Here is a 56769-nt window from a genome sequence, read left to right as displayed (position 1 = left end):
CGCGCGCGGAATAGGCATTCCACCTTGAATGAGGCTCGCGCAATAGACGACGAGGCGCGTCGAAACGCCTTCCTCAAGATCCTGCCCCTTAAGCGCCCGGAGCTTTCCGGCCAATCGCACGAGTGGCGCGACGCGATCAGTCCCGAGACCGCTTTCCGCAACGACGATCTCGACTTCCTGCGCGGCGGCCGGAAAGTCGAAATCAACGGCGAGGAAGCGCTGGCGCGTCGAGGGCTTGAGCGACTTCAGAATGTTCTGGTAGCCGGGGTTGTAGGAGGCGACGAGCATGAACTGCGGCCCCGCCTCAAGCACTTCGCCGGTTCGCTCGATCGGCAACATGCGCCGGTCGTCGGTCAACGGATGCAGCACGACGGCGACGTCTTTGCGCGCTTCCACCACCTCGTCGAGATAACAGATCGCGCCTTCCCGCACGGCGCGCGTCAGGGGGCCGTCGACCCATTCGGTCTCGCCGCCCTTGAGCAGGAAGCGGCCGATGAGATCCGCGGCCGAAAGGTCGTCGTGGCAAGCAACCGTATAGAGCGGCCGGCCGAGGCTCGCTGCCATATGGGCGACGAAGCGGGTTTTTCCGCACCCCGTCGGCCCTTTGAGAAGCAGCGGCATCTGGTTGTTGTACGCTGCGCGAAAGATCTCGCACTCGTCTCCTTGCGAGAGATAGAAGGGGACCGAAGTCCCCTCCTCCGACAGTTGAACAGCCTGCATCGCGATTTACTCCGCTGCCGAGAGCTGCTGCTTTGCGAGCGGGCCGGGCTCGACCACCTCACGGCGCGGCAGCAGGATTGCGACCACGAAGAGGATGGCGCCCAGAACCACGGCCACGCCCGCTCCGAAGCGCATGTAGTGGAACAGGATGATCTGATCCTGCACTTCCATGTAGTACTGCCCCATGACGCGCTGGAGATGCGTCTGGATGGTGCCAGCGAACGTCAGCACGAAGGTCATGAAGCACATGCCGCCCGCCATCAGCCAGAAGCTCACCATGTTGAGCACCTGGTTGTAAGGGTCGCGGTTGCGCAGCATCGGGAAGGCATAGGTGAAGATGGCGAGGTTAAGCGCAACGTAAGCGCCGAAGAACGCCAGATGCCCATGCGCCGCCGTGATCTGCGTACCGTGCGTGTAGAAGTTCACGCCGTGCAGCGTATGCAGGAAGCCCCACACGCCGGCACCGAAGAACGCAAGCACCGCACAGCCGAGAGACCACAGGAGCGCCGCCTTGTTCGGATGCTCACGCCGCCCCTTCCACACCATGACGAAGGCGAACACCACCATCAGGAAGAACGGAACGACCTCGAACGACGAGAAGATCGAGCCGATCCACTGCCAGTAAGCCGGCGCACCGATCCAGTAGTAGTGGTGGCCCGTGCCGAGAATGCCCGAGAACAGCGCCGTGCCGACGATGACATAAAGCCACTTCTCGACGATCTCCCGATCCACTCCAGTGAGCTTCAGCATGAGATAGGCGAGAATGGACGCCATGATCAGCTCCCACACGCCCTCGACCCACAGATGCACGACGTACCACCAGTACATCTTGTCGAGGCTGAGGTTATGCGGGTTGTAGAAGGCGAACAGGAACAGCAGCGCCAGTCCCCAAAGGCCGATGATCAGCACGCTCGAAATCGCTGTCTTCTTGCCGGAGAGAACCGTCATCGAGATGTTGTAGAGGAACATCAGCGCAGCCACGACGATACCGATTTTGACCCAAAGCGGCTGCTCCAGGAACTCGCGACCGTCCTTGCCGAGCAGGATGTTGTCGTGGAACAGATCGAACACGTAGGTGACGACTGCGCCAAGCGTGCCGATCAGGAGGATCGCAAGCTGCCAGTAGGCGATCTTCGGCGAATAAATCTCACGCTCGGATTCCTCGGGAATGATGAAGTAAGCGGCTCCGAAGAAGCCGAGCAGGAGCCATACGATCAGAGCGTTCGTATGCAGCATGCGCACGATGTTGAAGGGCAGGATCTCGGACAGAGTATTTGGCGAGATGTAAATCCATCCGGCCAACAGCCCGCCCGAGACCTGAACGATAAACAGCGCGATGGCCGCAAGAAAGTAAGCGTAGGCGATCTTCTGTGTTTGATATTTCATCGTCGTATTCTCCGTGCGTCCGCGATCAGCCGGCGTCGTTCGGGGGCCAGCCCTGTCTGTCGGTCTTGTCTGCCCAGATCAGAAAATCGGAAAGCGCCCGGATGTCCTCGTCGGAGAGGTGGAAACGCGGCATCTGCCGGCGGCCCGGGATGCCCGTAGGCTGCGCTTCGATCCACCCCTTGAGCGCCTGGAAGGCGTCGTCGGGAGAATCGAGCACGCCCCAGCGCGTCATGACGTTACCGACCTCAGGGGCGAAATAAGCGCCCTCTCCGTGAAGCGTATGGCAGTTGATGCAAGCGTTGATCTCCCACACGCGCTTGCCGCGCGCGACGGAGTCCGTCAGCGGCATCGATGCCGTCGATTTTGTTACGATGTAGTAGTGACTGTGCGCCGTAAGGCCCACGAAGATCAAAATAAAGAAGAGCGACCCGCCGTAGAAGATGTTGCGGGCCATCGTTTTCGTCATAACTTCGCGCATGTCTGCGTGCCTCCCACCGAGGGACATGGATGACGAACCTTGGCGTCAACCTGCACGAGCACTCTTGCTTTTCGTCAAGAGTGCGGGGGATTTCCACGCCCTCGCACAGGCCCGGCTAGAGACAAATTGTCAGCGGGACGACAGCTTCATATGCACGCGCGGCGTCGTCAGGATGGGCGCATAGACGAACGCAAAAAGCAGGAAGGAGGCCGCCCACGCGAGACCCGCCGCCAAAAGTATCGGCGAATAGGACTGAGCCGGAAGCAGCGGCGCAATCACGCGCAGCAGGGCCGCGAGCGTCACCAGATGATAGGTCGCAACGATCGCGGGCGGCGCAACGAGCCGGCGCCCCGTATGCCCCAGAGAGGCCCGGCTCATCACAGCCAGGATCATCGTCCCGATGGCGCCCGTTCCGAACGCGTGCGAGACGACAGCAGCCGGAATCTCGTTCGTGAAGGCCGAGAGTGCGGCCAGCAGCAAACCGATCACGATCCACGCATAACCGAGATGCAGCACCCAGACGATGGGCTCGGCGCGCGTCGCAAAGCCCCGCCAGAGCACGAGCCGCCCACCGTTCGCAATAGCCGCAACCAGTGCCGCTGAGCCGACCAACGCCCAACCGGCAGCCAGAGTATCGAAGAGGACGAAGACCACCAGAGAGACGAGCGCCGTCATATCCAGCCAGAGAATGCGGCGCGGCATCGGAACGGGCGGCCGTTGCCCGTTCAGCCAGTTGTGGGTGAAAGCGGGAATGATACGCCCGCCGATGACGGCAATCATCACGATGACGATCAGCATGGCAGGCCGAATGGCGGCCATGGGATCGACGTCCAGATAGCCCCCGTTTCCAAGGTGCGAAACGATGTTGCAGATCATCATGGCCACGATCATGGCGAGGAAGACCAGATTGCGCGCCGCCGGACGGGTGAACAGCTGCAGCGCGGCGAAACCGCCGAGGAGCGGAAGAAAAGCACCATCCGCGATCATCACCAGCGGATAGGGAACGAGGGCCGAAAGCCCCATCGCGAGGCGTCCCAACAGCCAGACGGCGAAAAGCACGACGAGCGGTGTCCCCGAAAGCGGAAGCGCGCCCGTCCAATTCGGCACCGCCGTCAGCAGAAACCCGCCGATCGCCGCGGTGGCAAAGCCGAACACGATCTCATGCGCGTGCCACGCAAACGGCGATCCCGCGATAGGGAGCCAGCCCTGCGGCCAACCGAGCGCGACCGAGGCGATCCAGCCGAGCCAAAGCAGCATCGCGAACACGGCGTAGACGGCCGCACCGAGAAAAAATGGCCTGAAGCCGTAGGAAAAAAAAGCATCGAAGCTGGGCCGCGCCTCAGGTGGCGGCAGGCTGGACGTGGAATAGCGGACGGAGGATGGCATGATCTGTTCGCGCATATGCGGCCGCCCGAGGGGCTGCCCATCGCGCGTCTCCCTGCTCTCGCGGGTCCAATATGTCGCACTGTAGATCTTGCCGAAGCGGCGCCGCTTAACCGCGGTCAACCCGGATGCAGGGTGCGCATCCCCCGCGCGCTTAGAACCCTTCCTCTCCGCGGTCGCTCGACTCGACGAACTTCGCGAGCAGCGCCACGTCCACAATCGAGATCTGCTCGCGATCGACGCTGACGCCGAGCGGACGCAGCTTCGCGAGCGCCCGCGACAGGCTTTCGGGCTTCATGCCGAGCCGGTTGGCGAGCAGCGCCTTCTCGTACGGAAGCTCGATTGCAGCCCCGCCTTCTCGCACCGGCGAAAGGCGCACCAGGAACTCCGCCACGCGCTGCGGCGCAGACAGGAGTTTGATGTGCTCGATCTGCTCGACCAGCGCCTTCAGGTGATAGGATGCCGACGCCAGCATCGAGAGCGCAAGCTCGGGCTGATCGAGAATGCGCTGGCGCAGCCGCTGCCCGTCCACGCGCACGAGCCGCGCATCCGTCACCACTTCCGCGCTTACGGGATAGCGCCCGCCGAGAAACATCGCAGCCTCCGCAAACGTCTCTCCGCGCCGGTAGACGCCGACCACCGCTTCGTTGCCGTCGGGCGTGACGCGGTAGAGCTTCACCCAGCCGCCGAGCACGACGAAGAAGGCGTCCGCCGCCTCGCCCTGCTGAAACAGCGTGTGCCCCTTCTGGTAGACGCTGATGGGCTGGTTGCCGACGAGCGATTGCGCGACCTCCTGCGACACAGCGCCGAGAAGAGGCGTCGAACGCACGATCCGCCAGTCTGAAGCATCCATTGTCGTTCTGTCCGGAGAGGCAGGGTGCGATCCGCTATGCGGGGGCGCACGGGGAAAACCGCGAGAGCACATCAATAGCCCGCGCTTGACCCCGGTCAAGGGCCGCCCATCGGAGACGCGCAACGAGGGGCGGTCGAAAATCCTTGACATCGCTCAAGATCGCAAAGGCCCCTGCCGTTCATACTCGAATACGTCACACATCGGATCGAGCATTATGACGCGCGCCAGGGAAAGCCGCATCCGTCGATCCTGAGCCCAACGAGGCGGAGGATTGCCGACCATGCGCGTTCCCATTCTTCAGCGAACCGTAGGCCCCGACGCAGGCCCGTCTCTCCCGACAACACCGGTCTGGGCAAAAAGCGGCCTCGTCGAACGGATGTCGTCCATCGCGACCGCCTTTCTTCTCGCTGCGATGGCCGTGAACGGCGTCTTGTCCGCCGCACCGGGCGGGGAGGATGTGAGAGAGGCGCAAACACATGGGAAAGCCTTATCGTCCATTCCGGCACATGGTGGAGCAGCAGAGCGCGAAACGTTGATCGCCGGCTACCTCGCGCAGCCATTTTATCATCGCAGCGACGTCCACCTAACCCGGCCCGACGGTACGGACTTGATGGCCAAGGGGTTGGGCTGGGACGGCGACGCGCTCAAATTTCCCATCGATGGAGGCGTCCGCGCCGTCACCGGACCCCACACGTTCGGGTTCATGATCGATTTTCTGCACAACAAAGCCGTGTCTCGGCTCGGCAGAGGCGCGCACGGCCGCCGCATTCCGAACCCTGTGATCGATGAGGTCGACCTCGAAGGAACGATAAAGGGCAATCCGGCACCGTCCCGCGCGAAGCTGACCGACGTCTTCACGCGCCTCGAATTCACGCACGGTCACAATGTTCTGCTGTTCACACCCATCATGCGGTTGGCCGCCGTCACGCCTCAGATCCGGCCGTATATCGGAATCGGCGGAGGCTTCGCGCTTCCTCATGTGGAGGTGTGGTTCCCGGGCGAGGAAGAAAGCCGCCGCACGAACGAATACCAATTCGCCGGTCCCGCCGCGCAACTGCTCGCCGGCATCGAATTCCGCTCGGGCAACATGTCCTACTTCGTCGAGTACAAGTTTACCTGGGCGCACATTTCGGCAGCTCTGTCCGAAACGCAGTCCTGGCGCAACTTCGACATGCCAGGTGATCTCCTGCGCCAACTGGGACGGTGGTGGCGCGGGGAAACGGATCGCCTCGGAGGCGTCCGCACGACACTGGCGGCCCACCAGGTCGTGGGCGGCGCGGGCTACTGGTTAAAACGGGCGCCCGCCACCCCCGCACCCTGACGCGAAAGGCTCAGGCCGCGTGCTCAATCGGGAGACAAACCCGTCCACGCGGCAGCCTGCGCGGGCATGTCGAGCCGCAAGAGATCGATCGCGCGCCGAGCGATCTGCTCGATGACATCATCGACCGAAGCGGGCGCGAGATAGAAGGCGGGTACGGCCGGCGCGACGATGGCGCCATACTCCGTCACCGCCGCCATCGCACGCAAATGTCCGAGATGGAGCGGACTTTCCCGCACCACGAGCACAAGCCTGCGCCGCTCCTTCAGATGCACGTCGGCCGCGCGCGTGAGCAAAGTGTCGGAAAGTCCGGCCGCGATCGCGGCCGTCGTCCGCATCGAGCACGGCGCGACGATCATACCGGCCGTCTCGAACGATCCGCTCGCGATCACAGCACCGATGTCGCTCACCGCATGACGATGCGCCGCCAGCGCTTCGAGCGCACCGAGCGCATTCGGCCCGACTTCATGGGCAAGCGTTCGCTCCGCGGCTTGCGAGACGACGAGATGCAGATCCACATCCGGTTTGGCGGCAAGAAGCGCGGCGATGCTGAGAGCGACGCCGCCGCCCGACGCACCGCTGACCCCGAGAACGACGCGCTTGGGAGAGGTCATGGGCGTGCTCCGGGCTTCACATCGCCAAGCCCCAGCGCCGGCCACATCGCATCCACGCGCGCAACGACATCGGGGTCCATGGCGAGCGTGCGGCCCCATTCCCGATCCGTCTCGGTTCCGATCTTCGTCGTCGCATCGATGCCAAGCTTCCCGCCGAGCCCGGATATGGGCGACGCGAAGTCCAGATAGTCGATCGGTGTGCGATCGATCGTCATCAGATCGCGAGACGGATCCATCCGCGTCGAGAGCGCCCAGGCGATATCGTCCCAGCGCCTCACATCGATATCCTCGTCGACGACAATGACGATCTTTGTGTAGGAAAACTGCATCAAGAGCCCCCACAGCGCCATCATCACGCGCCGCGCCTGACCCGGATAGCGCTTCCGGATCGAAACGACCGCCATGCGGTAAGAGCACGCCTCGGGCGGCAACCAGCAATCGACAACCTCAGGTATCTCACGCCGCAGGATCGGGACGAACAGCGTATTGAGCACCTCCCCGATCACCGACGGCTCATCCGGCGGGCGCCCCGTGTAGGTCGAGAGATAGATCGGATCGGCGCGCGTGGTGATCGCCGTGACGCGAAACGATGGGAACCGCTCCACCGCGTTGTAGTAACCCGTGTGATCTCCGAACGGTCCTTCGGGCGCAGTCTCGTGAGCCGAAACGAATCCCTCGATCACGATCTCCGCATCCGCCGGAACCATCATCGGTACGGTCACGCACCGTGCGAGCCTCGGCCGTTCCCCCCGAAGGAGACCGGAGAAGCGCAGCTCCGAAAGGTTTTCCGGCAGCGGCAGCACGGCGGAAAGAATGGTCGCAGGATCGGCACCGATCACGACCGCGACAGGCATATCGCGCCCTTGATCGATCCACGCCCGATGATGCGCCGCCCCGCCGCGATGCGCGAGCCACCTCATAATGGCGCGGTCGCGGCCGAGCACCTGCATACGATAGACGCCCATATTGTAGCGGGAAACAGCTTCGTCGTCCGGCGGGCGCGTCAGCACGAGCGGCCATGTCATGAGCGGCGCGGGCTCGCCGGTCCAGCACGTCTGGACCGGAAGCCTGTCGAGCGCGATGTCCGCGCCGGTGAACACACGCTGCTGCACGGCAGGCTGTCTCACGAAGGCGGGCGCCATGGAGAGCGCCGCCTTGATCAACGGCCACCGCTCCAGCGCGTCGCGGATGCCATTGATCGGCTCGGGCTCCCGCAGCGCGGCGAGCAGCGCACCGAGCTCGGAGACTCGCCGATAGTCGACGCCGAAGCCGGAAGCGACTCGTGCACCCGTTCCAAACAGATTGGTGAGGACAGGAACCTGCGATGGCGTGCCGTCGCCGAGGATCGGGCGCTCGAACAACAGGGCCGGCCCGCCCTCCGCAAGAACGCGCCTGTGCACCTCCGTCATGTCATGCACGACAGAAACCGGCTCCCGCACGCGCGTCATCGAGCCCCCGGCATCGAGGTGGCAAAGAAAGGCGCGAAGGTCGCGAAATGTCGGCAGATCCCGCATGCCTCATGCACTAAGCGCCCGTGCCTCGGCGCAACTTAACCTCGGTCAAGATCCGCATTTGCGACACAGCTAGATTCGGAACGCTTGTCGCGCTGGTCTCGACGAGATCGCAGACCGGGGGACGCCTGAGGAGGCGGGTTTCTCCTGGATGTTCGGAAGAACCGCGCCCCGCGCGGCAAGCAACCGTCAGCAAGCCTGCATCGCGTATCGAGCATCACGCGCATCTGCGGATCGGATGTCCAGGCTCCAGAACGGCGGAAAAGAGGAAGCCATGGCATCGGCTGCATCGCAACGGATTGTCCGCGTCCCCAGCGCAGTCGCACGCCTCCTCGATCCGTTGCCGGTGGCTCCTTTGGAAATTGCCCTCAGGCACTTGCTCGCAGGAATTCTCGCGCGTCATCCCGCGCTCGTCGACAGGATCGGCGCCGACAAACCCCGTCGCATCGCCATCGCTCCAACCGACGTGCCGTTTGTCATCGTCTTGCAAACGGGGAACGCAAGCATCGCGCTCAAGATCGAGCGAGCACGCAGTCTCCCTTCCGTCGACGCCACCATTTCCGGCCCGCTGTTCGCGCTTATGGGGCTCGTGGACGGCGCATTCGACGGCGATGCCCTGTTCTTCTCGCGCGACCTTTCGATTGAGGGAGACATGGAGGCGGTCCTGGCCCTGCGCAACGCCATCGACGACGCCGACATCGATCTCTTGAGCGAAGCGGCCGCGTCGATGGGCCGGCCCGCCGTGCCGCTCGCACTCGCCGGCCGCCGCATCGCGACGGCGCTTGCCCGCATCATGGGAGAGAGCGCAGCGGATCGCAGGGAGGAAGCCCAGTGACGGCGACGAAAAGAAGACCTCTCGAACTCGTCTGCCCTGCCGGAACGCCATCCGCCCTGCGCACCGCCATCGAAGCTGGCGCCGACGCCGTCTACTGCGGCTTTCGCGACGAGACGAACGCCCGGAATTTTCCCGGCCTCAACTTCAGCCGCGAGGAGATGGGGGCTGCCGTCGCCTACGCGCGCAGCCGCGGCGCAAAGCTCCTCATAGCCATCAACACATATGCACGCGCAGGAGATCCCGGCCCCTGGCGCCACGCCGTCGACGATGCCGCCGCGCTTGGCGCACATGCCGTGATCCTGGCCGACCTCGGGCTTTTGGATTACGCGGCAAAGCACCATTCAAATCTGAGGCTCCATCTTTCGGTGCAAGCCGCAGCGGCCAGCGCGGATGCCATAAATTTCTACGTAGACACCTTCGGCGTGAAGCGCGCCGTCCTGCCTCGCGTCCTCACGATCGATGAAATCGCCGCCGTCACGCGTCACGCACGCTGCGAGACCGAGACATTCGCGTTCGGCGGCCTCTGCGTGATGACCGAGGGGCGCTGTTCGTTGTCGTCGTACGCCACCGGAAAATCGCCGAACATGAACGGCGTCTGCTCACCGGCTAGCCACGTGAGCTATCGCAACGACGATGGAACGCTCGTATCGCGGCTCGGAGACTTCACCATCGACCGCTCCGCTCCGGATCAGCCGGTCGGCTATCCCACGCTTTGCAAGGGACGCTTCAAGACGGCAATCGGAGAAGGGCATCTCTTCGAGGAGCCGGTAAGCCTCGACGTCAGAACGCTCCTGCCCGCGCTCGCAGCAGCCGGCGTAACCGCGATCAAGATCGAAGGCCGGCAACGCAGCCGCGCCTACATCAAGGCCGTCGTCAGCGCGTTTCGAAGGTCGGTGGACGCACTGGAAACGGCGGGCCCGCTGCCTCTCGATTCGCTTGCCCCCCTCACGGAAGGGCAGAACGTCACCGGCGGCGCTTACGAGAAGACGTGGCGATGAGCGAAACGCAACACATGTCGCTGACGCTCGGCCCGGTTCTCTTCAACTGGCCGGCCGATCATTGGCGCGACTTCTACGCGCGGATTGCCGACGAGGCGCCCGTCGATACCGTTTGCGTGGGCGAGGTTGTGTGCTCGAAGCGCCAGCCGTTTTTTTCGGACGTGCTTCCCGAAGTGATCGAGCGCCTTGAGCGCGGCGGGAAAACTGTGATCTTGAGCTCCCTCGCGCTCCCTACGCTACAGCGGGAACTCCGCTACGGCGCAACGCTTGCGGAAGCCTCGCAGATGGTGGAGGCCAACGACGTCTCCATCCTTCCCCACCTCGCGGGCCGTCCACACGCCATCGGCCCCCTCATCAACGTGTACAACGAAGCCGCCGCTCGGTTTCTTGCCGAAAGGGGTGCGGCCCGCATTGCCCTGCCGCCGGAGCTTCCCACGTCGTCGATCGCAGCCATCGCCGCGGCCGTACCGCAGGCGACTGTCGAATTATGGGCATTCGGAAGGGTGCCGCTCGCCATTTCGGCCCGCTGCTATCACGCGCGCCTGCATGGACGGACCAAGGATTCGTGTCAGTTCGTCTGCGAGAAAGATCTCGACGGCCTTCCCGTCGACACGTCGGATGGCGAGGAGTTTCTCGCAATCAACGGCGTGCAGACGCTCTCGCAATCGTATTGCAACCTCGTCGTCGATGCACCTCTCCTGGCCCATTGCGGCGTCAAGGCCCTACGCCTTTCGCCCCACACCTTCGACATGGTTGCCGTGTCCAACATCTTTCGGGACACGCTCGACGGAGCACGCGAGCCCGCGCACGCCATGAGGCTCCTGCGCGCATTGGCGCCCGACGCCGTATTCTCGAACGGCTTCGTGCACGGCACGAATGGAGCGACCTATGTCATCGGATAAGGGGCCCAACACGCCGAAGCCGCCTTCCGTAACTGTCGTCGGTGCCGGTATCGTCGGATTGTGGCAAGCCTATATGCTGGCCTTTCGCGGGCATGACGTCCATCTCGTAGAGCAGTCCCAGACCTTGTTCCGGCGCTCGGCCAGCGCCTCGGCTGGCGCGATGCTCGCCCCGTTTTGTGAGCGCGCAACAGGCCCAGCGCTGATCCAGGACCTCGGTCTGCGCGCGCTCGACATCTGGCGCGCGACGTTTCCGGGCGTGATCAGCAACGGGACGCTGGTCTTGGCGCCTCCAGGCGAGCACAGCGAGCTCGTTCGCTTCTCGCGTTTGACGGAGGGATACCAGCCCGTCAATAGCGAGGTGCTGGCGAAGCTCGAACCCGATCTCGCGGACCGCTTCAACGCAGGCCTCTTCTACGCGGAGGAGGCCCACGTCGAGCCGAGCGCCGCAGCCGCTTATCTGCTTCGAACGATCCGTCGCCTCGGCGGCCGCGTGACTTTCGGGCAAACCTGGTCGGATGACGATGCCGACTATGTGATCGACTGCCGCGGCATGGACGCGAGCCGCGATATCGCATCGCTTCGCGGCGTTCGCGGCGAACGAATCGTCGTGCAAACGCCAAACGTTGCCTTGACGCGGCCCATCCGGTTGCTCCACCCCCGCTCCCCGCTCTATCTCGTTCCGTGGGACATGGGGACGTACATGATTGGCGCCACCGTGATCGAGAGCGAGGAGCAAGGGCCGATTACACTGCGCTCGGCGATGGACCTGCTCGCGGCGGTTCTCGCGCTCCATCCCGGTTTCGGAGACGCACGCATCGTCGCTCTCGACGCCGGCATTCGCCCCGCATTCCCGGACAACGTGCCGCGCATCGTGACAAACGGCCGCCACATCAGCGTAAACGGACTCTATCGTCACGGGTTTCTTCTCGCGCCCGCTTTGGCGGAACTCGTTGCCGATCATCTCGCTGGGGAGGCCGCCCAGAGCCCGCTCGTCTTCGCGGAATGAGAGGGCTTCGCTGAGCAACATAGCGCGCCGTTCAGATCCTCGCTGCGAGGTCTCTCAGAATACGCCGGATGCGTGCCGGGCCGCCGTCAGCGAACGCACGGTGGACCTGAACGAGCGACGCGCCCGCCGCAAGGCGCCCCCTCACGTCGTCCGCCGTTCTCACACCGCCGACTGAAATCACCGCGCGTCCGTCCAGGTACTCTGAGACCGCACGAATCCGATCGACACAATCCGATACCAGAACGATCCCGTCCAGACCGTGCAAACGCGCCGCCATCACTACTGCGGGAAAAGGTGCGTGGCGATCGCCAGCATCGATCTTGAGCAGGAGGGGCACGCGCCGCCCGCACATCGCCTCGCACACGCCGCGTGTCACGGCAAGGCGGCGCACGAGCGTTTCGATCCCTGCGGTATTCCCGTCGCGATGCAATCCGGAAGCCGTCAAATTCGCGACGACGTAGTCTCCGGTCTTCGAAGCCCACTCCAGCATGGACACATAGTCCGCGATGACACGCTCATCGAGCCCCGGCCGATCGCTGCCGATGTTGATGCCGACGTGCATAGGCCGCGCACTGCGCCCGAGCGCCCCGGCGTGTCCTGTCAACGGTGTGATCGTGCCGACCTCGACATGACCGAACCCGCGCGTGAGCAGAGACGGCAGGAGTTCCCCAGTCCGGTCGAAGCCGGCAGCCAGCCCGAGAGGGTTGGGGAACGGCAAGCCCATGGCGGTAACCGCAATCCCCTCTGCCGAAGCGGCTGTGGGTTTCGGCGAGAGATGAAGACGAACCTTCTCGCGCAAGCTGTGTGTCATCATCCTCTCCGGCGTTTGAAATCGGTCATAAAGGCAGCGAGGGCATCGACGGCCTCCTCGGAGACGCCGTTGTAAAGCGAGGCGCGCAGCCCACCCACGTCGCGATGGCCATTGAGATGCACAAGCCCATTCGCTTTCGCTTCGTCCAGAAACAGCTCCTCGGCGCGAGGAGATGAAACCCGGAAGCACACGTTGATGCGCGACCGATGCGGCAGCGAAGCGGGACAACGATAGAAGTCGTCGCTGTCGATGACCTCATGGAGCGTCGCGCATTTTGCCTTGCTGCGGTTCTCGGCCGCCGCCACGCCGCCGTTGTTCCGCAGCCAACGCAGCATCCGATGCGCGACAAGCACGGCGAACGTCGGCGGCGTGTTGATCTTGGAGCCGGCCTCAGCCTGGCGCGTGTAATCGAACGGCGACGGGATATCCTGACGTGCGCGGCCGAGCAGATCTTCGCGAACGATCACCAGCGTCAGACCCGCCGCGCCCAGGTTCTTCTGCGCACTGGCATAGATCAGGCCAAAGCGCTCCACCGAGAGGACGCGCGTCAAGAGATCGGCGGTCATGTCGGAAACGAGCGGAACGTCGGACGGATCAGGCAGAGCATGAAACTGCAGCCCATCCGCCGTCTCGTTTGTCGTGTAGTGACAATAGGCGGCATCGGACGAACGCCGCCACGATTTGGGATCGGGCAGAGAACATCCATCGCCCGACGCAACGACCCAGACATCGGCGGCGCGCGAAGCCTCCGCCGCCGCCCGTCGGGACCAATGCCCACCCAGCACGTACTCGCAGTGGCGGCCCCGGCCAGCAAGGTTCATCGGAAGCAGCGCGAACTGCGCCGATGCGCCGCCCTGAAGAAAGAGAATTCTGTAATTCGGCGGAACGCCGAGAAGCGCGCGCAAATCGCGCTCGGCCTCGGCGAGAACGTCGGAAAACATGCCCTCCGAAAACGGCAACTCCAGCGCTGAAAGCTCGCTTCCGCCATAGCCGGCGACGTCCGACGCCAACTCGGCCACCACCTCGCGGGGAAGCGCCGAGGGGCCGGATGCGAAGCTATAGACTGTCAAGTCGGCTCCTCTTCATCCGAACGAGAGGCCACCGTGAGCACCCGCGATCATGAGGATCAGCGTGACCACCGACAGCACCGTATTGGTGCGCGAAGCGACAAACGTGATGCGGGCGCAGCGAAGACGCTCTTCCGTCGGCGCCTCGATAAAGCCCAGCACCTTTTTCTGATGCGGCCACATGATGAACCACAGGTTGAGCGCCATGAGGGTGCCAATCCACGCCCCCAATCCGATGACGGCGGACGGCCCGGAGAGAAGCAGGGCGTCGACGAGATCGCCGCGCCGCCACAGCAGATAGAGGCCGGTGGCCACGACAACGAGCGAAGCGTGCCGGAATATTCCGTGCTCCCGCTTCGACGCCGCGATGAACACGTCGCGCACCGCTTCCGGCGGATCATGCGGGAGCACGCGCCGGAACACCGGCGTCTGCACCACATTCGCCCAATTGTGCCCGATCCAAATCAGAACGCCCGCGACATGCAGAACACGCACCGCAAGATCGAGTGAAGATAGGTCCATATCGTGCCTCGGAGACCGCGCAAGCCAGCGATCAGCCGACCTCCGTGCGCTTCGAACGACGACCGGCCTCGCGCATGATCAAAGGCGTTTCCGGATCCACCGTACGTGGGCGCACCTTGGCGATCAGGTCGTCGATCAGATGACGATGGGGTGACTTCGTGCAGACTGGATCGGTATTGGCCGCATCCCCCGTCAGCAGAAATGCCTGGCACCGACAGCCGCCGAAGTCCCTCTCCTTTTCGCTACAGCTTCGGCACGGCTCCTTCATCCACGCGTCGCCGCGGAAGGCGTTGAAAGCCTGCGACTTGCGCCAGATGAAATCGAGCCCGTGATCCCGCACGTTCGGGAAGTCGATCCCCTTGATGAGACGCGCCTCCTGACAAGGCAGCGCTGTGCCATCAGGCGCAATCGTGAGATGGATCGCGCCCCAGCCGTTCATGCACGCCTTGGGACGATTGTCGTAGTAGTCGGGCACGACGTAAAAGATCGTGAGTTTCTTGCCCAGACGCTCGCGGGCGGCGTTGACTTGCGCTTCGGCGCGGGCGAGTTGCTCGCGCGTCGGAATCAACTCGGCGCGATTGATGAGCGCCCAGTTGTAGTATTGCAGGTTCGCGAATTCGAGATATTCGACACCGAGATCTGCGGCAAGATCGATGAACGCTTCCGTTTGATCGATGTTGAAGCGGCTCACCGGCACGTTCATCACCATGGGAAATCCCTCGGCTTTGATCGTGCGCGCAATGTCGATCTTGTGGCGGAACACGTCGAGGCCGACGAGCTTCTCGTTGAGTTCCTGATCGCAAGCCTGAAGGGAAAGCTGTATCTGCTTCAAGCCCGCTGTTTTCAGCGCACGAAGCCGTTCCGGGCTCAATCCCACACCCGACGTGATCAGGTTCGTATAATAACCGAGCCTGTCGGCCTCGCCGACGAGCACCTCAAGATCCTTCCGCAGCATCGGCTCACCGCCCGTGAACCCAAGCTGCAACGATCCAAGACGCCGCCCTTCGCGCAGAACGTCGATCCACTCTTCGGTCGAAAGTTCGTTCCGATAGCGATCGAAGTCGACGGGATTGCTGCACCACGGGCATTTGAGCGGACACTTGTACGTCAGCTCGACAACGAGCCACAGCGGCATGCCCAGGCCGTCAAGACTTAATCCGGATCCAGCCTTTGGCATGGGCGACCTCCAAGAACTTAATCACCTCGGCGCCGAGGTTGCGCTTGCCATAGCGGCGGGCGAGTTCGTCCGTACCGTCTTTGATTGACGGAGCGCCCGTGCAGGCTTCGAGTATCGCCGCAGCCGTCTCGTTCAGCTTGACGATGCCCTCAGGGTAGAGGAGCACATGAGCCTGCTGCGGCTCTTCCCATCGGAAGTGGTAGTTGGGATTGAGCTCGACCCCATCCTCGGGTCCGAGCCGCCTCTCGGCATCCATGTGCTCCTCCCGCGTCCAGGGTCCCACGAGACCCTGCCCCCTAATCAGCGAACGTAGACGTACGCCGTCACCTCGAAGCCGAGGCGAACGTCGCAATACGCGGGAGCGACCCAGGTCATGGTGGTCGTGCCGCCAAAGCAAGCGGGATCGAGATACTTCATCGCGTTTCCTCCTGTTTTCGTAACGCCAGGGTCTTGCAACCCCGAGGCGCACTATCGTCGCGAAGGCGCGAATGTATTTTGACTTTCGTTAAACGGAAAAAGTGCCCGGCCCTGAAAAGGCATCAGCTCACAGACATGTGATATATCGCCGGATTTACGTGAAAAATTGGCGTGTTATGCGAACGATCATGCCCCGTCGGATAGGAAATACCGGCGCGCATACCGTTACTCGTCATCCTCATTCGCATATTCCACGAAATCCAGGAGCTGACGCACATCCACGATCTTCACTGTCCCGCGCTCCACCGAAACGCCGCGCGCCCGCAATTGCTGGAGAGCGCGCGAAAGGCTCTCCGGTTTCATGCCGAGCCGGTTGGCGAGCAATCCCTTCTCGAACGGCAATTCGATAACGGCTGGCCCCTGGCGCACGCGCGTCATCCGAACGATGAAGTCGGCAATTCGCTGTGGAGCGGAACGCACCTTGATCTGCTCGATCTGCTCGACAAGGAACTTGAGCTGGTAGGAGGCAGACGCGAGCATCGACATCGCGAGCACGGGGCGCTCCTCGATCCGCGACCGAAACGTCTCGCCGTCCACTTTGAGAAGGCGAGACGGCGTCACGGTTTCCGCGCTGGCAGGGTAGCGGCCACCGAGAAAGATGGCCGCTTCCGCAAAAGTTTCGCCCTGTCGGAAGACATGCAGCACGACTTCGAGCCCATCCGGCGTCGTGCGATAGATCTTTACCCACCCGTCGAGAACGATAAAAAACGCGGTCGCCGGAGCGCCCTGGTGAAATAGCGCGACGCCTTTGTCGTAAAAGCGCGGCAGGCTGCTCCCAACAAGCTGCTCGGCCGTTTGCGATGCCATCGCACCGAACAGCGGCGTAGACTTGATAATCTCCCAGTCGGCTGGATCCATGATCGCTAAACGTGCCTTGCTGTTGGCCCGCCTTCGCCTTTGTCATGCGCAATCTTGACCGCCGCAGCTTGATTTCCGACAAGCGACAGCAGGATTTCCGCGCGCGGTAAGAAAAAATGCAAATGGCATAAGCGCCCTTGCAGCGACGCGAGCCCCCTCAATCCTCACACGCCATGACGGCCGAGCACCCTCTCGATATCGCCCACGGAGCGGATCTCCATCATCTCATCCATCGAGAGGCGCACGGCAAACGTCGTCTCCAGCGCACGGATCAGAGCGATGTGCTGGAGAGAATCCCACCGGGAAACGTCCTCCGGCGACGTTCCGCGCGTGAGAGGTCCCGCGTGCTGAAATACATCGGCAAAAATCTCGGAAATCTCCGGATAAGCCAGCTCCGTCGCCGCGGCGTACGTATCCATTCATCTCTCCCAACTTGTGGTCACATAGGTCGAGCCAGGTGGCTCCGTGTCGCCGATCGCGAACGTCCAAACCGTCCCGGATCCCTCGCCGCCCGTCGGCGAAAATCCGCATGATTGGTAAAAGTCTCGCACCATGCCGTTCTTCGCGGTCGGCACGTAAATGCCGCGCACGCGGGCAACGCCTCGCGACGCCAACTCGCCGACGAGCGCCCCCACGAACGCGCGCTCGACTTCGCGGCCGATCACGCGGCAGCTCATCAAAAGCGTCCGGATCGTGGCCTCTGCCCCGTCGATATCCACGGTCGCCGCAACAACGAGACCATGATCTCCGAACCTGTCGGAGACTTGTCCCAAAAGCGCAAAGCCTCGCGTCGGATCCGCGGCAAGCGCGGAAATATCCGCTTCTCCAAGACGCACCGTCGTCAGATTGAACTGATTGGTTCTCTGGTGCATCTGCGCCGTCCGCGCCACCGTCCTCTCGCTCACGAAACTCAACGCGAGACGCTGCTCCAATGCCGAAAGATAGTCCTCGAAGCTCGCCGCACGCGCCTGCAACTCCTGCGCAGCTCGCCGCGCCGCGTAGACGGCCGGCCGCGATGCGTCTTCCGCAGTCAGCCGAGCGGGCCATGTCGCGGAAAGGCGCCTCAGCCACCCCGGCCGCTCCGCCGGATCGTCAGGCATCTCCGGCACCGTGACTTCAGGCACGAGGCGGCGCATGGCCTCTCGCTCGTGCGGGCTATCGTCGAGAAAGAGAACGCTGTCGAGACCGAGATTGAGATCGGCCGCAATCCGCCTGAGATTGTCGGCCTTGGGTTGCCAATTGACGGCGTGCGCGGCGAAATCATCGGCTTTAAGCACCATGCCGGGATGCTGTTCGAACGCGTCGAGAGCACCCGCTTCGTTCTTGCTCAACGCCACGAGCAAGAGACCCTGCGCCTTGAGACGCAGACATTCCTGTTGCAGCGCTTGAAAGGCATTGCCCGGAAAATCCTCGCCGCACGCGAGACCGTCCACACCGTCGTCGCCGTAGATGCCGCCCCAAAGCGTATTGTCGAAATCGACCGCCAGAACTTTGACCGGCCCACGTTGCACGATCCGCCACGCCTCGGCGAAAGCGCGCGCGAAGCACTGCGTCGCTTCGTGCGAATATCCGATGCGGCCATAGTACCAGAGCTTCGGATCGACATGATCGCGAGCCGCGAGCCCCGAGAGCGCCTGATCCGCGTCGACGACGATCACACGCGCCGAGGCGGCAGCCGCATCGAGAATGCGCGCGTTCAGGGAATCGACGATACGCCTGAGGCCCGCGCCATGCCGACGATCCAGGAGCCCAACCGTCGGGCGCGACGGGACGGGAAGCGTGTTGATGAGAAGAGGCACAGCGGCTTGAGAGGAAAAAACCTGCAGGGCCTGCCCCAGCATATCCACCCGCTCTGCCGCGATCCGCTCGACGTCCTGCACCTCACGACGCCAATCCGTCGCCAAAAGACCGTCCGTATCGAGAAGCACGACAAGCGCGTCGACGTCATCCGGCGGAGAGAGAAGATCACCGATCACGCCGCCGAAACTGCTTTCCGAGATCTCCGTCCGCCAGCCTTCCACACCGAAGGCCGGATGCAGGGCATCCGCCAGAACTCGCGTCGTCGACGAGCCGGACATGCGGATCCGGAGACGAGGAAGATCTGCCAGATGCCGCTCGAATGCACCGCCTGCAAGTCGCAACGCCTGAGGCGCGGAATGGGCTTGCGCGAGCGCGAAACGAAGCGCTTCATCGTCCCAGCTCAACGCCAATAGCCTGCGGACGAGCGCAACCGCGGTGTCCGCGTCGATGTCGGAAGCGTAAGCGAGGCCTTCCAAAGACGCAGCAAGAGCCTCACGTTCGTCCGGCTCTCCAGCAGCATCATTGAGCCTCGAAAGGACCGCGAGCGCACCAGGCAAAGCATCCCTGGCTGCACTCGAAAGAGTATGTCCTGCAAGCAGCAGCGGCTTCGCCAGCCATCGCGGCAAGGGAAGTCGCGCCTGATCGAGCGAGGATACCAGCAAGCTGACTTTGTGCGGCGGAACCAGCGCCCAATCGATTGCGGGAAGCAGGACGCGTTTGCGCACGCATTCCGGCGCCGCATCGATCACCGCATCGACAATCTCGCCGATCTTGTCGTCCGAGACTGGCGCGCTTGCCCCACGCACCGTCGAGGGCGGCCTCGGCATGTCTAGGGAAGACGAAGACATCGGCAACTCCTCAGTGCATGTACGCGCCGCCCGTCACAAGAAGATTTTCTCCTGTGACGAACCCGGCATAGGGCGATGCGAGCATCAAGGCGGCTCCTGCGACATCTTCCGGTGTTGCAAGACGTCTGAGCGGCGTTCCCGAAATTGTCATCTGCCGCATCCTGTCAGGCACATCCGAGACGAGATCGGTGTCGACCATCGACGGCGAGATCATGTTCACCCGGACACCATCCGGCCCAAGCTCCTGCGCAAGGTTTTTGTTCATCGCCAGAAGCGCGCTTTTGGCCGCAACGTAAGGGAGCCAATTGTGTGCGGTCCGCCCGAGCGCGGCCGTCGAAAGAACGGTGACGATGCTACCTCTGCTCGCTTTCAGCGCTGGCAGTGCGGCCTGTGTGACACGAAAAGCGCTGCCCACAATCCACTCGTAGGCCTCCGACACTGCCTGCCAGTCGAGCCGCGCGAACGGCCGCGATACGATCTTCGGCCCGGCGTTGTTCACGAGAACATCGAGGCCGCCTTCGCTTCCGATTTCATCCATCATGCGCGCGATTTCATCGTCACGCGTCACATCGGCCTGCACCAGACGGCACGAGCCGCCCCTGTCGAGAATATCTTGAGCGAGCGCTTCCGCCGCCGCCCGGCTCTTGTGGTAGTTGATCCAGACCATCGCGCCGTTTCCTGCAAACAACGCGGCGGTCGCGCGCCCGATGCCGCGCGAAGCCCCTGTGACGAGCGCCACGCGCCCGTCGAGCAGGCCTGCCGTGCGCGCGCCAGCGAGCGATGCTTCTCGCGATTTTTCCGCGGCAAGACGCAGCACCCTGACCGTCGCCGTCCCGCGCATGACGGTCTCCCCGCCGGAGCGCGTAATTTCTGTCCGGAGCGTGACGACACGCGTCTCGATATCGATGGCCTCGACGACCGCACTTGCTTCGACCGTGTCGCCGATGAACACCGGCCGTGTGAACGCGATGCTCTGCGAAACGTAGAGTGCGCCCCGCCCCGGCAACTTCGTGCCGACAAGCGTCGAAAGCAGGCTGGCATGCAAGAAGCCATGAACGACGCGTTGGCCGAACTCGGTGCGCGCGGCAAACTCTTCGTCGAGATGCAGCGCGTTACGGTCGCCGGAGAGGCGCGCGAAATCGGCGACATCCTCCGCCGTGATCGTACGCGCCAGACTGGCCCGCTGACCGACGTTCAGCTCCAGCAGGCGGTCTCCTCCGCTCGACATCGCTCGGTGCGCTCCGGTTGCCTCACGCGACAAGGGATAGCCGCCGCAATCCTCACGGAATTTGACTTCTGTTAAGCGCACTCCCGAGGCCCGCTGCTACGAGAGGTTAATTGGCCGATCAGGCTCGGCCCCGCAGATCGGGCGGGGACGGAGAGCCGTTCGCTCCTGTCCGGACGAAAGCACCTCAACGGAGAGCGCTTGCATGGCATCGACTTTCGACACCGTTGCCGGGATCATCGCAGAGACGAGCGATGTTCCCTTGGACCAGATCACACCGCAAAGCCATGTCATGAAGGATCTTGAGGTCGACAGCCTCTCGTTCCTCGACATCACCTTCGAGATTGACCAGAAGTTCGGCATCAAGCTTCCCGTCGAAGACTGGATGGGGCGCGTCAACGAGGGCAAGGACAGCGGAGACGAGTACTTCGTCATCGGCAACCTCTGCGCCCAGATCGACGCCCTGCGCACAGCCGTCGCCCAATAGATAGGGCAGCAGCGCCATGCGCCTCGAAACCTTCCAGATGCTCGACAAGATCGAGACGCTCGACCGCAAAGCGCAAACGCTCGTGGCCCTGGCGCACGTGCCCCGAAGCAGTCCCGTCTTCGACGGGCACTTTCCAGGCCACCCGATCATGCCGGGCGTTCTCCTTCTGGAGACGATGGCGCAGGCGGCCGGCTATCTCCTGATGGCCCTCAACGACTTCTCGCGCATGCCCTTTTTTGCGGCAGCCAAGACTGCGAATTTCAGGGCGTTCGTTGAACCGGGCGCCCTTTTGAAGGCCCATGCGGAATGCGTCCATCTGGGCTCGGGCTACGCCGTCATGTCGACGAGCCTCACCTGCCGGGGCCAACGCGTCGCGGATGCCAGGCTCACGATGCGCAACGTTCCGTTTCCCTCACCCGCTCTCGAAAAGCACGTGGTTCGCGAAGGTCGGCGACTCGGTGCGCTGGAGGCGGGAACGGTCTGCTGATGGCAGAGACAAGCCGCGAGGTCTGGATCACCGGCATCGGGCTTGTGAGCTCGCTGGCCGAAGGCGCGGGCGCGCACTGGCAACGTCTGGCAGACGTGACGCCGCCACGCCCCGTCATCGATAGCGAGCGCTTCGCGCCCTATGCTGTGCATCCGTTGGTTGCGCTCGACTTCGCAAAACAAATTCCAAGAACGAGCGATCGGCGCCAGATGGAGCGCTGGCAGCAGATCGGCGTTTATACGGCGGGGTTGGCCTTGGCCGATGCGGGTCTAGCGGGCGATCAATCGAACCTCGACCGCGTCAATCTGACCATCGCAGCCGGCAACGGCGAGCGCGATCTCGCCCTGGATGCGCGCGTTCTGACCGCACTCGAAACGAGCGACGCGGCGGAGTCCATCCTCAACCGGGAACTCGCTGTCGGCCTGAGGCCCACGCTTTACCTCGGCCAGCTCTCCAACCTGCTCGCAGGAAACATCTCCATCGTCCACAAGGCGACGGGCTCGTCCCGCACATTCAAGGGCGAGGAATTGGCAGGCGTATCGGCGGTTACCGACGCAGCCCGCCGCATCGCCGCCAACCAGGGCGACGTGTTCCTCGCGGGCGGAGCGCTCAACGCGGAGCGGGAAGATCTACTCCTCGGATGCGAAATCACGCATGCTCTGGCAACCGGCCCTTACAGATCGGTCTGGGAGCGCGGCCCGCATGGTGGCGGCCTTGTGCCGGGCAGCATGGGTGCGTTCCTGGTCCTGGAAGCGAGCGATCATGCACGCAGCCGCGGGGCGGTGCCGTATGCGCGCCTTTCCCGCATCGTTTCGGATCGAGCGCTCCGCCACCGCGAAAAATCGACGGACACGGCAGCGCGCCTTTTCGACGAACTCGCGCTTCAACCGAAGAATGGGCACCTCTCCGTTCTCTCGGGCGCGAGCGGCGTCGAACCCGTGACGGCGGATGAGAAAAATTTTCTGGAGCGTATGGAGCAGCGGGGCTTCAAGTCCTGCGTTCGAACCTGGGGAAGCGTGCTGGGTCACGGGATCGAAGCGCATTTCATCGCGGGCCTCGCGCTAGCTGCTCTCGCCATATCGAAAAACACGTTCTATCCGCCGTTCGCAGCAACGGAAATCGAGGACACCCCCGGCACACCGACAAACCGGATCCTCGTCACGTGCTTCGGCCACTGGCGTGGCGAAGGTCTCGCCCTCGTCGAATCTGCCCACGACGCGGCGGAGTGAAGGCGCACGGCATGACAAGCAGAACACGCGATCATAAGGGCCGGCCAGTGGTAGCCGTCACCGGCCTCGGGCTGGTCACATCTCTTGGCGCGGGAAAGCATACGTCCTGGGCGCGGCTCGTGACCGGCCAATCCGGCGTGAAGTCCATTACACGCTTTCCGACCGACGGCCTTAAAACGACCATCGCCGGCACCGTGGACGACATGGACGTCGCGCCCTATTCCGCTCACGATCTCGCGATCCGTATGGCGGAAGCGGCAGCCGCCGAGGCCATCGCACAGGCGCGCATCGGCCGGCCGTTGCATTTTCCCGGGCCTCTTATCGTCGCCACGCCGCCGTCCGAGTTCGAATGGCCGCATCTGAGAGCGATGCACGGCGTGCCGGGAGGAGAAGGGCTCGACGGTTATGCCCGGATGCTTGCAAACGCCCGCACGCGCGCCTTCGACGACCTCGCGCGCCACATCCGTTTCGCCGCCATCTCGGATCGCCTGAAAGCAGCATTCGGCACACAAGGCGAACCGCTTTCGATCTGCACCGCCTGCGCCTCCGGCGCGACCACCATCCAGCTCGGCCTCGAAGCGATCCGCCGCGGCGACACGGAGGCCGCGCTGTGCGTCGGAGCCGACGCCACCGTGCACCCCGAAGGCTTGATCCGCTTTTCTCTGCTCTCCGCCCTCTCGACGGCAAACGACGAGCCGACGAAAGCATCGAAACCGTTCTCGAAAGGACGCGACGGGTTCGTCATGGCCGAAGGCGCGGGTGCCCTCGTCCTCGAATCCTACGATGCCGCGAGAGCACGCGGCGCACGCATCCTCGCGATTGTGCGCGGCTGCGGCGAGAAAGCCGACGAACACCATCGCACGCGATCCCGGCCGGACGGCGCAGCAGTGATCGGAGCCATCCGAAAAACACTCGACGACGCCGGCGTCCATCCCGACGAGATCGACTACGTCAATGCGCATGGCACGAGCACGCCCGAAAACGACCGGATGGAATACTTCGCCCTCGGCGCCGTCATGGGAGATCGTCTTCGCAACGTCCCGGTCAGTTCGAACAAATCGATGATCGGACACACACTGATCGCGGCCGGTTCGGTGGAAGCAGTCTTCTCCGTGCTGACAATCGAAAGCGCGAAACTCCCGCCCACCATAAACTACGATCCGGATCCCGAGTTGCCGCTCGACGTCGTACCCGACCCGGGCCGCGAATCGCCCGTCGCTACGGTGCTCTCGAATTCCTTCGGATTTGGCGGGCAGAACGTATGCGTCGTGTTCTCCGCGGAGCCCGCATGACGAGAACACCACAGAAGACGACACTTTCAAGGACGGTTTAAATGTACGGTAGCGAGGGAGTGCGCATGCGCACGACGACAATGAGGGCAGCCGAGCTGCGTGGACAACGCCATGTTGTGATCACCACGCGTGACGATCCGCCCGCGCCCGCAGCGGACGAAGTGAAGGTGCGTATCCGCGCCGTCGCCCTCAACCACATCGATGTCTGGAGCTGGCGGGGAATGGCGTTCGCAAAACGCGAGCTTCCTATCGTTCTCGGCGCCGAGGCCGCCGGCGAAGTGATCGCCGTAGGCGACGAAGTGGAAGATCTGTTCGTTGGCGACGTGGTCGCTCTCTATGGCGCCAAAACCTGCGGAACATGCCCCGCCTGCCGCGAAGGCCGCGACAATTTCTGTACGGAAGGCGGTAACATGTACGGCTTCCACATCGACGGTTTCTTGCGGGAACGCGTCAACGTACCGGCCCGCATCGCCGTGAAAGCACCGAAAGGGCTCGATGCAACGGCCGCAGCTCTGGCGCCGGTCACCTTCGGGACGGTCGAGCACATGCTGTTCGACAATGCCCGGCTCCAAGCAGGCGAGACCGTGCTCATCCATGCGGGCGGCAGCGGCATCGGCACGGCCGCAATCCATCTCGCCAAAGCAGCCGGCGCAACCGTGATCACCACCGTCGGCAGCGCAGAGAAAGCCGAGAAGGCGCGCACACTCGGCGCCGATCACATCATCAACTATCGCGAGGAACGCTTCGAAGGCCGCGTGCGCAAGCTCACCAAGCGGCGCGGCGTGGACGTCGTGTTCGAGCATGTCGGCCCGGAAACGTGGGAAGGCAGCATCCTCTCGCTCGCGCGCGGAGGCCGCCTCGTCACCTGCGGCTCCACAACCGGCGTCGCGGCCCAGACAAACCTCTACCTGCTCTTCCAGCAACAGCTCCGCCTCATCGGCAGCTTCGGCTGCCGCATGGCCAATATGAAAAGCGCGATGGAAAAAATGGCCGCCAAGCTCGTGACGCCGACAATCGACAGCGTCATCCGCCTCGACGATCTCGAAGCGGGATTGGCGCGCCTGGAAGCACGCAACGTGTTCGGAAAAATCGTGGTCGAGCTTTAGAAACGGCGGAGATCGGCAGTGGGCAGGATAACCGATAAACGCGAAGTCTGGATCACGGGCATCGGCCTCGCAAGCTCGCTCGGCGCGGACACGGAAGCGCACGGGGCTCTCTTTTCCGGGGAAGCCGTAGAGCCATCCGTCGATGAAGATCGCTACGACCCATACCCCGTGCATCCGCTTGCGGAGTTGGATTTCGGGCGTCAGATCCCGAAAAAAAGCGATCTGAGGCAAATGGAGGCGTGGCAGCGCATCGGCGTGTACGCTGCCGGGCTTGCGCTCACCGACGCAGGCGTCGCGGGCGACGGCGCGCTGCTCGACCGGACGCATCTCGCCGTTGCGGCCGGCAGTGGCGAGCGCGACACCAAGGTGGACTGCGACGTCCTCGAACGGCTGGATCAACGCGGCGATGCGGCCGTGCTGGCGAAGGAGGTTCTGCCGGGCGCGCTTCGGCCGACGCTGTTCCTTGCGCAGCTTTCCAACATGCTCGCCGGAAATATCTCCATTGTGCACAGCGTCACCGGCTCATCGCGAACGTTCATGGGCGAAGAAATCGCGGGTCTGGCCGCAATGGAGAACGCATTCCGCCGCATCCAGGCCGGACAAGCCGACATCGTGCTCGCGGGCGGTGCGCTCAACGCCGAGCGCGAGGATCTTCTTCTGGGCTACGAGATCGGCCACAACCTCTGGCGTGGAGGGCACCGTCCTGTGTGGGCGCGCGCCCGAGAAGGAGGCGGCTTCACACCCGGCAGCGTCGGCGCGTTTCTCGTTCTGGAAGCGAGATCCCATGCCGAAGCGCGGGGCGCTGCCCCCTACGCCCGAATTTCCGCACTCGAAACGGAGCGGACCCAGCGACAGGCGGGAGACGTGACGCGCGCGCTGTCCGAGTTGCTGGAACGCCTCGGCGTGCCCGTCCCGACAGGACCGTTGCCGGTTCTCAGCGGCGCAAGCGGCGTCGCACCCATAACGGAAGAAGAGCTATCATTTTTCGACGACCTCACCGCACGCGGCCGTGCACCGATCACGCGTGCCTACGGCAGCCTCATCGGACATGGCGTGGAGGCACACTTCCCGGCCGGGATAGCCCTCGCGGCGCTTGCGCTCAGGCATGGACAACTGCCTCCTCCATCGGAGACAGACGATATCGAGCTTCCACTCACAGGCGCCATCGATCGCGTCCTCGTGACAGGCGTTGGACACTGGCGCGGCGAAGGCCTCGCACTCCTGGACCGCGTTTCAGAGAAAACCGCATGAGCACCGTCACACACGACAGCAAAGGCCGCCCCCGCATCGCCGTGACAGGTCTTGGCGTCGTCACCTCGCTCGGCCGCGGCAAAGCCGACAACTGGGAAGCGCTCACCGCCGGCCGCTCCGGAATAAAGTCGATCGCGCGCTTTCCGACCGACGATCTGCGCACCGCATTTGCGGGAACAGTGGACGATACTGATTTCGGCCCCTTCTCCTCGGCTGCGGCCCTCACAGCCGCAATGGCGACGGCAGCAGGCGAAGAAGCTGTCGCCCAAGCCGGGCTCGGTCACGACCGCACATTTCCGGGGCCCCTCTACCTCGCCACTCCGCCTGCCGAAATCGAATGGCCGGACAGGCGCGCGATCTACGACGCACCAGCAGGAGCAAGCGGCAACGGCTACAAGCGCCTGCTCGCGGCCGCACGCAGCGCGGATTGGCCGGAACTGCACTCCCTTTGTCAGTTCGCGAGCGTCGCCGAACGGCTGGCGGTCACCTTCGGAACACGGGGACTTCCGGTTTCCGTCTCCACCGCATGCGCGTCCGGAGCGACCGCAATTCAACTCGGCGTCGAAGCGATTCGCCGCGGCGATACCGAGGCCGCTCTCTGCATCGGAACCGACAGCTCCGTCCAGATCGAGGCCCTGATCCGCTTCTCTCTGCTCTCGGCGCTTTCAACGCGAAACGATGCGCCTGCTGCGGCATCAAGACCGTTTTCCAAGGATCGCGACGGCTTCGTGATGGCGGAAGGCGCGGGCGCTCTCGTCCTCGAATCCTACGAGGCCGCCCTCGCGCGCGGCGCCGAGATTCTCGGCGTCGTGCTCGGCTGCGGAGAGAAGGCCGACGACTATCACCGCACACGCTCAAAACCCGACGGCACCGCCATCATCGGCGCAATTCGCGCCGCCATAGAGGATGCGGGCGTAGCGCCGGAAAGCATCGGCTACGTCAACGCCCACGGCACCAGCACGCCCGAAAACGACAGGATGGAATACTTGGCTCTCCGTGATGTGCTCGGCGGGCACCTGGACGCCACGCCGGTGAGTTCCAACAAGTCGATGATCGGGCACACGCTCTCCGCATCGGGCGCCATCGAAGCCGTGGTCTCGCTATTGACGATCCGGAACGGGGTGCTGCCGCCCACAATCAACTACACGAACCCCGACCCCGAGATCCCGCTCGACGTGGTGGCCAATGTCGCGCGTCCCGCACGCGTTCGAACCGTGCTCTCCAACTCGTTCGGCTTCGGCGGGCAAAATGTCTCGCTTGTGCTGGGAGCGCCTTGACAGCAACTGCTCGGACTCTGACCTGGAACAGAAAAACAAATGCATTTTGCGCCCCACTCCGACATCGTCCCAGCCCAGAATGGGAAGGCATTTGATTCGATCCGGGCCGATACGCTAGGCGCAGGAAGGTTGCAGATGGAGCGGACGAAATCGGAACGTAAAACACGACGGCGCCTCACGGCTGCCGCCGTTGGGCTCGCGGTCGCGGCGATTTCCCCCGCTGCGGCCGCGGACCTCGGCACTCAGTGCTGCGCGGACCTGGAATCGCGCATCGCAGAGCTCGAAGCGACAACCGCGCGCAAAGGCAACCGCAAGGTCTCGCTCTCGATCACCGGCTACATCGCCCAGGAGATCACCGTCTGGGACGACGGCGTCGAACGCAACGCCTACATCCATGGGATGGGCCCCACGCAAGCCTCAAACATCCGTTTCCTGGGCAAGGCCCAAATCGCGCCCGGCTGGAACGCCGGCTACCTCATGCGCATCCAGGACCTCACGGGGAACGCGTTTGCGGGCGGCGCGGGTGCCATCGACCAGAACAACGCGGGCCGCAACGACAACCTCAACATCCAGATGTCGCTCTGGTATCTGCAGAGCGACAGTCTCGGCAAGCTCAGCGTCGGCCGCCAGGCCCATGCCGCAAAGAGCGCGGCGATGTTCACCGACCTTTCGGGCACCCAGGTCATCGACAATTACACCTTCCTTGCAGGCTTCCCGCAGTTCCGCCTGAGGGATGCGAACGGCGCGCTTTCGAACCTCACATGGGGCCAGCTCGGCTTCTGCTACACGCAGGGCGTTCCCCTCGGCGGGGATTGCAACGGCATCGTCATGAACGGCGTGCGCTACGACACGCCAACGTTCGGCGGGTTCTCTTTCTCGGCATCATGGGGCGACGACGACTTCTGGGAAGTCGCGGCGCGTTACGCGGGCGAAATGGCCGGCTTCAAGATGGCCTTCGGCATCGGCTATACGGAAATGCGCGACGAGGTCACAACCGGCGCGATCGCAGTCCTGACGTCGAAGCAATCGGACTTCTTCCAAACCGGCGGCTACGTACAGCATGTCGGCACGGGGCTTTTCCTGCACGGCGCCTACGGACGCGAGTTTAACAACGACACGGTTCTCGCCAACGGACGCACCCAGCTCGACAGCGAGCAATGGTACGTGAAGGCGGGCCTTCGACGGAATTGGACCGGCCTCGGCGCGACGATCCTCTACGGCACGTACGGAGCGTACCTGGACCAGCTCGGCCCGGCAGCCTTGGCCGCGGGGGCGACATCGTCCACGCTCGAACGCTTCGGCGGCGGCATCGCGCAGGAATTCGATGCGGCAGCGACGACGGTTTACCTCAAATATCAGCGTTACGAGGCCGAGGTGGACGGCATCGCGGAAGACTTCAAGTCCGCCGATTTCATCAGCGTTGGCGCACTCGTCAATTTCTGAGCCGGAGCGCTCCGCAGAGACCGCGCCGCCGTATCAAGTGACCCGCGGCCGCGCGAGCATCGGCCCATAGAGAATGGCGAAGCCTCCGAACGCGAGCACCCACGCCACTCCGGAAAGCGGCAGCAGCACCATCGTGTGCTCGGGTGCGAGGCTGACGATGAGACGCGAGACCACGGCCACAAGCATCGCTACGTAGAGAACGACCGTCGGCCAAGGCGCAGTCAGGCGGCGCCCGGTATGCCCGCGGGAAACGCGCGTCATGACTGCGATCATCATCGTGGCGAGCGCGCCCGTCGTCCACGCATGGAGGCCAGCGCTCGCAAATCCGGCATCGTCCCACAGCACACCCAGTCCCGTAAGAACGAACCCGATCCCAACGAACGCGTAAGCCACGTGCAGGATCGCAAGCAGCGGCTCCGCAAACGTCCTATGAGGCGCCCAACGCACCTGGCGCCAAAGATTCGCGATCCCCGCCGCCGTGAGCATGCCGCCGGCGGCCGGGATACCCCACGTCACCTCATCGTAAAGCGGAAGAAAAACCCACGCAGCCAACGCCGCCCCGCTGAGCAGCATCGACACGATATCCCCGCGATTGAACGAGACCGGCAAGGTCCCGCCAACGGCCCGGTTCTGCAGCAGCCAGTTCGTCGTGAACAATGGGATGATGCGCCCGGCAACGATCATGACCAGCATCAGCACCAACGCGAGCGCACCCGTATGGGCAAACTTCGTTCGCCCGAACACGAAGATCTCATAGTGAAAGAGCGCATCCGCAATCGCGATCCCACAGAGAACGGCAACGATCTTGAGATTGCGCCAGTTGCGTGCAGCGACGATCTCGCGGCCGATAACAGCGGCGAGCACCAGGGGAAACGCCACGCAGACGGCAGCCGTTACGCGTGGATCGAGATGCCCGGAAAAGGCGATAGAGATACGCCCGAGAAGCCAGACAAAAAGCAGAAGCGCAAGCCCGGTTCCGGCAACGGGCGCACGTCCCGTCCAGTTCGGCACCGCCGTCAGAAGAAAGCCCGCGATAATCGCCGGAACGAAGCCGAACAGCAGCTCGTGTGCATGCCAAGCCACTGGCGGAAATGCGCTCGGCACGGCGATAAGCCCGAGGAACCACGGCACCCAAAGCGCAACGAGAAGTGCTGCGTAAAGCGCCCCGAACAAAAAGAACGGGCGAAATCCAAGGCTGAGAAAAGCCAGCGGCCGTGATGTGTGCGTATCGTCGATTGTCGCCATGCGAGCGCCTCAGCAGCCTTGATGCTGGATCGTGACCGGATCCCGGAAGAATGGCCAATAAACTTTGAGCCAGAGAAGAAATGCCGCCGCCCAGAGCAGCGACACGAGAACGAATGGCGGCCCGGGGAGGAACGTCGTCGGAAGGACCTCCGGCACGACACGGAGCAGCGTGGCCACCACCAGCAAGAGAAGCGCAAAACGCGTCTGCCGCACCAGCCCAAGCCCCTGCCCCGTATGCCTGAGGCCCGCGATGGAGAACACCGCAAGCACGCCGAGGCCGAGCCCGCCCATCAGCGCGAGATGAAGCCCCGCATAAGGCGGCACCTCGAACCCAAGCCGAGATGCGCCCATCAACATAAGCCCAAGGCCGGCAAAGCCGCTCGATCCCGCCAGTGCCAGAATTTCCGCGCGCGCGATCTCGCGGCCGATGAAATTCTCCGCAACACGATCCATGAACGCAGCCCCTGCGGCAATCAGCAGATAACCCGTCGTCGCCTCCGACAGGCCGAACGCCTCAGCCGCAACCAGCAGTGCCACAAGCCCCGGCGCCAAATTCATACGGCCCGGATGCGGACGGAACGGCGAGGTCTCCTGGCTGGGATCGAGCACCAAATTCGTCACGGGCACCGTGATGCGCGCGAGAGCGATGCCGAGAATCCCAAGAAACACGAAACCCGCGATATGGAGGAAGCGGTCGGCCAGCTCCGCCGCGTGGGCCATATCGAGAAATGCGTAGCGTGTCACGGCCTCAGCCGCGAAGAGACACGAGATCCAGAAAACGAAGGCGACGAGCCGCGTCGAGCGTTTCGCGAGAGACACGCGAACAAGATAGACCACGAGAAACGCAAGCCACGCGAGGTCGCACAAAGCGCCGACGATGCCCAGCGCCTCGGCGCCGACGAGGCCGATAACACGGGCCGCACCCCACAACCCGGCAAGCGCAAACAGAACGCGCCCGCGCAGCCGCTTCGTATCTGTCCATTCGGGAACGGCGGTCGTGATGAACCCGATGAGCGCGCCACCGAATGCGCCGATAATCATCTCGTGCGCATGCCAAAGACCTGGAGGAATGCTGTCCGAGAGCGGGAGGCCGAACCCGAAGGCCGCGACCCAAAGGAACGGCCACAGCGCCGCATGAAGCGCAGCCAGCGGGAAAAAGAGGCGAAATCCCTCGTCCCCAAGAACATCGAGTGTCGCGCGATAAGGCACTGCGTCTGCCCCTGGGCCAATACTCATGCGATCCGCCGTTCGTCCGTCTCGTGGAGATGCCGGAACAGCGGATCCTCCTTCAGGTAGCTTTGCACGGCCGCAAACACCGCCGCATCGTCGCGCGCACCGTGAGCAAGTCCGACGAACCGCTCTCCTGCGATCCCGCGCACACGCTCGTCGAGAACCACGATCCGATCAGAGACACGCACGGCCTCGGCGAGATCGTGTGTGACGAACAGCCCCGCGAAACGCGCCTGACGAGCCGCGGCAATCACGAGGTCCTGCATTTGCCGCTTCAGCGCCACATCGAGGGCCGTGAACGGCTCGTCGAAGAACACGAAGTCGGGCTCGACGACGAGCGCGCGCGCAATCGCCGTGCGCTGGCGCATACCGCCGGAAAGCTCAACCGGATACTTGCCGAGATCGCGCCGATCGAGCGACACGAGATCCGCAGCCCGGCGCGCCTTTTCCAGTCGCTCGCCGCGTGCAACCCCTGCCAGACGCAACGGATAGGCAATGTTGTCCTCCGCCGTCGCCCACGGCAAAAGGCGAGGCTCCTGAAAGATCATCCCATGACGCCGATAACCAGCGACAACCCGCCCGCGCAGCGGTTCGATGAGCCCAGCCGCAATGTGGACGAGCGTGCTCTTGCCGCAACCCGACGGGCCGACCAGCGCCACGATCTCGTCCTCCGCGACACGGAGCACAACGCGGTCGAGCACCGTGCGCCCGAAATAGGCGTGCGCGACGCCGTCGAGTGCGAGCGCCGTCATCGCTTCACCCCCCACGGCCGCGCGGCTTCCCGCCAGCGTTCCAGCTCCGCACGGATGGGTTGCACCACGCCGTACTCGACAATGAAAATTGCCGCGACGATGATGACCACCCACGAGATGGACTGGGCGACATCGAGATTGGAGCGCGATGTGGCAAGCGCCACGCCGATGCCGTCGATGTTTGCGAGCAACTCCGCCATGACCGCGACCTTGAAAGTAGAGCCGAGCGCGACCGCCAGCGCGGGGAAGTAGCGTCCCGCGACTTGGCGAACGACAATTGTCCAGAGCCTTTGCAGGGGACCGGCGCCGAAAGCGCGCGCCATCTCCTCAAGCGCGCGGTCGCGCGTCGCAACCCCTTCCGCCACATTGGCGAAGACCAGCGGAAACGACGCGACGACGGTCGTGGTCAGCACCGTGCCCGTGCTCGAACCGAACCAGATCATGGCCAGCACGATCCAGGCGATCGGCGGCACGCCCATGACAATCGTGAGCAATGGCCGCGCGAGCCGCATCGCCGCTGCGGAATATCCGACAGCGAGACCGAGCACGCCGCCAAGCAGCGCCGTCAAGCCGAAACCTTGAACGGCGCGCAGCCCCGTTTCCCATGCGAGACGCCATGTCTCGGCCGATTCGAGAAGTGTTCGGGTCGCCGCGAACGTCGCCAGCGGCGACGGCAGAATGAAATCGCCGTAGGCCTCATGTCCCTGCTGCCAGAGCGCAGCAAACACGGCGAGACCCGCCACGCCCACCCAACCGGACCAAACGAACCGGCCGAGGCGTCCCATCCTGTCGAGCACGACGCGTCGCATGAAGCCTCACAGGTAGAAGTCGCCGTCCGGCAACCGGCCACCAATATAGCCGGGATTGACCACGGCCATAGCTTCCAGAACCGTCTCGACATGCGTGCGTGCGTCGCGGGCCGCCGTCGCGACCAGATGCGAGTAAGGAATGGACTGTTCGATCACCGGCCAGGGAAGCTGAAGCGGCCCGGCCGCATTGCTGGCCGCACGCGCCGGATACGCGTTCACATCGGCCACGGCGCGCACGAGCCCAGCCTGAAGCGCCTCCACCGCCTCGGGGTTGGCCGTGCGGAATGCATCCGTAACGGCCAGCCCTGCCTGCGGCAGGATTGGTTCCGTACCCGTCAACCGCGCCCACTCGGCCTGGATATCCATGACGCGGTGGATCGTCTTGCCGGCCAGCTTGCCGCGCACCACCGCAGCCGATGCCGCAGGCTCCGGCGCAAGCGCGGCATCGACGCGCCCAAGGACCAGGAGCTGAATGCTTTCGAGCGGCGTTCCGGTCGACACCAGCTCCACGTCTTTTGCATCGATCCCCGCATGCCGGAACAAGCGCTGCAGGATCAGGTTCGGCAGCTCGTTCGGCGCCATGACGGCGAGCTTGCGGCCCTTGAGGGCGGCAAGGCTCGTCATCTCCGGATCGGCGGACATGATGTAGAGAATGCCGTTCGTCATCACGTTGACGAGGCGTACGCCCAGCCCGCGGTTGTAGAGGTTCGCCGCCACCGGCACGGGCATGATAGCCACGTCGAGCCGCTTCGACGTCAATCCCGCGCGCACCTCGTCCACCTGCCGCCAAACGCGCAGTGACGCCTTCGTCGCGGCCTTATCGAGACGACCGGTAGCGATGGCATGGAGAACGGTAATCGAGGGGCCGGCAGGCGGCCCCCAGATCTCGATCTGTTCGAGGGGAGCCGCTAAGGCAGCCGTCGTCGGGGGCACAAAAAGCGAGGCGGCGGAGACGCCGACGAGCGACGCTCCACCTTTTAGAAGTCCCCGCCGCGAGAGGCGCATCGCCTGCCCGCGCATGTGCCCGAAATGGGCGCTGTCTTGCATCAGAACTTCGCTTTCACGCCCCCGATGAAGGCCCGGCCCTCTCCGGGCTGGAACACGGCCTGGTTGGGATTGCTGACGACATCAACGATCAGCGTCGCCGAGGCGTACTTCTCGTCGAAGATGTTGGACACCTCGCCGAACAGGCTGAGATTGTCGGTGATCGCGTAAGCCGAGCGAAGATCGAACACGGCGAACGAGTCGCGGAACATCGTATTCGCGTTGTCGACCGGAGTATCGTCCGGCAGCCAGTCCACCTCCGCCTCGACCCACAGCCCCGGCATGACGGTATAGCGAAGCGCAGCGTTCACGATATGGCGCGGCGCACCGGCCAGGCGGTTGTCGCCGTGACGGAGATCGCCGTCGAAGCGGAAGTCCTGATACGTGTAGGCCACCCGGCCGCTGAGGTCCGCCGTGATATCGAACGCGGTTCCGATTTCGATTCCGAAGTGCGTCGTCTTATCGGCGTTGACGGCGCCGAGCGAGTTGCCGAACGAGTCGCGCAGGTTCAGAAGCTCGTCATCGACCCACGAATAGTAGGCAATCGCCGACCATGCGAGCCCTTGCGTCCGGCCCTTCCAGCCGCCTTCGAGCGTGGTCGCCGTCTGGGCATCGAGATCCGGCGTCGCGAACATAGCAGGCGGCGCACCGCCTGGATTGGTGCCGGCGCTGCTGTTGGGCGAACCGTGGACCGGGGAGATGAGATCGTCGTGCGTCGGCGGCTCGAAGCTGCGGCTCAACGCGGCGAAAACGGACTGGTCGCGCGTCAGATCGTAGTTGAGCGCCACGCTCGGCGTCCATTCCTGATAGGAGCGATCGTAGCTCGTATTCACGAACGGAAAAGCGGGGAGGTAGGTATTGGTTGCCGCATTATACCTTGGGCGCGCCATGCCGAAGATGTCGTCGTTCTCCCGTTTGGCATACGAATAGGCGATGGCTGGCGAGACCGTGAGGCGCTCGGTGAGCGGAATGTTGAAGCCCGCGTGCATCGATAGCGTCGTCGAGTCGAGCTCGTTCTCGCCGAAGAGACGCCCCGTCTCGCCCCGCTGGTTGATGAGATAGCTGCGGTCGGCCGAGCCCACGACGTACTGGCCCGTAATCTCGAACAGCGGCAACGCGCGCGACGCATCCGGCGCATAGGCATAGCGCAGCACCGTCGTGAAATCGCCGCCCTCTGTCTCCCGCACGCCGCTCCCCACCGGGAACCGGAACATGTCGTCCGTGTAGGTGTAGCCGAAGCCGACGTCGAACAGGTTGGCGCCGTACCGGGCCGTCGTACGCGATCCGATCCGGAACTGCTCGGCCTCACGCTCGGGCCGGTCGCGAATCACGTTGGGGCCGGTGCACGCTGTCGGGCCCGTGCACACCTGCTTGGGGTTCTGACGGAGCATCGTGCCGGACAGCGGACCGGCAACGTCGAACGAAAGATCGGTGTAACCGAAGAAGAGGCGCGTCGTGATGTTCTCGTTCACGCGCGCGCCGGCGTTGAGATTGAAGTTCGTGCGCTCGGATTCGTTGTAGACGCGGAACCCGTCGCGCTGGACGTAGCTCAGGCTCGCATGAGCGTCGAACGCGCCTTCCTGTCCGCCAGCTGCCACATTCACACCGAAGTGCCCGAAGCTTCCGAATTCCACGGCAGCTTCCGCGCCCGGTGCGGTGATGCCCGTGGGCGAGACGAAGTTGATCGCGCCGCCCAGCACGGTGGCACCCAGCCGGTTGGCCGTATATCCTCGGTAAATCTCTGCAAACTCTGCACTTTTCGGATCCGCAAAGCCGACGATATAGGAACCGTCCGCGCGGTTGATCGGCAGCCCGTCCTGGAGAATGAGCGTCCCGCGCTCGGACGGGTTCTGCTGCAAGCCGGAGCCGCGGATCTGCAATCGCGGCTGATCGTTGCCGCCGAAGAAGTTCTGCACGACCACACCCGGCACGGAGGCCAGCATCTCCGAAAGAGACGCCGTAGCCTTCGGCGACATCTCATCGTTGGTGACGACCGTCGCGCCACCCGGAATGGCGTCGAGCTTTCGGATCGCCTCCTCAACCGGCGTTTCTCCGGCGCTCCCCTCGGACGTATCGACGGCGGTCGGCCCCGGCCCAGCGCCACCGCCGCCCGTTGCTTGCTTCGAAGCAGGGCGCGGGGTGGCCCCGCCGACATCGATCGCCGGCAGATCGACGGCCGTGCCCGGAGCCGCCGACTGGGCCAACACACCCGTCGAACTTATCAGCAGCGCAGCCAGAGCGGTCACACCGATCCGCCGTCCAGACAGGCTCGAACCATTCCCCTGCCCGCGCAAGCGCGCGTCCCTCACCGCCGAATTCAGCGCGTTCGACATCTCAAGTCCCCAGTTCACAAAATTAGCGCCCCATTAATTTGTTGACCACCGTAGTACACTTATAGGAGCGCGGACCTGATCTAAGTCAAGCAGCGGCATTCAAGGCCCGCACTGTGGCCTGGCGAACACTCCAGCCCATGCAATAGCCGAGCGGAGAAAAGAGAGGGTGGATCGGGGTGATCTGACAGGCTCTTCCCGGAGCAACGGAGGGCCACCTGCAAGCGACCAAGCCTACAGCTTCGCGGCGGCGGCATTCGTGAGCGGGAGATCGCCCCCCGTCACAGCGCGCGAGGCGGTTCGCCTCTCCACAGGCGTGAACGTTCGGCTGTCGTTAGATCTTCAGGCGCCTCTCATACGCCTTTGAAGCGATCGCGCACCCTTTGCAACTCGCGCTCGATCTCCGAGGAATGAGGCGTATCCAACGCGTAGAAATCGAACCGTTGCGTATCGCTCAGGTTCGGCAGCAGGCTGGGAAGCGATGTCTTGAAGAAAAGGTCGCTCCCATCGCCGACAAGAGCAGTTTCCGCCTTGTTGCGCCCGTGCGTCACGATCACCGTTATCCGCGTGATATGCCCAAGCAGCGCCTCGATCTCCTCGCCGTCGACCCGATACGCAACATGCGGACGCCACACTCTGTCGAAGTATCCCTTCAGGATCGCGGGGATGCTGTACATCCACACCGGCAGCACGAACACCAGCTCCCGCGCCGCACGGAGATGCGCGACGAGATCCGCGATGTCGTCCGGGATCCGATCCTGATAAAAAGCTGAGAATTCTGCGCGCGAGATGGTCGGGTTGAACCCGATGCCGACGAGGTCGTCCACCAGGACGCGTGCGCCGCGCGCGCCCGTCTCGGCCACGATTTCCGACACGATGCGCGCGCAAAAGCTGGTTGGCGACGGATGGCACGTCACCACGAGACACGCGTCCGGGCGTTCTGCATTGCCGAAGTTCACCCTTTTCCGCTCCCGCTTATTCCTCTACGACGGCCCTGGCTTGGCAGGACACACAGACTGCCCATTCGGGCTCGCACACGAGACCACACGCGCCCGAGCAAGTCATCCGTCTCGAACAGCACGGGGGAGACGACGTTGGATAAGCTAATCGCCATATTGAAATCGGAACTCGAACGCTGGAACAGCGGGTGGAGTGTCGGATCGTTCGGCGCTATTGGCGAATTCCATCAGGACAACGGCGAGGCGCTCGACGTCTCCGATACGGAAAACCTGACCCGAGCCACCGCCCGCGGCGCCATCCGGATCGTGCCCCACCCGGACATGCAGGCCGTGGCCTACGAACTCCTAAGCCCGCGCGCCCGGCGCTGGAGCCAGGGCATGGCGTTATGCCTCCCGGAAGACGCGGCCCTCGGCGCTCAGCGCAACGTGCTGACCGAACTCGGACCCGACACGGACGCCATTCGTCCCGCCGACCGCGACGGCATTCTGTTCGACATCGGCCTGGAGCAGCCGCAAATCGATTTTTGCATTCGCACGAGCGATCCCGAACTGCTCGCCGTCCTCCGTCGCAACGTCGGGAAAACGACGTTCGCCTGTGAAGCCGGACACGCAATTCTTCATACCCATCCCCACCGCGTCGTCCTATCCAAGCTGGGACGCGCCGAAGTGTTCCAGAAGATCGGCGGCCCCGACACGGGCGGAAAATCGCCGGAGGGACCGCACACGCATGTCCTGCCGAAACTTCTCGCCGCACGCCGAACCCATTCTGCAAACACGCCGATCGCGGAAGGCCTCACGCCTTGCGCTTTCCTCCACCCGGCAAATCCGGTGATCGCACCCCTTGGCGACGACAAGCCGTTCGATCCTGCGGATTTCGCGCGTTTCCAAAGCTATCTTGGGCTTTACGGCCCCGCGGCCTATGTGGCGACGAAGAAAGCGGTCTGGGCAGCCGTCGAAGATGGCCAGGATCCCGGCGGGATGCCCGAGCCCGGCACGCGGCTCGAACGCGTCGCGCTTCGCAACGCGCTCCGCCAGATGGAGAGGCAGGGGGAAGCGATGCGCAACGAGCTTTTACTGAAGCGCGTTGCCGCATGGCGCGCCGCATTCGACAAACTGGAGGACACTGACGAGAGCGAGACGGCCTGAAGGGTTTTTGTTCGCTCTCGGCAGATTGCAATCCGTCTGCACACGCCCCCGTAAAATCCCGGCAGTGTTACAGAAGCGCGTCAGCACGTGCGGCGGTCTCCCGCACGGAGTCGGATTTGCGTTGACAGCGTGCCGTTTCTGAGGCCGTTTAAAGGCGTGACGGTGTCGAAGCGCGCGCAAGCGCGTGGAGATGAAGAGGGAACACGGTGCGGCGCGACGAGCGCCAAAACCGTGGCTGCGCCCGCAACTGTAAGCGGCAAGTCCTCTCCAAATACGCCACTGGCGCTCCGCGTTGGAGCCCCGGGAAGGCTGGAGAGCGACGTTCGAGCCGTAAGCCAGGAGACCTGCCGCCACAAGTCGCCCATCCTCAGTGCGGGACGCCTGCAGGAACGGACACCCGGAGTGGCGACTGATGTGCAACCGAATGGGGGCAACGTCAGGTATGGCCAGGGTCTTGAACACCCACTGACGAATTTATTCAGGCTCGTCGGAGAGCGAGCAGCGCAAGACGCCGCAAAATTATGCGGCCGATACGCGTTGCACGGTCCTCGTCGCGCCACCGCGCCATATCCGCCGAAGCTCCCGCCATCACGCGTGACGGGGGGACCGATGTCGTGTTCATTTGAGCGAGACGCAACAGCAAGATGCACTGCGATCTCGAAGAAACTGCTGTTTTCGTCGTGTGCGTTTTTCGCTGTTCTTGCCGTCACCGGCCCGGCCAGCGCACAAACCGTCGATCTCGACGGCATCGTCGTTCAAGGCGACAGCCGAGGCACATCCGTTGAAGCTGAAAAGATCGGCTCCGCCGTGACCGTCATCACGGGCGAGGAGATTCGCCAGCGCGGCATCACCTACGTGAGCGACGCTCTTCGCTCGGTTCCGGGTGTCGCGATGAGCCGCTCCGGTCCGGCAGGAGGCTTAACTCAAGCCCGCATCCGCGGCGCGGAAGGAAATCACACGCTCGTCATCATCGACGGCATTCAGATGAACGACCCTGCCCAGGGCGAATTCGATTTTTCGACCCTCCTCGCAGACAACATCGAACGTATCGAGGTGCTTCGCGGCGCCCAAAGCGCGCTCTGGGGCTCGAACGCGACCGCCGGCGTCATCAACATCGTCACACGCAACGCAGAGCCCGGCGCGCGCGTCGGCATCACGGCCGAAGGCGGCTCTTTCGGGACGAAGAAGCTCTCGGGCTATGCGTCCGCCGCCAATGACTGGGCTCGCGGGATCGTTTCGGCAACCGGCTTCGACACCGACGGCTATAACACATCGCCATTCGGTCGCGAAAAGGATGGTTACGAAAACCGCACCATCTCGTTTAAGGGAGACGCCGACGTTCTTCCGTTCCTGAACATTCAGGGCACGATCCGCGGAACACGCACCTTTGCCGAGACCGACCCGCAAGACTTTAACTGGGGTTCGCCGACGTATGGCTTGGTCGTCGATGGAGATCGTACGCATAACGTCGAGCAGCTTTTCGCGAGCACACGCGCAACGCTGAGCACCTTCGAGGACCATTGGAAGCATTCGGTATTCTTCAACTACACAGACTACGAAACCGAACGTTTCGCCGACCAGTTCGCAGATAGCGGCGACGTCGGAACGCGCGAGCATTTCGGCTACCAGACGACGCTCCAATTCGATACGCCCTCGATCGCCAACGCACGCCACACACTCATCGGCTTGATCGAGCAAAACACGGAAACCTACCGCAACACGGGACCGATCTTCTGGGATCCCAGCCAAATCCCCGAGCAAGAGCGGACGCTGCGGGGCCACGTTGCGGAATACCGGCTTGAACTGTTCGACAGCCTGTTCCTGACCGGCGCCTACCGCTACGATACGAACGACACATTCGAAGACGCTGAAACGTACCGGGCAACGGCCGCTTATCTGCTCAGATCTACGGATACACGCTTCCATGCGAGCTACGGCAAGGGCGTAACAAACCCGACCTTTAGCGAGCAGTTCGGATTCATTCCCGGACAGTGGCTGGGCAACCCCAATTTGACCCCGGAAGAATCCATCTCATGGGATGCCGGCATCGAGCAGAGCTTCTTCAACAAGGCTCTCATCGTCGACGTCACGTACTTCCGCGCAAACCTCGAAAACGAAATTTTCGCCGATTACTCGGGACCGATCCCCACCGCTGGAAATCGCGATCAGGAGAGCACACGCCGCGGCGTCGAGGTGACTGTGACAGCTCGACCGACGGATAATTTCGACATCATCGCAACCTATACGCATCTCAATTCTTTCGAGACGGATGCGACAGGTCTGCGGTTCCGCGAAGTCCGCCGGCCGGAGCACCAGGCAAGCGTGAACGCAACGTATCGCTTCTCCGATCGCGCGCGTGCGACCGTCAGTGCCGTTTACAACGGCGACTTCTACGATAACGACTTCCGCCTCGGTGCACCGCCCCGCATCTTGATGGACAGCTACACACTCGTGACGGTGGCCGGCGAATACGACATCTCCGATAACCTCACCGCATTCGCCCGCGTGGAGAACTTGCTGGATGAGGACTATCAGGAGGTATTCGGATACGAGACCGCGAACATCGCAGCTTACGCCGGCATCCGCATGCGGTTTGGCGACTGAGACGAGGCGAGGACTTCTCGAAGACGAGAGGCCTCGATAGCCACGAATGGGCAAGGAGGCCTCGACCACCCCGCGTGCTGCATCACGCGCAAGGTTGGGGCCTCCTTGATCCCTGTTACCCATCGCGGGAGAGAGAGAACGAAGATCGTCATATCTCCGTCTCACGAGCCCTGAAGGACGACGCCAATGCCCCGGCCATCGATGGCCATAGCCGCACTGATCTCGGCCGCCGCACTCGTCGTCGCGAGCCTCCCGCTGCACGCCGAGGCTCCGCCGCGCCGTGTCGTGTCGATGAACTTGTGTACGGATCAGATGGCGATGCTAATGGCAGCGCCGGGCCAACTGCATTCCGTGTCCCATCTCGCACGCGACCCCAAAAGCTCCGTTCTCCCGGATGAGGCACGGCGCTTTGTCGTGAACCACGGCCTCGCCGAAGAAATTTTCATGATGCAGCCCGATCTCGTGCTCGCCGGCACGTTCACGAGCCGGGCCAGTGTGGCGATGTTGAAGCGCTTGGGGTTCCGTGTGGAGCAGTTTCCGCCCGCCTACTCCTTCGACGAAATACGCGAGCAGATCCGCAGGCTGGGAAACCTTCTCGGACGCGAGAAACGCGCCGAAGAACTCGTTGAAGAACTCGACCGGCGCCTCGCTGCCACCCCGGCGCCCGATGAAACCGCATGGCGGCCACTCGCAGCCTTGCACTTCGCAAACAGTTACACCGTGGGATCGGGCACCCTGTCGAGCGAAGTGGTGCAGCGAGCGGGTCTCGAAAACTTAGGAACGCGGCTCGGACTGTCCGGCACGATCCGCCTGCCCCTCGAAATCCTCGTTGTCTCCGCGCCCGATCTCATCGTCGGCGGAACACGCTACGAAAGCAGCGCCCCCGCACTTGCCTATCAGACGTTCGAGCATCCGGCCTTAAGTGCCATTCTTCAAGGTCGCCCCATGACGGCCGTCCCGGATAGGTATTGGGTCTGCGGCGCGCCGTTCACAGCAGAAGCCGTTCGCATTTTGGCCGATGCGGCCGCTCAGCTCAGCCCACGAAAGCCAGTTGCGCCATGAGCTATCGTCTCGTCATCGCCGGCCTCGCGCTCCTCGTCGCGATTCTGTTCGCGGCCTCTCTGTTCACCGGCCCCGCCGGCCTCGACCTGGCGACGTCGTTCGACGGCTTGTTCCGCGGCAACAACGAGGCCGCCCGCCTCGTCATGCAGGAAATCCGCCTGCCGCGCGCGATCCTCGGCGCGATGATCGGCGCAACGCTGGGGCTTTCAGGCGCCGTCCTGCAAGGATACTTGCGCAACCCCCTTGCCGATCCAGGCGTGCTCGGCGTCAGCGCCTCGGCGTCTCTCGGCGCGGTCATAGCAATCTACACCGGCCTCTCGGCGGCTTTTGCACTGGCGCTGCCGGTGCTCGCCATGCTGGGTGCCATCGCTGCCGTAATGGTCATCCAGATCCTTGCGGGCGGCCGCGCCGGAACGCTGACGTTGATCCTCGCCGGCGTCGCGATCACAAGCCTTGCCGGCGCCATGACCTCGCTGGCGCTGAACCTGTCTCCCAATCCCTTCGCGGCCATGGAAATCCTGTTCTGGATGCTCGGATCTCTGACGGACCGCTCCATGGTCCACGTCTGGCTGTCGGCTCCGTTCATGATTATCGGCTGGGTGATGCTTGCACCGCTCGGCCGTGCGCTCGACGCGCTGTCGCTTGGGTCCGATGCCGCTCAAAGCATGGGCGTGCGTCTCAACCGTACGCAAACGTTGACGATCCTTGGCACGGCCACGTCGGTCGGTGCGGCAACGTCCGTCGCCGGCGCCATCGGTTTCGTCGGCCTCATCGTTCCGCATCTGCTGCGGCCGGTGGTCGGATCGAAACCGAGCCGCCTTCTCTTTCCGAGCGCCCTCGCCGGGGCCTCGCTCGTCCTCGCAGCCGACATCGCCGTGCGCCTCATTGCACCCGGGCGCGACCTCAAGCTCGGCGTCCTGACGGCCATCGTCGGCGCACCGTTCTTCCTCTACCTCGTCATTCGCTACCGCAGGACGCTCACATGACCCGTCTCAGCGTCCGAAACCTCAGCGTCGATCTCGGCGGCCAGACGATCGTCCGCGATGTCTCGCTCGACTTCGCACCGGACGGCGTGATCGGACTGATCGGCCCCAACGGCGCGGGGAAAAGCACGTTCCTCAAAGCGATCCTCGGGCTCGTGCCATCGCGAGGCGGCATTTCTTATGACGGCAAGCCTCTGCCTGAGATCGATCGCCGTGCGCTGGCTCGCCTGACGAGCTACCTGCCGCAGGATCGCGAAATCGCCTGGCCGCTCTCGGTCGAAAACGTCGTCGCGCTCGGGCGCACGCCTTACCTCTCCACGCTCTCCGGCCTTGGCTCCGAAGATCACCAGGAGATCGAAAGCGCCATCGCATTGACCGACATCGCACACCTCCGCAATCGCATCGTCTCGACGCTCTCAGGCGGCGAGCGCGCGCGCGTTCTGATGGCGCGCGTCTTGGCCCAGGCCACGCCGATCCTGATCGCAGACGAACCCGTCGCCGCCCTGGACCCCGGCCATCAAATCGCGCTGCTGGAAACGCTCGATGCATTGTCGTCAGCAGGGCGCACGATCATCGTGTCGCTGCACGAGATTTCGCTTGCCGCGCGGTGGTGCCGCCGTCTCGTCCTGCTCGACAAGGGCAGCATCGCCGCCGACGGCAAGCCCGAGGACGTCTTGACCCACGAACATTTCGCGAAGGTCTACGGCGTTCGCATCCACCGCACCGTCACCGAGGATGGGCTGCTTGTGCAGCCGGTCGCACGGTTGCCACTGCAGCGGTAATCCGAAAAGCCGTTCGCGGGCTCTCAGCGCGCGAGCGCCAGGAGGCGGTCGCAATCGATATGCGCTTCGATATGCGCCGCAAGCGCATCGAGCGTGGCATCCACGTCGTGTTCGTAATTGAGCGGCGACCCTTGCGCGCCGAGACCGCGCAACACTTCTTCGCGATAGGCATCGCTCGAAAAGAGACCGTGGAGATAACACCCCGCAACACGCCCGTCCGCGCTCCGAGCACCGTCCGCACGCCCATCCTGAAAACGGATCATCGGCCGCTCCAATCCTACGCCTGTCGTTTGCCCGACGTGCATTTCATAGCCCTTGACCGCAGCGCTTGCCGAACACGACACGCCTCGTACCTCTGTCAGCGTCTTGTTTCCGGTGAGAACGGTCTCGACATCCAGGAGACCCAGCCCCTTGGCCTCGCCCGGCGCCCCTTCGATGCCGCCAGGATCGGAGATCCTCCGCCCAAGCATCTGATAGCCGCCGCAGATACCCAGCACATGGCCGCCGCGGCGCACATGCGCCGCAAGGTCAATGTCCCAGCCTGTTGCGCGCAACGCGGAGAGATCCGCCATCGTCGCCTTCGAGCCCGGCAGAATCACGAGCGCAGCCGTGCCCGGAATGGGCTCACCCGGATGCAGAAAGACCGCATCGACAACAGGCTCCAGCCGCAACGGATCGAAGTCGTCGAAGTTCGAAATTCTCGGATACGCCAGCACAACGACGAGAGGACGTCCCCCCGTGGCCGCGTCGTGCGTCATCGACTGGGTATCTTCCGCGGGCAGCCGAGCTGCCGCGTCGAAATAGGGAAGAAGCCCCAGCGCCTGCCATCCCGTCCGCGCGGCGAGGTCCGCCATGCCGTCGGCGAACAGCGCGGGATCGCCACGGAACTTGTTGACGATGAAGCCGACGATCCGCGCGGCATCGTCAACGCTCAGCACATGCCGCGTCCCGACGAGGCTCGCAATCACGCCCCCGCGCTCGATGTCGCCGATCAGCACGACAGGCACGTCGGCTGCTTCTGCAAACCCCATGTTCGCAATATCGCCGCTGCGAAGATTGACCTCCGACGCCGAACCCGCGCCCTCGACAAGAACGAGGTCGGCATCTTCTCCCAGCAGATGAAAGCTCTCCAGAACGCGCTCCATCAACTGCGCTTTCATCGCGTGATAGCCACGCGCCGGCGCGTTGCCGATCACGCGCCCCTGCACGACGACCTGCGCACCGATCTCGCTCTGCGGCTTGAGCAGCACCGGGTTCATATGCACGCTCGGCACCGCACGGGCCGCGCGGGCCTGGAGCGCCTGCGCGCGCCCGATCTCGCCGCCGTCCGCCGTTACGGCCGCATTGTTCGACATGTTCTGAGGTTTGAACGGCCGCACGCGAAGACCGCGATTGGTGAACGCACGCGCAAGCCCCGCGACCAGGAGCGACTTGCCCACATCCGAGCCCGTGCCCTGAAACATGATCGCTTTCATGGGCGCTCTAGAACTCGATGCCTTCCTGAGCTTTCACTCCGGCCGCAAAGTGATGCTTCACGGGCGTCATGTCCGTTACCAGGTCGGCCGCTTCGATCAGCTCGGGCTTCGCGTTCCGTCCGGTCACGACGACGTGGAGATCCGGCCGCTTGTTGCGCAGCGTCTCGACCACATCGGCGAGCGGCAAATGATCGTACCGCAACGCAATGTTGAGTTCGTCGAAAACGATGAGATTGAACGAAGGATCGGCAAGCAACGCTTTGGCCTGGGCCCATGCCTTCTCCGCCGCAGCGACGTCGCGCGCGCGATCTTGCGTTTCCCAGGTAAACCCCTCGCCGAGCGTATGCCAGACGACCCGGTCGCCGAACGTTTCGAGCGCTTTTCGCTCACCCGTCTCCCACGCGCCTTTGCCGAATTGGACCACGCCGATGCGCTTGCCGCGCCCCAATGCGCGCAGCACGAGGCCCCACGCCGCAGTCGACTTCCCCTTACCTTTGCCCGTGTGGACGATCAGAAGCCCTTTTTCGACCGTTTTGGAGGAAACCTCGGCGTCTTGCGCAGACTTGCGTTTCGCCATTTTCTCCCGGTGCCGGGCGTCGTCTTTCTCTGCTGCTGCCATATGAAGTCTCTTTCTTATCCATGGGCCCCAGCGCCCCGCGCCGAGAAGCCAAAATTTGCGCCCGATTTCCATTGACGCAGCGATCTGGCAGCCTTTATCAAACCCGGGACGGTTCCTCGCAAGAGGATTGAACGGGAATGCGGTATGCCGAGCGAGGCCGAAGCCGCAGCTGCCCCCGCAACTGTAATCGGCGAGCGTTCGATCGATCGTGCCACTGGGAAACCGGGAAGGCGATAGAATGCAGGTGACCCGAGAGCCAGGAGACCGGCCGTCAGAGTAAGACACTCGCATGGCCCCGGAGGGGTGGCCAGGGAGAATGCCCGTGAAGACACGATCCTCACACTTGCCGTCGTTCGATAAACAACGCGCCGCATTCTGCGCGCGGGGCAGGCGTTCTCAGTGAGCAAACCGTCCGGCGATAGCGCGCCGCTTCTTCCTCAGTCCGGGCCATGCACGTGCTCCGAACCGTCGGACCCCGAGGGGGCTTGCCAGGACTGCAGCGTGTTCGCGACCTCCAACTCTCTCCAAAATCTCGTGCCCGCACCCAAGTCCGACGCATCGATCACCGTCTTCGTCTGCGTCACGTGCCGCCAGATGCTGCCCGATGGAGATGGCTTCCTCCAGCCCGGACGCGACCTCGCCGCAATCCTGAGCGAGCGCCTGTCCGCCGACGAAAACGTCAACGTCACACCCGTTCAATGCCTGTCCGTCTGCAACCGCCCCAGCACCATCGCGCTCACCGGCCGCAACAAGTGGACATACCTCGTCGGCAACCTCGAAACCGCCGTGCATCTCGACGACATCGTCACGTTCGCGCGCGCCTACCGGCAATCCAGCGACGGCATCGTCCCCTGGAAGGAACGGCCGGAACCGTTCCGCAAGAGCGTGATCGCCCGCGTTCCGCCCCTCGGCTTCATCCATCCGGAGCAAAATTCATGACCGTGGTCGCCAAAGTTCCCTGCAGCATCGTGACCGGCTTTCTCGGCGCCGGAAAAACCACGCTCGTGCGCAACATTCTCCAAAACGGCGCGGGACGTCGCCTCGCCGTGATCGTCAACGAGTTCGGCGATGTCGGCATCGACGGCGAAATCCTGAAAGGCTGCGGCATCGAAAGCTGCAACGAGGAAAGCATCGTCGAGCTGTCGAACGGCTGCATCTGCTGCACGGTGGCGGACGACTTCGTGCCCGCGCTCGAAGGCTTGCTCGCGCTCGATAACCCGCCCGAGCACATCCTGATCGAGACCTCGGGGCTCGCGCTGCCGAAGCCGCTCGTCCAGGCATTCAACTGGCCGGCTATCGCCTCGCGCGTGACCGTCGACGGTGTGATCGCGGTGGTGGACGGCGCGGCCGTGGCCGCTGGCCGGTTCGCGGACGATCCCGACGCGCTCGCAGCCCAGCGCGCGGAGGATACCTCCCTAGATCACGACAATCCGCTCGAAGAAGTGTTCGAGGATCAACTGCTCTGCGCCGATCTGATCGTTCTCAACAAGGCCGACCTGATGACCGCCGACGAGCGCGAAAAGGTTGCCGCCGAGATCAAGGCCGCCGTGCCGCGCGCCGTTAAGGTTGTCGAGACGACCGGCGGTCAGCTCGACCCCAAGGTTCTGCTCGGCCTCGGCGCCGCAGCCGAGACCGATCTTGCCGCACGCCCGTCTCATCACGACAACGAGGCCGAGCACGATCACGACGATTTCGATACCTTCATCCTCGATATCCCTTCCCTCGACGCGCCAGAGGGCCTCCTGGAGCGGATCCGCACCGCGGCCGACGCGCACGACATTCTGCGCATCAAGGGCTTTGCCGAAATCAACGGAAAGCCGATGCGCCTCCTCATTCAGGGTGTCGGCTCGCGCTTGCAGCACCAGTTCGACCGCCCCTGGCACCCTGAGGAACCGCGCCAGGGCCGGCTCGTGGTGATCGGCCAGAAAGGACTGGATCGCGACGCCATCGCCCAGGCCATCGGGACCGTATAAGATGACCGGATGCACCTGCTAGCAGTCGAGACGGGATCGCTGGATGAAATAGACGGCGCGGTCGATCTGGGACAGACGCCCGCCGATGTCGTCGTCCTGTCGTTCAGCGACAGCGATCTCTCCGCCCTTGCCTCGGTTTGGAGCGAGAGCCCCACGCTCTTTCCCACACTACGTCTCGCAAGCCTCAAGCAGCTTCGCCACCCGATGTCGGTCGATCTCTATATCGAGCGCGTGATCGCGGGCGCGCGCCTCGTGATCGTGCGCGGCCTCGGCGGCCTCGACTACTGGCGTTATGGCTTCGAGCAGATCGCAGCAGCGGCACGGCGGCACGGCATCCACTTCATCGCATTGCCGGGCGACGACCGCCGCGATGCGCGCCTCGACGCGATCTCGACCGTTCCGCGCGATGTGCTGACCGCCTTCGAGCGTTACTTCCGCAGCGGCGGCCCCGCCAACGCGCGCAACGCATTGCTCTTTGCTGCGCAGTTGCTCGGCACGTCTACCGAAGTCGATCCGCCCGTTGCGCTTCCCGCCGCTCTGGCGCTCGACGCAAGCGGCAACCCGACAGCCCTCGAAAACGTAGAGAGCTTGTCGGGGAAACCCGTCGCGCTCGTAACGTTCTATCGGGCAAGCCTCCTCGCCGGCGACTATCGGCCCATCACCGCACTCTGCGATGCACTTGAGCAGCGCGGCCTCCGCGCGATAGCCGTCGCCGTGACGAGCTTGAAGGACGCGGACGTCGCGAACCCGGTGACGGACCTCATTGTAAGCGCCCGCCCCGACGTCATCCTCAACGCGACCGCCTTCTCCGCCATGCGCACCGACGAGACGACGCTTCTCGACGCGGCGGATTGCCCCGTGCTGCAAGTCGCCCTCGCGGGCCACCCACGCACAGCATGGGACGAAGCTTCCCGCGGCCTGTCGCCCAGCGATCTCGCGATGAACGTCGTGCTCCCGGAGCTCGACGGCCGCCTCTTTACGCGCGCCATTTCCTTCAAGAAGGATCTCGCTGCCGAGCCAGGCCTCGAATACGCGCGCATCGTGCACGAACCCGACGCGGGCCGCGTCGCACACGTAGCCGATTTAGCCGCCGCGTGGGTACGGCTGCGCCGAAAGCCGCGCGAAGAACGCATGATCGCGCTCCTGCTCTCCGATTATCCCAATCGCGCAGGCCGCACAGGATACGCCTGCGGTCTCGACACCCCCGAGAGCGTCGCGGAAATCGTCTCCGCACTCGCCACGGCGGGCTATGCGACAGGCACGGACAGCGTCGATGCGGGAAACTTGATCGCGCGGCTCGCCGGTCTTTCGGCATCCGACGCAATCGAAATTCCGGTCGCCTGGTACGTCCGCCACCTTTCCAGCTTGCCGCCCGGCGTCAGGGACGCTCTCGATGCCGCATGGGGGAAGCCGGAAGAAGATCCGGCGTTTGACGGCGAACACTTCCGCCATCCCTGCGCGCGGCACGGGAATCTTGTCGTCACCCTCCAGCCGGATCGCGGCGCGCGAAGCGACAGAAAATCGGGCTATCACGACCTCGAACTCCCGCCCCGGCACGCCTACGTCGCGCTCTACGCGTGGCTGCGCGAGCAGGAGCGCATCGACGCGCTTCTCCACATGGGCACGCACGGCACCCTCGAATGGCTGCCGGGCAAAGCGCTCGCCCTCTCCGAAACGTGCTTCCCCGAAGCCGTGCTCGGCCCTCTTCCGGTCGTCTATCCCTTCATCGTCAACAACCCCGGCGAAGCGGTGCAGGCCAAACGGCGCATCTCCGCCGTAACCATCGGCCACATGACGCCGCCGCTGTGCGAAGCCGGGCTCGAAGGCCCGCTCGGAGAGCTGGAAGGCCTGATCGAGGAATATGCCGAAGCAGACGGCGTCGACCGCCGACGCATCGTCATCCTGGAGCAAGAAATCCTGGATCGAGCCTGGCGCTCAGGCCTCGCCAAGGATTGCGGCCTCGAAAAGAGCGATCCGCCGCGAGAGGCCGTCGCCAAGCTCGACGCCCAGCTCTGCGACATCAAGGATCTCGCCATCCGCGACCACCTGCACGTCTTCGGCCGCGCGCCGTCTCCCGAATCCTGCGCTGCACTCGCCGCCGCGATTGTCCGCGCTGCGCCGGGGACCAGATCTGAAACGGTCGAGACCGCCATCGTGGACTGCGCACTCTATGAGCGTGAGGCCCTGATCGCAGCCCTCGACGGCCGTCGTGTCGCGCCTGGCCCGGCCGGCGCTCCGACGCGCGGACGACGCGACGTTCTTCCCACAGGCCGCAACCTCACGACCATCGATCCACGCGCAGTGCCGACCCGCACGGCCGCAATCGTCGGACAGCGCGCAGCCGATGAGGTCGTCCGCCGTTATCTCCAGGACCACGGCGATTATCCGCGCGCCCTGATGCTCGATCTCTGGGCCTCCGCCTCCCTGCGCACCGGCGGCGACGACCTCGCGCAGGCCCTCGCATTCCTCGGCGTGCGGCCCCAGTGGGACGATGGCTCGAACCGCGTAACCGGCATCGAGGTTCTGCCCATCGCCAAGCTGGATCGCCCCCGCATTGACGTCACGATGCGCATCTCCGGCTCCTTCCGCGATATCTTCCCCGCCCAGATCGCCCTCTTCGATCTCGCCGTGCGCCGCGTTGCCGAGCGCGACGAACCCGACGACTGGAACCCGCTCGCCGCCGCGCGGCGCAAAGGGGAAAGTCTCGCGCGCATCTTCGGCGGCGAGCCCGGCACTTATGGCGCGGGCGCTGCGTCCGCCGCGCTCGACGGTGCATGGGGCGCACGCAGCGATCTCGCCACCGCCTATCTCGAAGCATCCTCCCACGTTTACGGCGCAGACGACGCCGAGCGCGTCGCGCCGGAAGAGTTCGAAGACCGCATCGCAGCCACCGACGCGCTCGTTCACCCGCAGGACGACCGCGAGCGCGATCTTTTGGACGGCGACGGCGTGGCCGACTTCGCGGGCGGTTTCGCCGCTGCCGCCGCCGAGATGGGCCGCAGTCCGGCGCTTTATCACCTCGACACGAGCCAGCCCGAGGCCCCTCGTGCACGCACCATCGAGCAAGAGATCGTCCGTATCGTTCGTGGCCGGCTCACCAACCCGCGCTGGCTCGACGGCATGATCGGCCATGGCCACCGTGGCGTGGCCGAAATCGCGCAAGGCGTGGATGCGCTCTACGCCTTCGCCGCCACCGCCGGCATCGTCGGAGACCAGCTTTTCGATGCCGTGCACGACAGCATCCTCGCGGACGAAGAACGCCTCGCCACTCTGCGCGAACTCAACGCACCCGCCATGCACGCCATCGCGGCACGCCTAGAGGACGCGATCCGTCGACAGCTCTGGACACCGCGCCGCAACGCCGTCCATGCCGAGCTTGCTCACGTGCTCGGCGCACAAAGCTTGGCCCAACGCTCGAATGCCGAGGCCGCGCCGTGAGCGCGTATCCGCCAGCGAAGATGGACACGACGGCTGCCGAACCGGCGACCGTCAAAGGATGGTGCCCCGGCGCCCTGCGCCCCATGCTGACAGGCGATGGCCTGATCGTGCGCGTTCGCCCGCGCTGCGGAACGCTCACCTCGGCGCAAATGACCGCCCTAGCCGACATCGCGCGAAACTATGGCAACGGCCTGATCGACCTGACGCGTCGCGCCAACCTGCAGCTTCGCGGCATCGACGAACACCGCATCGCCGACGTTTGGAAAGCGCTCTCAGAGATCGGCCTCACAGACGCGAGCGCCGAAGCGGAATCCGTCCGCAACGTCATGGTGAGCCCACTCTCGGGATTAGATCCGTCCGAATGCCTCGACGTCCGCCCGCTCGCTGCCGCCCTCGAAAAGGCGCTCGCAGAAACACCCAGCCTTTGGGCGCTCCCTGGCAAATTCGGATTTGCGGTGGACGGCGGCGGGGCACTTCCCCTGGACAACGAACGCGCCGACATCCGGTTGCGCGCAATCCACGCGGAAACGCAGCCGCAAATCGCGCTCGGTCTCGACACCCCGAGCGGCACGCAATGGATGCGACAGCTCGATCCGAACCGCGCCGCTCACAGCGCTGCTAGCTTGGCCGAAGCGTTCTTGCGCGCGCACAAGCCCTCACCGCGCGCACGGATGCGCGACCTCGACCCAAAAGCCCTCTCCGCCCTGCAAAACGCCGTGATCGACGAAGGTTTGCCGCCAGATCGAACGCCGCTGCCCAACGGCACCGCCACAGCCCGCGTCGGTGCGATACAAATCCGCCAGCGGATCGCAGCCGTCGGCCTTGGCGCGCCGCTGGGACGCCTCACGGCCGATGCCCTCGCGGGCCTGGCAAAGGCCGCATCCCGTATCGCGAGCGACACGGTTCGCCTGTCTCCATGGCGCACACTCTACGTCTCCACGCAAAACGAAGCGGAAGCCGCATCTCTCCTCGCCTCAGGCCAGGATCTCGGCCTCGTCGTTGACCCTGGCGATCCCCTGATCGCCATCGACGCCTGCCCAGGCACGTCCGCCTGCCGCTCCGCGTGGGCCGACACGCGACACACCGCGCGGCAGATCGCCGCGCAAATGCCGCTTCCGGGGATCGGCTCCGTCCACGTGTCCGGATGCGCCAAGGGATGCGCCCGATCGCAAGCGGCCGATCTCGTCCTGGTTGCAGGCCCCGCCGGCTTCGGTATTGTCCGCCACGGCACCGCGGCCGGCACGCCGGACGCAGTCGTCGCACCGACCGCCCTTATCGACCTCCCTGCCGTTCTCAGGACCGGGATCTGAATTCATGCAACCCGACCGCGACTATCTCCGCGATGGACCGGAGATCTACCGCCATTCGTTCTCCATCATCCGCGCCGAGGCCGACCTGTCGCGCTTCGCCGGACACGCGGAAAAAGTGGCCGTCCGCATCATCCATGCGTCAGGCATGGTGGAAATCGCCTCCGACATCGTCATGTCGGACGACTTCGCGAGCGCAGGCCGCAACGCGCTGCTCGCAGGAGCGCCGATCCTCTGCGACGCGAACATGGTGGCCTATGGCGTCACGCGCAGCCGCCTGCCAGCCGGCAACGAGGTGATCTGCACACTTCAAGATTCCGAAGTGCCCGCCCTCGCTCAACGCCTGGGCACCACGCGATCCGCCGCCGCCCTCGAACTTTGGCGTCCGCATCTCGAAGGTGCCGTCGTCGCCATCGGCAACGCGCCGACCGCCCTCTTCCGCCTTCTCGAAATGCTGGACGAAGGCGCGCCACGCCCTGCCGCCATCATCGGCGTTCCCGTTGGCTTCGTCGGCGCGGCCGAATCCAAGGACGCCTTGCGCGCCGCAGCACCCTGCCCGTATCTGATCGTCACCGGCCGCAAAGGCGGCAGCGCCATGGCAGCCGCGGCGGTGAACGCACTCGCAAGCGAGACCGAATGATCTCCCTCACAGACATCGCCGGCACGGCAAAACCTGGCACGCTCTACGGCATCGGCGTCGGGCCGGGCGACGTGCGCCTGCTGACGCTCCGCGCCGCCGCCCTCATCCAATCCGTCGACATCGTGGGCTACTTCGCGAAGAAAGGCCGCCAAGGCAACGCACGCAAAATCGTGACCCCGCTGCTCGCAGCAGGCCAGCGCGAAATCAAGTTCGAATATCCTGTGACGGACGAAATCCCGGCCGACCACCCGGACTACCACGACCAGATCGGCTCGTTTTACCGCGAGATGGCCGCCACACTTGAGCAGAACCTCAAGGAGGGCCTCTCTATCGGTCTTCTCGCGGAAGGCGATCCCTTCTTCTACGGTTCCTTCATGCATATGTGGCGGCGCTTGGACGACGTCGTCCCCGTCGAGGTCGTGCCGGGCGTAACCGGCATGTCCGGCTGCTGGACCCGCGCCAACGCACCCATCGCCTGGGGCGACGACGTCCTCACCGTCGTGCCCGGAACGCTCGACGAAGAGCGCCTCAAGGATCGCCTCGCATCGTCGGATGCCGTGGTGATCATGAAGATCGGCACCAACTTCGCGAAAGTGCGCCGCGCGGTGCAGGCAGCCGGCCTTGCGGAGCGCGCCGTCTACGTCGAGCGCGGCACGATGAGCGACGAACGCATCCTCCCGCTCAACGCCTGCGAAGACGTGCCCGGCACGTACTTCTCGATGGTCATCATTCCCGGACAAGGGCGCCGGATATGACGGGCCGCCTCACAGTCGTGGGACTGGGGCCCGGTACGGCGGATCTGACGACACCGGCCGTGATCAAGGCGCTCGCTGAAGCAACCGATCTCATCGGCTACATCACCTATCTCGACCGCGCGCCCGCCGGCCCTCCCGGCCAGCGCCGCCATGCGTCCGACAATCGCGTCGAACTTGATCGCGCCCGTCACGCCCTCGCGCTCGCGGCCGAAGGTCACAACGTTGTCGTCGTCTCGGGCGGAGATCCCGGCGTCTTCGCGATGGCTGCGGCCGTGTTCGAAGCCGTAGAATCAGGCGACGCCGCATGGCGCGCGCTCGACATCCGCATCGAGCCCGGCGTGACCGCGATGCTCGCAGCGGCAGCCGAAGTCGGCGCGCCGCTCGGCGGAGACTTCTGCGCCATCTCGCTCTCGGACAACCTCAAGTCCTGGACGACCATCGAGCGCCGCCTGAAAGCGGCGGCCGAAGGCGATTTCGTGATCGCGCTTTATAATCCCGCATCCCGCGCCCGTCCCGATCAGCTCGGCAAAGCACTCGAATATGTGCGTGCATTCAAAGCGCCTGACACACCCGTCGTCTTTGTCCGCGCGGCCGGCACACCCGATGCAAAAGTGCGGATTCAAGAACTGGGCTCAGCCGACGCGGCCGGCGTCGACATGCGCACCCTCGTCCTTATCGGATCGAGCCTCACACGCAAGATCGAGCGGCCCGATGCCTTGCCCTGGATCTACACGTTGCGCTCGGAACGCGAACCGTCATGAACCCCGCCGAGCCAATCGACGGCCTCAGCGGCGCTGGCGACAAAGTTTTGCCCGGCGGTGTCCGGTCTCTCGATCATGATCACGGGAAGACCGAGCGACCGTGCGGCTTCGATCTTGGCGTAGGTTGCAGCGCCTCCGGCGTTCTTGCTCACAACCACGTCGATCTGATGAGACGTCAGCAGCTCGATTTCGTCCTGAAGCGCGAAGGGCCCTCGCGCCTGCACGAGCGTCGTATCCGGCGGCAGCGCGTCTGCCTCCGGCTGCTCGATAGCGCGGATGATATAGGCGTGCTGCGTCATGTGCCGAAACGCGCCGACGCCTTGCCGCCCGACGGCGAGGAACACGCGCCGGGGCTCCTCTCCCAGCGCGTTCGCCGCAGCCTCGATCGTTGCGGCTCCGATCCAGCGGTCACCCGTTTCCGCCACCCACGGCGGCCGCACGAGCGTACAGAGCGCCACCCCGCACGCACGCGTTGCCTTGTCCGCATTGGCCGAGATCTGCGCCGCGAATGGATGGGTTGCATCGAGCACCGCGTCGATGCGTTCCTCCGCGAGATAGGCCGCAAGCCCCTCCGCCCCGCCGAAACCGCCGACGCGATGCGCGATACCGCCTTGCTGCCGAGGATTGCGCGTCCGCCCGGCAAGCGACAGGATCGGATGAAACCTCGGATCGCTGCCGAGGCGTTCGGCGCAGGCCACCGCCTCCGTGGTGCCTCCGAGAATAAGGACGCGCATCGAGGATGGCCTCATGAACGCTAGTGGGGAACAGCAGCCGAAGAGGCGCTGGCTCGCGCTCGTCGGTATCGGAGAGGACGGCCTTGCCGGTCTTTCCGACGCCGCCAGATCGCTTGTAACCGAAGCCGAGCTGATCGTGGGCGGCAAGCGCCATCTCACCTTGGCGCACGATGCGATCCGCGGCAAGCAGCTCCCGTGGCCCAGCCCCATCGGTGATGCGTTCCCGAAGATCGCAGCCCACCGCGGCCGTCCCGTCGTGGTGCTCGCCAGCGGCGACCCGTTCTTCTACGGCATCGGCAAACAGCTCGTCGAGGTCGTTCCTGCCGACGAAATCCTGTGCCTTCCGCAGCCGTCCGCGTTCAGTCTCGCGGCGTCGCGGCTCGGATGGCCACTGCAGGATATTTCGCTGGTCACGCTGCACGGCCGCCCGCTCGAAGGCATCGTTCGGTATTTGCAGCCCGGCGCGCGCATCCTCGCGCTCTCGTGGGACGGGGAAACTCCCGCCCGCCTCGCCGCCTTGCTCACGGCGCGCGGCCTCGGCGCAGCCGCGCTCACCGTGCTCGAAGCGCTCGGCGGCCCGCGCGAACGCATTCGGACGGCCCTTGCCGGCAACTTCGACCTCGCCGGCATCGACGACTTGAACACAGTCGCCGTCGCACTCCCTGCCGACATCGCCGCACGCACGCTTGGGCTCTCAAGTGGGCTGGACGACGACCTGTTCGAAAACGACGGGCAATTGACCAAGCGCGAGATCCGCGCT

53 protein-coding genes and 2 riboswitches (2 of these 55 only partly in view) are annotated in these 56769 nt (G+C 64.2%); of the genes, 26 read left to right on the top strand and 27 right to left on the bottom strand.

What is annotated here, in order from left to right; genetic code table 11:
- The 5 genes from W911_RS07190 to W911_RS07170 all read right to left on the bottom strand — a co-directional run.
- Positions 1 to 720: the 5' portion of a CbbQ/NirQ/NorQ/GpvN family protein gene (locus W911_RS07190; RefSeq protein WP_023786874.1), read on the bottom strand. Its footprint begins 87 nt before the window's first position; 720 of the gene's 807 nt are visible here — the first part of the coding sequence; it begins with the start codon at positions 718 to 720; its stop codon lies beyond the left edge, outside the window.
- 6 nt (positions 721 to 726) lie between these two features.
- Positions 727 to 2106, bottom strand: a complete 1380-nt coding sequence (locus tag W911_RS07185) for a cbb3-type cytochrome c oxidase subunit I (RefSeq protein WP_023786873.1) — start codon at positions 2104 to 2106, stop codon at positions 727 to 729.
- Between the two features lie 25 nt (positions 2107 to 2131).
- Positions 2132 to 2584, bottom strand: coding sequence for a c-type cytochrome (locus W911_RS07180; protein WP_023786872.1), 453 nt, complete (start codon positions 2582 to 2584; stop codon positions 2132 to 2134).
- A 129-nt stretch (positions 2585 to 2713) separates the two neighbouring features.
- Positions 2714 to 3985, bottom strand: coding sequence for an NnrS family protein (locus tag W911_RS07175; RefSeq protein ID WP_023786871.1), 1272 nt, complete (start codon positions 3983 to 3985; stop codon positions 2714 to 2716).
- Positions 3986 to 4121: 136 nt separating this feature from the next.
- A complete protein-coding gene (locus tag W911_RS07170) occupies positions 4122 to 4820 on the bottom strand; it encodes a Crp/Fnr family transcriptional regulator (RefSeq protein WP_023786870.1) in 699 nt (232 codons plus the stop codon).
- Between the two features lie 280 nt (positions 4821 to 5100).
- Between W911_RS07170 and W911_RS07165 the strand changes: the two genes are divergently transcribed.
- Positions 5101 to 6141: a hypothetical protein gene (locus tag W911_RS07165; protein WP_023786869.1), complete on the top strand. Its 1041-nt coding sequence runs from the start codon at positions 5101 to 5103 to the stop codon at positions 6139 to 6141.
- Between the two features lie 23 nt (positions 6142 to 6164).
- Here W911_RS07165 and W911_RS07160 read toward each other — a convergent pair whose 3' ends face one another.
- The gene (locus W911_RS07160; protein ID WP_023786868.1) at positions 6165 to 6752 is read right to left on the bottom strand and encodes a UbiX family flavin prenyltransferase; all 588 of its coding nucleotides are present in this window, start codon (positions 6750 to 6752) and stop codon (positions 6165 to 6167) included.
- Positions 6749 to 8266: a UbiD family decarboxylase gene (locus W911_RS07155; RefSeq protein ID WP_023786867.1), complete on the bottom strand. Its 1518-nt coding sequence runs from the start codon at positions 8264 to 8266 to the stop codon at positions 6749 to 6751. Before W911_RS07155 ends, W911_RS07160 begins: the two co-directional genes overlap by 4 nt.
- 271 nt (positions 8267 to 8537) lie before the next feature.
- On the opposite strand from W911_RS07155, the gene ubiT reads away from it, so the two are divergent.
- The 4 genes from ubiT to W911_RS07135 are packed head-to-tail and all read left to right on the top strand — an operon-like array spanning position 8538 to position 12004.
- Positions 8538 to 9098 (top strand): ubiquinone anaerobic biosynthesis accessory factor UbiT, encoded by a 561-nt coding sequence (gene ubiT, locus W911_RS07150; protein WP_158412843.1) that lies wholly within the window; start codon positions 8538 to 8540, stop codon positions 9096 to 9098.
- Positions 9095 to 10096: a ubiquinone anaerobic biosynthesis protein UbiU gene (gene ubiU / locus W911_RS07145; RefSeq protein WP_023786865.1), complete on the top strand. Its 1002-nt coding sequence runs from the start codon at positions 9095 to 9097 to the stop codon at positions 10094 to 10096. Before ubiT ends, ubiU begins: the two co-directional genes overlap by 4 nt.
- 14 nt (positions 10097 to 10110) lie before the next feature.
- A complete protein-coding gene (ubiV, locus tag W911_RS07140) occupies positions 10111 to 10998 on the top strand; it encodes a ubiquinone anaerobic biosynthesis protein UbiV (RefSeq protein WP_041317846.1) in 888 nt (295 codons plus the stop codon).
- Entirely contained in the window at positions 10985 to 12004 is a 1020-nt protein-coding gene (locus tag W911_RS07135) for an FAD-dependent oxidoreductase (protein WP_023786863.1), read from the top strand. The genes ubiV and W911_RS07135 overlap by 14 nt, the downstream gene beginning before the upstream one ends.
- 31 nt (positions 12005 to 12035) lie before the next feature.
- On the opposite strand, the gene W911_RS07130 is transcribed toward W911_RS07135, so the two are convergent.
- The 10 genes from W911_RS07130 to W911_RS07090 form a co-directional block, all read right to left on the bottom strand.
- A complete protein-coding gene (locus W911_RS07130) occupies positions 12036 to 12815 on the bottom strand; it encodes a beta/alpha barrel domain-containing protein (protein WP_023786862.1) in 780 nt (259 codons plus the stop codon).
- Positions 12815 to 13885 carry a 3-phosphoserine/phosphohydroxythreonine transaminase gene (serC, locus tag W911_RS07125; RefSeq protein WP_023786861.1) on the bottom strand — a complete coding sequence of 357 codons (1071 nt, stop codon included), beginning with the start codon at positions 13883 to 13885 and terminating at the stop codon, positions 12815 to 12817. Before serC ends, W911_RS07130 begins: the two co-directional genes overlap by 1 nt.
- Positions 13886 to 13897: 12 nt before the next feature.
- Positions 13898 to 14404 carry a urate hydroxylase PuuD gene (locus tag W911_RS07120; protein WP_023786860.1) on the bottom strand — a complete coding sequence of 169 codons (507 nt, stop codon included), beginning with the start codon at positions 14402 to 14404 and terminating at the stop codon, positions 13898 to 13900.
- A gap of 31 nt (positions 14405 to 14435) precedes the next feature.
- The gene (gene pqqE, locus W911_RS07115) at positions 14436 to 15581 is read right to left on the bottom strand and encodes a pyrroloquinoline quinone biosynthesis protein PqqE (protein WP_041316399.1); all 1146 of its coding nucleotides are present in this window, start codon (positions 15579 to 15581) and stop codon (positions 14436 to 14438) included.
- Positions 15550 to 15837 carry a pyrroloquinoline quinone biosynthesis peptide chaperone PqqD gene (pqqD, locus tag W911_RS07110; protein ID WP_023786858.1) on the bottom strand — a complete coding sequence of 96 codons (288 nt, stop codon included), beginning with the start codon at positions 15835 to 15837 and terminating at the stop codon, positions 15550 to 15552. The genes pqqE and pqqD overlap by 32 nt, the downstream gene beginning before the upstream one ends.
- Before the next feature lie 44 nt (positions 15838 to 15881).
- On the bottom strand, positions 15882 to 15998 hold the full coding sequence (pqqA, locus tag W911_RS18720) for a pyrroloquinoline quinone precursor peptide PqqA (protein WP_023786857.1): 117 nt from the start codon (positions 15996 to 15998) through the stop codon (positions 15882 to 15884).
- A gap of 225 nt (positions 15999 to 16223) precedes the next feature.
- Positions 16224 to 16916, bottom strand: a complete 693-nt coding sequence (locus tag W911_RS07105) for a Crp/Fnr family transcriptional regulator (protein ID WP_023786856.1) — start codon at positions 16914 to 16916, stop codon at positions 16224 to 16226.
- Between the two features lie 164 nt (positions 16917 to 17080).
- The gene (locus tag W911_RS07100) at positions 17081 to 17335 is read right to left on the bottom strand and encodes an acyl carrier protein (RefSeq protein WP_023786855.1); all 255 of its coding nucleotides are present in this window, start codon (positions 17333 to 17335) and stop codon (positions 17081 to 17083) included.
- Complete coding sequence (locus tag W911_RS07095; RefSeq protein ID WP_041316397.1) at positions 17336 to 19564, bottom strand: HAD-IIIC family phosphatase; 2229 nt, start codon at positions 19562 to 19564, stop codon at positions 17336 to 17338. It lies immediately after the preceding gene.
- Positions 19565 to 19574: 10 nt separating this feature from the next.
- Entirely contained in the window at positions 19575 to 20792 is a 1218-nt protein-coding gene (locus W911_RS07090; RefSeq protein ID WP_023786853.1) for an SDR family oxidoreductase, read from the bottom strand.
- 202 nt (positions 20793 to 20994) lie between these two features.
- Between W911_RS07090 and W911_RS07085 the strand changes: the two genes are divergently transcribed.
- From W911_RS07085 to W911_RS07050, 8 genes are all read left to right on the top strand, one after another.
- On the top strand, positions 20995 to 21276 hold the full coding sequence (locus tag W911_RS07085) for an acyl carrier protein (RefSeq protein WP_023786852.1): 282 nt from the start codon (positions 20995 to 20997) through the stop codon (positions 21274 to 21276).
- A 16-nt stretch (positions 21277 to 21292) separates the two neighbouring features.
- On the top strand, positions 21293 to 21763 hold the full coding sequence (locus W911_RS07080) for a 3-hydroxyacyl-ACP dehydratase FabZ family protein (protein WP_023786851.1): 471 nt from the start codon (positions 21293 to 21295) through the stop codon (positions 21761 to 21763).
- Positions 21763 to 22992 carry a beta-ketoacyl-ACP synthase gene (locus W911_RS07075; protein WP_023786850.1) on the top strand — a complete coding sequence of 410 codons (1230 nt, stop codon included), beginning with the start codon at positions 21763 to 21765 and terminating at the stop codon, positions 22990 to 22992. The genes W911_RS07080 and W911_RS07075 overlap by 1 nt, the downstream gene beginning before the upstream one ends.
- Positions 22993 to 23003: 11 nt before the next feature.
- Positions 23004 to 24284: a beta-ketoacyl-ACP synthase gene (locus W911_RS07070; protein WP_023786849.1), complete on the top strand. Its 1281-nt coding sequence runs from the start codon at positions 23004 to 23006 to the stop codon at positions 24282 to 24284.
- 80 nt (positions 24285 to 24364) lie between these two features.
- The gene (locus tag W911_RS07065; RefSeq protein WP_041317840.1) at positions 24365 to 25390 is read left to right on the top strand and encodes a zinc-binding dehydrogenase; all 1026 of its coding nucleotides are present in this window, start codon (positions 24365 to 24367) and stop codon (positions 25388 to 25390) included.
- A gap of 18 nt (positions 25391 to 25408) precedes the next feature.
- Positions 25409 to 26641 carry a beta-ketoacyl-ACP synthase gene (locus W911_RS07060; RefSeq protein ID WP_023786847.1) on the top strand — a complete coding sequence of 411 codons (1233 nt, stop codon included), beginning with the start codon at positions 25409 to 25411 and terminating at the stop codon, positions 26639 to 26641.
- Positions 26638 to 27918: a beta-ketoacyl-ACP synthase gene (locus W911_RS07055; RefSeq protein WP_023786846.1), complete on the top strand. Its 1281-nt coding sequence runs from the start codon at positions 26638 to 26640 to the stop codon at positions 27916 to 27918. Before W911_RS07060 ends, W911_RS07055 begins: the two co-directional genes overlap by 4 nt.
- A 135-nt stretch (positions 27919 to 28053) precedes the next feature.
- Positions 28054 to 29361 (top strand): porin, encoded by a 1308-nt coding sequence (locus W911_RS07050; protein ID WP_023786845.1) that lies wholly within the window; start codon positions 28054 to 28056, stop codon positions 29359 to 29361.
- Positions 29362 to 29394: 33 nt separating this feature from the next.
- On the opposite strand, the gene W911_RS07045 is transcribed toward W911_RS07050, so the two are convergent.
- The 7 genes from W911_RS07045 to W911_RS17280 all read right to left on the bottom strand — a co-directional run bounded on the left by W911_RS07045 (position 29395) and on the right by W911_RS17280 (position 37730).
- A complete protein-coding gene (locus W911_RS07045; protein ID WP_023786844.1) occupies positions 29395 to 30606 on the bottom strand; it encodes an NnrS family protein in 1212 nt (403 codons plus the stop codon).
- 9 nt (positions 30607 to 30615) lie between these two features.
- Positions 30616 to 31842, bottom strand: a complete 1227-nt coding sequence (locus tag W911_RS07040) for an NnrS family protein (protein WP_041316395.1) — start codon at positions 31840 to 31842, stop codon at positions 30616 to 30618.
- Entirely contained in the window at positions 31839 to 32588 is a 750-nt protein-coding gene (locus W911_RS07035) for an ABC transporter ATP-binding protein (RefSeq protein WP_023786842.1), read from the bottom strand. The genes W911_RS07040 and W911_RS07035 overlap by 4 nt, the downstream gene beginning before the upstream one ends.
- Positions 32585 to 33397, bottom strand: coding sequence for an ABC transporter permease (locus tag W911_RS07030; RefSeq protein ID WP_023786841.1), 813 nt, complete (start codon positions 33395 to 33397; stop codon positions 32585 to 32587). Before W911_RS07030 ends, W911_RS07035 begins: the two co-directional genes overlap by 4 nt.
- A gap of 6 nt (positions 33398 to 33403) precedes the next feature.
- The gene (locus W911_RS07025; RefSeq protein WP_023786840.1) at positions 33404 to 34444 is read right to left on the bottom strand and encodes an ABC transporter substrate-binding protein; all 1041 of its coding nucleotides are present in this window, start codon (positions 34442 to 34444) and stop codon (positions 33404 to 33406) included.
- Positions 34444 to 36774, bottom strand: coding sequence for a TonB-dependent receptor family protein (locus tag W911_RS07020; RefSeq protein WP_023786839.1), 2331 nt, complete (start codon positions 36772 to 36774; stop codon positions 34444 to 34446). Before W911_RS07020 ends, W911_RS07025 begins: the two co-directional genes overlap by 1 nt.
- 350 nt (positions 36775 to 37124) lie before the next feature.
- Positions 37125 to 37730 carry an NAD(P)H-dependent oxidoreductase gene (locus W911_RS17280; RefSeq protein WP_023786838.1) on the bottom strand — a complete coding sequence of 202 codons (606 nt, stop codon included), beginning with the start codon at positions 37728 to 37730 and terminating at the stop codon, positions 37125 to 37127.
- Positions 37731 to 37865: 135 nt separating this feature from the next.
- On the opposite strand from W911_RS17280, the gene W911_RS07010 reads away from it, so the two are divergent.
- The 5 genes from W911_RS07010 (at position 37866) to W911_RS06990 (ending at position 44307) form a co-directional block, all read left to right on the top strand.
- Positions 37866 to 38876, top strand: a complete 1011-nt coding sequence (locus tag W911_RS07010; RefSeq protein WP_023786837.1) for a DUF6925 family protein — start codon at positions 37866 to 37868, stop codon at positions 38874 to 38876.
- A gap of 143 nt (positions 38877 to 39019) precedes the next feature.
- Positions 39020 to 39242: riboswitch (cobalamin riboswitch) on the top strand.
- A gap of 243 nt (positions 39243 to 39485) precedes the next feature.
- Complete coding sequence (locus W911_RS07005) at positions 39486 to 41480, top strand: TonB-dependent receptor plug domain-containing protein (RefSeq protein WP_023786836.1); 1995 nt, start codon at positions 39486 to 39488, stop codon at positions 41478 to 41480.
- Between the two features lie 186 nt (positions 41481 to 41666).
- The gene (locus W911_RS07000) at positions 41667 to 42542 is read left to right on the top strand and encodes an ABC transporter substrate-binding protein (RefSeq protein WP_041316393.1); all 876 of its coding nucleotides are present in this window, start codon (positions 41667 to 41669) and stop codon (positions 42540 to 42542) included.
- Complete coding sequence (locus tag W911_RS06995; protein ID WP_023786834.1) at positions 42539 to 43528, top strand: FecCD family ABC transporter permease; 990 nt, start codon at positions 42539 to 42541, stop codon at positions 43526 to 43528. The genes W911_RS07000 and W911_RS06995 overlap by 4 nt, the downstream gene beginning before the upstream one ends.
- Entirely contained in the window at positions 43525 to 44307 is a 783-nt protein-coding gene (locus W911_RS06990; protein ID WP_023786833.1) for an ABC transporter ATP-binding protein, read from the top strand. The genes W911_RS06995 and W911_RS06990 overlap by 4 nt, the downstream gene beginning before the upstream one ends.
- A 23-nt stretch (positions 44308 to 44330) precedes the next feature.
- Here the strand turns inward: W911_RS06990 and W911_RS06985 are convergent, their stop codons facing one another.
- Positions 44331 to 45782: a cobyric acid synthase gene (locus W911_RS06985; protein ID WP_023786832.1), complete on the bottom strand. Its 1452-nt coding sequence runs from the start codon at positions 45780 to 45782 to the stop codon at positions 44331 to 44333.
- 7 nt (positions 45783 to 45789) lie between these two features.
- Entirely contained in the window at positions 45790 to 46401 is a 612-nt protein-coding gene (gene cobO / locus W911_RS06980) for a cob(I)yrinic acid a,c-diamide adenosyltransferase (RefSeq protein ID WP_023786831.1), read from the bottom strand.
- A 92-nt stretch (positions 46402 to 46493) separates the two neighbouring features.
- A riboswitch (cobalamin riboswitch) is annotated at positions 46494 to 46688 on the top strand.
- A 112-nt stretch (positions 46689 to 46800) separates the two neighbouring features.
- On the opposite strand from cobO, the gene W911_RS18715 reads away from it, so the two are divergent.
- Genes W911_RS18715 through cobJ form a run of 7 tightly spaced genes read left to right on the top strand, consistent with a single transcriptional unit; the run spans position 46801 to position 55275 of the window.
- Positions 46801 to 47340: a DUF1636 domain-containing protein gene (locus tag W911_RS18715; protein WP_244438626.1), complete on the top strand. Its 540-nt coding sequence runs from the start codon at positions 46801 to 46803 to the stop codon at positions 47338 to 47340.
- Positions 47337 to 48374: a cobalamin biosynthesis protein CobW gene (gene cobW, locus W911_RS06970; protein WP_023786829.1), complete on the top strand. Its 1038-nt coding sequence runs from the start codon at positions 47337 to 47339 to the stop codon at positions 48372 to 48374. Before W911_RS18715 ends, cobW begins: the two co-directional genes overlap by 4 nt.
- A 9-nt stretch (positions 48375 to 48383) precedes the next feature.
- On the top strand, positions 48384 to 51812 hold the full coding sequence (gene cobN / locus W911_RS06965; RefSeq protein WP_023786828.1) for a cobaltochelatase subunit CobN: 3429 nt from the start codon (positions 48384 to 48386) through the stop codon (positions 51810 to 51812).
- Positions 51809 to 53122 (top strand): precorrin-3B synthase, encoded by a 1314-nt coding sequence (gene cobG, locus W911_RS06960; protein ID WP_023786827.1) that lies wholly within the window; start codon positions 51809 to 51811, stop codon positions 53120 to 53122. Before cobN ends, cobG begins: the two co-directional genes overlap by 4 nt.
- Before the next feature lie 4 nt (positions 53123 to 53126).
- On the top strand, positions 53127 to 53759 hold the full coding sequence (locus W911_RS06955; protein WP_023786826.1) for a precorrin-8X methylmutase: 633 nt from the start codon (positions 53127 to 53129) through the stop codon (positions 53757 to 53759).
- Positions 53756 to 54514, top strand: a complete 759-nt coding sequence (locus W911_RS06950) for a precorrin-2 C(20)-methyltransferase (RefSeq protein ID WP_023786825.1) — start codon at positions 53756 to 53758, stop codon at positions 54512 to 54514. The genes W911_RS06955 and W911_RS06950 overlap by 4 nt, the downstream gene beginning before the upstream one ends.
- The gene (gene cobJ / locus W911_RS06945) at positions 54511 to 55275 is read left to right on the top strand and encodes a precorrin-3B C(17)-methyltransferase (RefSeq protein ID WP_023786824.1); all 765 of its coding nucleotides are present in this window, start codon (positions 54511 to 54513) and stop codon (positions 55273 to 55275) included. Before W911_RS06950 ends, cobJ begins: the two co-directional genes overlap by 4 nt.
- Here cobJ and W911_RS06940 read toward each other — a convergent pair.
- Positions 55242 to 56009 carry a cobalt-precorrin-6A reductase gene (locus W911_RS06940; protein WP_023786823.1) on the bottom strand — a complete coding sequence of 256 codons (768 nt, stop codon included), beginning with the start codon at positions 56007 to 56009 and terminating at the stop codon, positions 55242 to 55244. The two genes, cobJ and W911_RS06940, sit on opposite strands and share 34 nt — an antisense overlap.
- A gap of 13 nt (positions 56010 to 56022) precedes the next feature.
- Between W911_RS06940 and W911_RS06935 the strand changes: the two genes are divergently transcribed.
- Positions 56023 to 56769: the 5' portion of a bifunctional cobalt-precorrin-7 (C(5))-methyltransferase/cobalt-precorrin-6B (C(15))-methyltransferase gene (locus W911_RS06935; protein WP_023786822.1), read on the top strand. Its footprint extends 492 nt past the window's final position; only the first 747 of its 1239 coding nucleotides appear in the window; it begins with the start codon at positions 56023 to 56025; its stop codon lies beyond the right edge, outside the window.

Source organism: Hyphomicrobium nitrativorans NL23, from assembly GCF_000503895.1.
GTDB lineage: Bacteria > Pseudomonadota > Alphaproteobacteria > Rhizobiales > Hyphomicrobiaceae > Hyphomicrobium_C > Hyphomicrobium_C nitrativorans.
The sequence above is the reverse complement of the archived record's forward strand: the minus strand, read 5'-3'. Positions and strand labels throughout refer to the sequence as shown.

Excerpts from the sequence above, each read along its gene's own strand:
- W911_RS07185 (WP_023786873.1), bottom strand. The coding sequence starts at position 2,106 with ATGAAATATCAAACACAGAAGATCGCCTACGCTTACTTTCTTGCGGCC.
- W911_RS07180 (WP_023786872.1), bottom strand. The coding sequence starts at position 2,584 with ATGCGCGAAGTTATGACGAAAACGATGGCCCGCAACATCTTCTACGGC.
- W911_RS07175 (WP_023786871.1), bottom strand. The coding sequence starts at position 3,985 with ATGCGCGAACAGATCATGCCATCCTCCGTCCGCTATTCCACGTCCAGC.
- W911_RS07170 (WP_023786870.1), bottom strand. The coding sequence starts at position 4,820 with ATGGATGCTTCAGACTGGCGGATCGTGCGTTCGACGCCTCTTCTCGGC.
- W911_RS07165 (WP_023786869.1), top strand. The coding sequence starts at position 5,101 with ATGCGCGTTCCCATTCTTCAGCGAACCGTAGGCCCCGACGCAGGCCCG.
- W911_RS07160 (WP_023786868.1), bottom strand. The coding sequence starts at position 6,752 with ATGACCTCTCCCAAGCGCGTCGTTCTCGGGGTCAGCGGTGCGTCGGGC.
- W911_RS07155 (WP_023786867.1), bottom strand. The coding sequence starts at position 8,266 with ATGCGGGATCTGCCGACATTTCGCGACCTTCGCGCCTTTCTTTGCCAC.
- ubiT (WP_158412843.1), top strand. The coding sequence starts at position 8,538 with ATGGCATCGGCTGCATCGCAACGGATTGTCCGCGTCCCCAGCGCAGTC.
- ubiV (WP_041317846.1), top strand. The coding sequence starts at position 10,111 with ATGTCGCTGACGCTCGGCCCGGTTCTCTTCAACTGGCCGGCCGATCAT.
- W911_RS07135 (WP_023786863.1), top strand. The coding sequence starts at position 10,985 with ATGTCATCGGATAAGGGGCCCAACACGCCGAAGCCGCCTTCCGTAACT.
- W911_RS07130 (WP_023786862.1), bottom strand. The coding sequence starts at position 12,815 with ATGACACACAGCTTGCGCGAGAAGGTTCGTCTTCATCTCTCGCCGAAA.
- W911_RS07120 (WP_023786860.1), bottom strand. The coding sequence starts at position 14,404 with ATGGACCTATCTTCACTCGATCTTGCGGTGCGTGTTCTGCATGTCGCG.
- pqqE (WP_041316399.1), bottom strand. The coding sequence starts at position 15,581 with ATGCCAAAGGCTGGATCCGGATTAAGTCTTGACGGCCTGGGCATGCCG.
- pqqD (WP_023786858.1), bottom strand. The coding sequence starts at position 15,837 with ATGGATGCCGAGAGGCGGCTCGGACCCGAGGATGGGGTCGAGCTCAAT.
- pqqA (WP_023786857.1), bottom strand. The coding sequence starts at position 15,998 with ATGAAGTATCTCGATCCCGCTTGCTTTGGCGGCACGACCACCATGACC.
- W911_RS07105 (WP_023786856.1), bottom strand. The coding sequence starts at position 16,916 with ATGGATCCAGCCGACTGGGAGATTATCAAGTCTACGCCGCTGTTCGGT.
- W911_RS07100 (WP_023786855.1), bottom strand. The coding sequence starts at position 17,335 with ATGGATACGTACGCCGCGGCGACGGAGCTGGCTTATCCGGAGATTTCC.
- W911_RS07095 (WP_041316397.1), bottom strand. The coding sequence starts at position 19,564 with ATGTCTTCGTCTTCCCTAGACATGCCGAGGCCGCCCTCGACGGTGCGT.
- W911_RS07090 (WP_023786853.1), bottom strand. The coding sequence starts at position 20,792 with ATGTCGAGCGGAGGAGACCGCCTGCTGGAGCTGAACGTCGGTCAGCGG.
- W911_RS07085 (WP_023786852.1), top strand. The coding sequence starts at position 20,995 with ATGGCATCGACTTTCGACACCGTTGCCGGGATCATCGCAGAGACGAGC.
- W911_RS07080 (WP_023786851.1), top strand. The coding sequence starts at position 21,293 with ATGCGCCTCGAAACCTTCCAGATGCTCGACAAGATCGAGACGCTCGAC.
- W911_RS07075 (WP_023786850.1), top strand. The coding sequence starts at position 21,763 with ATGGCAGAGACAAGCCGCGAGGTCTGGATCACCGGCATCGGGCTTGTG.
- W911_RS07070 (WP_023786849.1), top strand. The coding sequence starts at position 23,004 with ATGACAAGCAGAACACGCGATCATAAGGGCCGGCCAGTGGTAGCCGTC.
- W911_RS07065 (WP_041317840.1), top strand. The coding sequence starts at position 24,365 with ATGAGGGCAGCCGAGCTGCGTGGACAACGCCATGTTGTGATCACCACG.
- W911_RS07055 (WP_023786846.1), top strand. The coding sequence starts at position 26,638 with ATGAGCACCGTCACACACGACAGCAAAGGCCGCCCCCGCATCGCCGTG.
- W911_RS07050 (WP_023786845.1), top strand. The coding sequence starts at position 28,054 with ATGGAGCGGACGAAATCGGAACGTAAAACACGACGGCGCCTCACGGCT.
- W911_RS07045 (WP_023786844.1), bottom strand. The coding sequence starts at position 30,606 with ATGGCGACAATCGACGATACGCACACATCACGGCCGCTGGCTTTTCTC.
- W911_RS07040 (WP_041316395.1), bottom strand. The coding sequence starts at position 31,842 with ATGAGTATTGGCCCAGGGGCAGACGCAGTGCCTTATCGCGCGACACTC.
- W911_RS07035 (WP_023786842.1), bottom strand. The coding sequence starts at position 32,588 with ATGACGGCGCTCGCACTCGACGGCGTCGCGCACGCCTATTTCGGGCGC.
- W911_RS07030 (WP_023786841.1), bottom strand. The coding sequence starts at position 33,397 with ATGCGACGCGTCGTGCTCGACAGGATGGGACGCCTCGGCCGGTTCGTT.
- W911_RS07025 (WP_023786840.1), bottom strand. The coding sequence starts at position 34,444 with ATGCAAGACAGCGCCCATTTCGGGCACATGCGCGGGCAGGCGATGCGC.
- W911_RS07020 (WP_023786839.1), bottom strand. The coding sequence starts at position 36,774 with ATGTCGAACGCGCTGAATTCGGCGGTGAGGGACGCGCGCTTGCGCGGG.
- W911_RS07005 (WP_023786836.1), top strand. The coding sequence starts at position 39,486 with ATGTCGTGTTCATTTGAGCGAGACGCAACAGCAAGATGCACTGCGATC.
- W911_RS07000 (WP_041316393.1), top strand. The coding sequence starts at position 41,667 with ATGCCCCGGCCATCGATGGCCATAGCCGCACTGATCTCGGCCGCCGCA.
- W911_RS06995 (WP_023786834.1), top strand. The coding sequence starts at position 42,539 with ATGAGCTATCGTCTCGTCATCGCCGGCCTCGCGCTCCTCGTCGCGATT.
- W911_RS06990 (WP_023786833.1), top strand. The coding sequence starts at position 43,525 with ATGACCCGTCTCAGCGTCCGAAACCTCAGCGTCGATCTCGGCGGCCAG.
- W911_RS06985 (WP_023786832.1), bottom strand. The coding sequence starts at position 45,782 with ATGAAAGCGATCATGTTTCAGGGCACGGGCTCGGATGTGGGCAAGTCG.
- cobO (WP_023786831.1), bottom strand. The coding sequence starts at position 46,401 with ATGGCAGCAGCAGAGAAAGACGACGCCCGGCACCGGGAGAAAATGGCG.
- cobW (WP_023786829.1), top strand. The coding sequence starts at position 47,337 with ATGACCGTGGTCGCCAAAGTTCCCTGCAGCATCGTGACCGGCTTTCTC.
- cobN (WP_023786828.1), top strand. The coding sequence starts at position 48,384 with ATGCACCTGCTAGCAGTCGAGACGGGATCGCTGGATGAAATAGACGGC.
- W911_RS06955 (WP_023786826.1), top strand. The coding sequence starts at position 53,127 with ATGCAACCCGACCGCGACTATCTCCGCGATGGACCGGAGATCTACCGC.
- W911_RS06950 (WP_023786825.1), top strand. The coding sequence starts at position 53,756 with ATGATCTCCCTCACAGACATCGCCGGCACGGCAAAACCTGGCACGCTC.
- cobJ (WP_023786824.1), top strand. The coding sequence starts at position 54,511 with ATGACGGGCCGCCTCACAGTCGTGGGACTGGGGCCCGGTACGGCGGAT.
- W911_RS06940 (WP_023786823.1), bottom strand. The coding sequence starts at position 56,009 with ATGCGCGTCCTTATTCTCGGAGGCACCACGGAGGCGGTGGCCTGCGCC.